Raw genomic sequence first — 55383 nt, forward strand, 5'->3', positions numbered from 1 at the left:
CCAGGCCCCCCAGTGTCAAGGCGCGATAGACGGCCCCTTGCAACACCCATTTACCTTGCGTACAATCGCGCACCCTGAACTTCCTGGGCAGCACCTGCCTTACGCAATTGCATTAGGGACGTCCATCCCATGCAGCCATGCCAGCCAATACCTCTTCTTATAAAGCGCTGGGTGAGCAGGATTATCGGAGAAATACCATGTCGTACGCAGTAATTGTTACTGGTGGCAAGCAATACAAAGTCGCCCCAGGTGAATACCTGAAGATCGAAAAACTGGAAGTCGCTACCGGCGAATCCGTTACTTTTGATCGCGTTCTGTTGGTCGCCAATGGCGATGACGTGAACATCGGCGCTCCAGTTGTTGCTGGCGCTACCGTTGTGGCTGAAGTGATCTCCCAAGGTCGTCACGATAAAGTCCGCATCATCAAGTTCCGTCGTCGTAAGCACCACATGAAGCGTATGGGCCACCGCCAGTGGTACACCGAGATCAAAATCACCGGTATTCAGGCTTAATTTCAGCCTAATTCCTCACTAGGAGAATTGACTCATGGCACACAAAAAAGCTGGTGGTAGTACCCGTAACGGTCGCGACTCAGAAGCCAAACGCCTTGGCGTGAAGATGTATGGCGGCCAGAAAATCATTCCGGGCAACATCATCGTGCGTCAGCGCGGCACCCAATTCCACGCCGGTTACGGTGTAGGCATGGGTAAAGATCACACCCTCTTCGCGAAAATCGAAGGCGTGATCAAGTTTGAAGTAAAAGGCGCGTTCAACCGCCGTTACGTGAGCGTTGTCGCAGCTTAATTGCGAGATCGCTGGAAAAGCCCTGTCTTGCGACGGGGCTTTTTCGTTTGTGGGGTGAGTCTCTTGCAAAGCTGTTTGTAATGGGCTCAGGCGCTGGTTTTGCGGTCGCTGATTGAGGTCGCTGCGCTCATTTTTGCAAGAGTCTTATGTCTTGGTTTCTTAAGCTCGTCCGTGCGGCGAGAGGCGTTTTGTTATGAAGTTCGTTGATGAAGTTTCCATCCGAGTAAAAGCAGGCGACGGCGGTAACGGTTGCATGAGTTTCCGTCGCGAAAAATTCATCGAAAACGGTGGCCCCAACGGCGGTGACGGCGGTGACGGCGGTTCCATCTACATGATGGCCGACGAAAACCTCAACACCCTGGTCGACTACCGTTACACCCGGCACTTCGATGCCGAGCGTGGCTCCAACGGCGGCAGCACCGACTGCACCGGTAAAAAAGGTGAAGACCTGGTACTGCGCGTACCGGTTGGCACCACGATCATCGACTCCGCGACCCAGGAAGTGATCGGCGACCTGACCAAGGCCGGCCAGAAGCTGATGGTTGTGCAGGGCGGCTGGCACGGTCTGGGTAACACCCGATTCAAGTCCAGTACCAACCGTGCGCCACGCCAGACAACGCCAGGCAAGCCGGGCGAGCAGCGTGACCTCAAGCTGGAAATGAAAGTACTCGCTGACGTGGGCCTGCTGGGTCTGCCGAACGCTGGCAAAAGTACCTTCATCCGCTCGGTTTCGGCCGCCAAGCCGAAAGTCGCCGACTACCCGTTCACCACCCTGGTGCCAAACCTCGGTGTGGTCAGCGTCGACCGTTGGAAAAGCTTCGTGATCGCCGACATTCCCGGCCTGATCGAAGGGGCTTCCGATGGCGCAGGCCTGGGGATCCGCTTCCTCAAGCACTTGTCGCGTACCCGTTTGCTGCTGCACCTCGTCGACATGGCGCCGCTGGATGACACCAGCGCACCGGACGCCGCCGAAGTGATCGTCAGCGAACTGACCAAGTTCAGCCCGGCCCTGGCCGAGCGTGATCGCTGGTTGGTGCTGAACAAGTGCGACCAGATCCTGGAAGAAGAGCACGAAGAGCGCGTCAAGGAAATCGTGGACCGCCTGGAGTGGGAAGGTCCGGTCTACGTGATCTCGGCCATCGCCAAAGAAGGCACCGAGCGCCTGACCCGCGACATCATGCGCTACCTCGAAGACCGTGCCGACCGCCTGGCGGCCGACCCGGTGTTCAAGGCTGAGCTGGCTGAGCTCGATCAACAGATCGAAGACGAAGCCCGTGCCCAGCTGCAAGCCCTGGACGACCAGCGTGCCCTGCGCCGCAGCGGCGTGAAGTCGGTCCATGACATCGGTGACGATGATTGGGACGAAGAAGACGTGGATGATGAAGACGGTCCTGAAATCATTTACGTGCGCGACTGATTCGTTGCGATAAACTTGAACGCCGCTCCTGTTAGAGCGGCGTTTTAGTATCCGGGTTTAACGTTATGGGCCGCGCTGGGTCGCGCAGCCCTCAATCTAAGGTTGAAGATGATGCGGAGCAAAGTGACAGGTGCGCAGCGCTGGGTCGTGAAGATCGGCAGTGCGTTGCTGACGGCGGATGGCAAGGGGCTCGATCGCGCAGCCATGAGCGTCTGGGTCGAGCAGATGGTGGCCTTGCATGAGGCCGGTGTGGAGTTGGTGCTGGTGTCGTCCGGGGCGGTTGCCGCCGGGATGAGCCGCCTCGGCTGGACCGCGCGACCCAGCGCGATGCACGAACTGCAAGCCGCCGCCGCCATTGGTCAGATGGGCCTGGTGCAAGCCTGGGAATCCAGCTTTGCCGAGCACGGCCGCCATACGGCGCAGATCCTGCTGACCCACGACGACCTGTCCGACCGCAAGCGCTACCTCAACGCCCGCAGCACCTTGCGCGCGCTGGTGGAGCTGAAAGTCATCCCGGTGATCAACGAAAACGACACCGTGGTCACCGACGAAATCCGCTTTGGCGACAACGACACCTTGGCCGCCCTGGTGGCCAATCTGGTGGAAGCCGACCTGCTGGTGATCCTCACTGACCGCGACGGCATGTTCGACGCCGACCCGCGCAACAATCCCGAAGCCCAGCTTATTTATGAGGCTCGCGCCGATGACCCGGCGTTGGACGCCGTGGCCGGCAGTGTCGGTGGGGCCCTGGGCCGTGGTGGCATGCAGACCAAGTTGCGTGCGGCGCGTCTGGCGGCGCGTTCCGGTGCCCACACGATCATCGTCGGCGGGCGCATCGAGCGCGTGCTGGATCGTCTCAAGGCCGGCGAGCGCATCGGTACGCTGTTGTCGCCGGAACGCGGCATGTTGGCGGCGCGCAAACAATGGCTGGCCGGTCATCTGCAAACCCGTGGCACTTTGGTGCTGGACGATGGTGCGGTGTCGGCGCTGTCCCAAGGTAACAAGAGCCTGCTGCCGGTCGGCGTCAAGTTGGTACAGGGCAGCTTCCGCCGGGGCGAGATGGTGGTGTGTGTGGCGCCGGACGGTCGTGAGATCGCCCGTGGCCTGGCCAACTACAGCGCGCTCGAAGCGCAGAAAATCATTGGACAATCTTCTGATGCGATTGTCGGACTATTGGGTTACATGGCCGAACCTGAACTGGTTCACCGCGATAACCTGATCCTGGTCTAACCAAAGGAATACACGATGCGTTTAATGAAGGGATTGCTTGGCCTGTTGTTGGCGATGCCACTGTTGGCCTCGGCCGAAGAAATCGGCCAGGTGTCGACGGTGTTCAAGTTTGTCGGCCCCAACGACCGGATCGTGGTTGAAGCCTTCGATGACCCCAAGGTCGACGGCGTGACCTGCTACCTGTCCCGCGCCAAGACCGGCGGCGTCAAAGGTGGCCTCGGGCTGGCCGAAGACCGCGCCGAAGCCTCGATTGCTTGCCGTCAGGTCGGCCCGATCCGCTTCAAGGGCGAACTCAAGGACGGCGACGAAGTGTTCAAGGAGCGCACCTCCCTGGTGTTCAAGACGATGCAGGTGGTGCGCTTCCTCGACAAGAAGCGCAACACCCTGGTTTACCTGGTGTACAGCGACCGCCTGATCGAAGGCAGCCCGCAAAACGCCGTGACCGCCATTCCAATTTTGCCCTGGCCGACCGCTCAGTAACCTGCAGGCGGGTTTTGTAATCGGCGTCTATGATTGCAGGCTTGCGGGTTGTAATCTCGACGTGCCGCAATGCGAAGAACATGGGATATCTGGAGTTCGTCATGAGTGCTTTCCACGACCTGAAACTCAAAGCTTTGGACGGACAAGAGCTGCCGCTGGCGCCCTTCAAGGGGCAAGTGGTGCTGGTGGTCAACGTGGCCTCCAAATGTGGCTTGACCCCGCAATACGCCGCGCTGGAGAACCTCTACCAGCAGTACAAGGACCAGGGATTTACCGTGCTTGGCCTGCCGTGCAACCAGTTTGCCGGACAGGAGCCGGGCTCTGAAGAAGAGATCCAGGAGTTCTGCAGCCTGAACTATGGGGTGACCTTCCCGTTGGGCAGCAAGCTTGAGGTCAATGGGCCGGATCGTCATCAGCTCTACCGCTTGCTGGCGGGCGAGGGGGCCGAGTTCCCTGGGGACATCACCTGGAATTTCGAGAAATTCCTGTTAGGCAAGGATGGGCGAGTGCTTGCACGTTTCTCCCCGCGCACTGCACCGGATGATCCGACGATCGTCCAGGCCATCGAAAAAGCCCTGAGCTGAACCCCTTCTGCAGGAGCCAGGCGGGCTCCTGCACTTTTACCCCTTAATCACCCAGATCAATAGTGCTACCCAGCACGCTGCACTCCCCATATTATCCACATCATAAACCCCGACTTCCGTGGAGTGCCCCCATGCCCGTCCAAGCCTTGTTCAAACCCTTCCAGCTCGGTGCGTTGCAACTGTCGACCCGTGTCGTCATGGCGCCGATGACCCGCTCGTTTTCGCCGGGCGGTGTCCCCAACTCCAAAGTCATCGAGTACTACCGCCGCCGCGCCGCTGCTGGAGTGGGCCTGATCATCACCGAAGGCACCGTGGTCGGCCACCAGGCCTCGAACGGTTACCCCAACGTCCCGCACTTCTACGGTGAAGCCGCCCTGGCTGGCTGGAAGAAAGTCGTCGACGCGGTACATGCCGAAGGCGGCAAGATCGTCCCGCAGCTGTGGCATGTGGGCAGCGTACGTCGCATCGGCACCGAGCCGGATGCCAGCGTGCCAGCCTACGGCCCGATGGAAAAACTCAAGGATGGCAACGTGGTCGTGCACGGCATGACCCATCAAGACATCAAGGAGGTGATCAACGCCTTCGCCCAAGCCGCCAAGGATGCCCAGAGCATCGGTATGGATGGCGTTGAGATCCACGGCGCCCACGGCTATCTGGTCGATCAGTTCTTCTGGGAAGGCAGCAATCAGCGTACCGACGAATACGGCGGCAGTCTGGCCAACCGCTCGCGCTTTGCCATCGAGCTGATCCAGGCCACCCGCGCCGCCGTCGGTCCGGACTTCCCGATCATCTTCCGTTTCTCCCAGTGGAAGCAGCAGGATTACACCGCGCGGCTGGTACAAACTCCTGAGGCGTTGGGCGAATTTCTCAAGCCGTTGTCTGACGCGGGTGTGGATATTTTCCACTGCTCCACGCGCCGTTTCTGGGAGCCTGAATTCGAAGGGTCCGACCTCAACCTGGCCGGCTGGACCCGTCAGCTCACCGGCAAGCCGACCATTACCGTGGGCAGCGTCGGCCTGGATGGCGAGTTCCTGCAGTTCATGGTCAACACCGACAAGGTCGCGCAACCGGCCAGCCTCGAGAAGCTGCTGGAGCGCCTGAATAATGACGAGTTCGACTTGGTGGCGGTAGGTCGTGCGCTTCTGGTCGACCCGGATTGGGCCTTGAAGGTGCGCGAAGGCCGCGAGGGCGACATCCTGCCCTTCAGTCGTGAGGCGTTGACGACTCTGGTGTGAGTGGCTGGACTCCCTGTGAAGACACAGGGAGTTTTATGGCGTTAGGCGTCAGTACTGCGGGCCTTTGTACAGTTCTTTTGTGTGATCGGTTTTGTTTGGGTCTTTATGCCCCGGTTGACCGTAGACAGGCGGTTCTGCTCGAGATTTATCCAACCATTGTTGCTGACGCGTCCATTCGGCGTTTGGCATGTTGACGCCATTGCGTACACCCATTCCGTAAGCTGACATATACCGTATCTCCATTATTGAAAGCCCTGCTCAGATAACAGGTATCAATAATTGGTATTTCGCTTTAAGCAGTTCCTGACTTAAATATAAGGAAAGACTTAGGGTTTCATCGTACGTAAGGCTGTGTAGGAAGCGCAAAGTTTTCGCTGCATACACCCCGTAATTGATGCTCGAACTGTTCGATAATCGCTGGCCAACCCTGGCGACTCGCATGCTGACGTGCATTCAGGCGCATGCGACGCAGGCTTTCGGCGTCCTCCAGCAGCCAGTTGGCCGCCTCGCAAAACGCGTTCTCATCCCCCGGCATCGCCAGCACGCCGTTGTAGCCATGGCGAATATGCTGCGTCGCCGCTGCCTGATCGTAGGCCACCACACCCAACCCCGACGCCATCGCTTCCAGCACCACATTGCCGAAGGTTTCGGTCAGGCTGGGGAACAGGAACACATCACCTGACGCGTAGTGCCGCGCCAGTTCCTCACCGCGCAAGGTGCCGCAGAAGATCGCCTCCGGCAGTTCTTTCTCCATCGTCGCGCGTTGCGGGCCATCACCGACGATGATCAGCTTCATCTGACGCAGAGGATAGGTGTCCTGCAAGGTCTCGAAGCAGCGCTTGAGCAACCCCAGGTTTTTCTCCTGGGCCAGCCGTCCCACATAGAGCACGGCGGTTTGCTCACTGTTCAGCGCCCAACTTTCCCGTAATGCATTGTCGCGTTTGGCCGGGTGGAACAACTGGCTGTCCACTCCGCGCGACAACATGCCCAGACGCTCGAAATGCTTGCGCTCCAGCTCCAGGCGCTGGCTGGCGCTGGGCACCAGGGTCAGGGTCGAGCGGTTATGGAACCAGCGCAGATAGTGAGTGACCATCCGGCTCAGCATACTCATGCCATATTGGTTCGAGTACTGCTGGAAGTTGGTGTGAAAGCCGCTGACCACGCTGATCCCCAAACGACGCGCGGCGCGCAGCGCGGACAAACCTAGCGGTCCTTCCGTGGCGATGTATAGCACGTCCGGGCGCTGACGGGTCCAGCGACGCAGCAATTTGTGCATCGACGACTGCCCCCATTGCAGGCCCGGATAACCCGGCAGCGGCCAGCCACGGCACAGCAGCAAGGCGTCGTCGCTGGGGCGGCTCTGGTCGACGCCCTGGCGCGGACGCACCAGCTCGACTTGATGGCCACGGGCACGCAAACCCTCGCACAGGCGACCAAGGGTATTGGCCACCCCGTTGATCTCTGGCGGGAAGGTTTCGGTGATGAGGGTGATGTGAAGCGAGGCTGTCGTCATGACCCACAGTGTCGCCGTGGGCCATGTCGTCATTGTGTCATCGAGATGATGGATTTATGACTGGGTCACTTTTTGCTGCTGAGCCATTGCCTCGGCACCTTGTTCACGCACCCAGAACAACGTGGCGCCGGCCACCGCTGCCGGCATCATCAACAGGTTGACCACCGGCACCAGCAGCACCAGGTAAACAATCCCACCGAAGCTCATGCTCTGCCAGCGTTTCTGGCGCAGCCAGGCGAGCATTTCGTTCCAGCCCAGCTTGTGGTTATCCGCCGGGTAGTCGATGTACTGGATCGCCATCATCCACACGCCAAACAACAGCCACAGAGGTGCGGCGATCAGGTTGACCACGGGTATGAACGACAGGATAAACAGGCCGATGGCCCGTGGCAGGAAGTAGCCCAGCTTGCGCATCTCGCGGGCCAGGGTGCGCGGGACCATGGCGATCAACTCGCCCCAACTGAAGGCCGGGAAATCATCGGTGCCGCGTACCACCACTTCCACTTTCTCCGAGAGAAAACCGTTGAAGGGCGCGGCGATGATGTTGGCCAGCATGGTGAACGTGAAAAACACCATCAACACCACCAACACGACAAACAGGGGCCAGAGCAGGTAGTTCAGAAAGCTCAGCCAAGTCGGCAGCGTCGGCATCAGATGATCGACCCACAAGCTGAACTGATGACCGGCGAAATAGATCAAGCCGACGAACAGCACCAGGTTGATCACCAGCGGCAGCAGCACAAACAGGCGCAGGCCGGGGCTCAACACCAGTTTGAGGCCTTCACGCAGGTATTGCGGGCCGGAAAGAGCAGGGGCGGGCATGGAGAACTCCGAACAAAGTGACGAACGCGCCGACCTTACCGGCTTTGTTTAACAGGCGAAAGCGGCGACATCAGTGGTAACAAAGGTGTTGATCAACAGCGGTGACTGCATAGAGACCACCTATGAGCTGGATTGTTATTCCGTATTTCCTTAATCTTGCCCCCCTCGATACGCTGCACCCATTATTTTTCAGGGTCTGCGAGTTGAAGCCTTCCCCAAGTGCTTCGTGGTCCCTTTTTTATTCCAGCCGCCTTGTAGTCCGGGCGGTCGATAGGAGTGAGTCATGTCTGATACCCGTCATTCGCGAGTGATTATCCTGGGTTCCGGCCCTGCCGGTTACAGCGCTGCGGTCTACGCTGCCCGGGCCAACCTCAAGCCGCTGCTGATCACTGGCATGCAGGCGGGTGGTCAACTGACCACCACCACCGAAGTCGACAACTGGCCGGGCGACGTCCACGGCCTGACAGGCCCGGTGCTGATGGAACGCATGAAAGAACACGCTGAACGTTTCGAAACCGAGATCGTGTTTGACCACATCAACCAGGTCGACTTCTCCAAGAAGCCTTACAGCCTGACCGGCGACAGCGGCGTGTACACCTGTGACGCGCTGATCATCGCTACCGGCGCCAGCGCCCGCTACCTGGGCCTGCCATCGGAAGAAGCGTTCATGGGCAAGGGCGTTTCCGCCTGCGCGACCTGCGATGGTTTCTTCTACCGCAACAAGCCAGTCGCCGTAGTCGGTGGCGGCAACACCGCCGTGGAAGAAGCACTGTACCTGGCCAACATCGCCAGCACCGTGACCCTGGTTCACCGCCGCGAGACCTTCCGCGCCGAGAAGATCCTGATCGACAAGCTGCACGCCCGTGTGGCTGAAGGCAAGATCATCCTTAAGCTCAACGCCACCCTGGACGAAGTCCTGGGCGACAACATGGGCGTGACCGGTGCCCGCCTGAAGAACAACGACGGTAGCTTCGACGAGCTGAAAGTCGACGGCGTGTTCATCGCTATCGGCCACACCCCGAACACTTCGCTGTTCGAAGGCGTGCTGGAAGCCAAAGACGGTTATCTGGTAGTGCAGGGCGGCCGCGAAGGCAACGCGACTGCCACCAACATCGAAGGCATCTTCGCTGCCGGTGACGTGGCCGACCACGTCTACCGCCAGGCCATTACCTCGGCCGGTGCCGGTTGCATGGCGGCACTGGATGCCGAGCGTTACCTCGATGGTTTGAAGGACGCTTCGTTCTAAATCGTTAAAACAAAAAACCGGCTGAGAGGCCGGTTTTTTTATGTCCGCGATTTGATCAGCGACGGGTCAGCGGCAGTGCGCTGAATTTCACACCGGCCAAGCCATTCGCAATCAACGCACGGATATTGCCGTGATCGCTGCCCTCAGGCGTCGCCACTACCGAGCGGTAATGCTCACCAAACGCCAGCAGTGCTTCCTGATCGCTCAAGCCTTCCAGCAACGCCAGGCCTAAGGTCTTGCACGAGCCTTCATTCTGCCCAGCGGCATTTTCCACGTCGCCATTGGTAAAGGCTTGCGGCTGGTAGTCATAACCGGCAGCGACAAATGCCAGGGTATCGGCAAAAACATGTTCGCCACTGTTGAGGCTGGCGCGCAGGGTGTTCAGATCAGTCATGGGTTTTTCCTTTGGCGAACGCCGCCTGTTGGTCGGCGCTGGCTTCTTTCTGGTATTGGGCTTTCCACTCGGCGTACGGCATGCCGTACACCACTTCACGGGCGTCATCGAGGCTCAGCTCGATCTGGCGCTCGTCGGCCTCCGCCTTGTACCACTTGGACAAGCAGTTGCGGCAGAAGCCCGAGAGGTTCATCAGGTCGATGTTCTGCACATCCTTGCGGCTGTCCAGGTGCGCCACCAATCGGCGGAAGGCGGCGGCTTCGAGTTCGAGGCGTTGTTGGTCGTTCATAGGGCTCACTGATAATTCAGGGGTTAGCGGCTGGCCGCCAAAGTAATCGAAACCGACTCCGCAAAGCGCAAGGCATGGGGCTTGTCCACTTCGACTTCGGCGTACAGCACCGACTCATTGCTCATCACCAGGTCCAGCAGCTCCTGGGTCAGGCGCTCCAGCAGGGCAAAGCGGTTGCCCTCGACGTGGGCGATGATCGCCTTGGTGATGGTGCGGTAGTTCAGCGCATGGTCAATGTCGTTGTCGCGCACGGCTTCCTGGGCGGCATACAGGATGGTCAGGTTGATCAGCACATCCTGCTTGTTGAGGATCTCGTCCTCGTTGATGCCGATGTACGTGCGCAGGCACAGGTCCTTGACCCGGATGCGCGCCATGCCTGGTTGAAGTTGTGGCATTGCTACTTGCTCCGTCCGATCAGTTGCAGGAACTCCATGCGCGTGGTGTTCGACTCGCGGAACGCGCCGAGCATCACCGAGGTGTTCATGGTTGAATTCTGTTTTTCCACGCCGCGCATCATCATGCACATGTGCTGGGCTTCGATCACCACGGCTACCCCGGCGGCCTGGGTCACGTCCTGGATCGCGTCGGCGATCTGTCGGGTGAGGTTTTCCTGGATCTGCAGGCGCCGGGCGAACATGTCGACGATGCGCGCCAGTTTCGACAGGCCCAGCACCTTGCCGGTGGGGATATAGGCCACATGGGCCTTGCCGATGAAGGGCAGCAGGTGGTGCTCGCACAACGAGTACAACTCGATGTCCTTGAGGATCACCATCTCGTCATTGTCGGAGGTGAACAGCGCACCGTTGACGATCGTTTCCAGGCTCTGCTCGTAGCCGTGACACAGGTACTGCATGGCCTTGGCGGCGCGCTTGGGGGTGTCGAGCAGGCCTTCGCGCTCCGGGTCTTCGCCCAGGCCTTTGAGGATCTCGCGGTAGTGATGGGGCAGGGTCATACAACATCCTCACAAACGGCTTACTTGATATGCCGCCCGCCGTTGACGGTCAGGGTGGTACCGGTGACATAGGGGTTATCCAGCAAATAGCGAACGCTCTGGTAGATCACCTCGGGGCCGGGTTCGATGCCCAGTGCCGACTTGGCCAGTACCTTGGCGCGGTAGGCTGCGTCGTCGCCGTCGTTGAACATCACCATCGCCGGAGCAATGCCATTGACCTTGATCGTCGGCGCGAACTGCGCGGCAAACGACAACGTGAGGCTGTCGAGGCCGGCCTTGGTGGCGCAATAGGCGATGTGCTGGCGGCTGCCCTTGCGCACCACGTCATCGCTGATATGCACGATGTCGGCGGGTGTCGAGCGTTGCAGCAAAGGTGAACAATGCAGGTTGATCAAGTACGGCGCAAGCATGTGCACGCTGAACATGTCGGTAAAGGCGCGGCTTTCGTCGTCGGGCGTTTCCGCGATCCAGGCCGAGGCGTTGTGGATGATCGCGCGCAGGCGTTGGGTATGGTTGTTCAGTTCAGCGATAAACGCCAGGATGCCGGCCTCGCTGGAGAAATCGGCAAACACCCCGATCGCTCCGCGCTCGCGCAGGGCCTGTACGCCGGGCCGTTCGCTGCGGTAGCTGAAAATCACCGGATGGCCTTCGTCCAGCAGGCGCTGGGCGCAATGCAGGCCGACCCGCTGGCCGGCGCCGGTGATCAGGATCGGGGCGTTTGTTGCAGTCATGGGAGGCTCGAGTCGCTGGCAGATTGAAACTATACCAGCGACCGAGCGCCCCTGTACTCAAGCAGCGGCTTCGCTGGCCTTGCGTGGGGTCGGGGCAGGGTGCAGCCAATTGGCCAACAGATGGGTCGACAGTGGGATGAACCAGTACACCATCAGTGGCGTAAGGGCCATGGTACTGACCAGCACGCGTGGCGCCAGGTCGAGCTCGCTGAGCAGGGGTCCCAGGACAAAATTGAACAGTAGCGACACCGGGAAAAACGCCAGCCAGATCGCCACCGCCTGCTTCCAGCGGGGAGGGCGCGCGCCGACCGCACCGAACCAGCCATCGATACCGCGTACGCGGTGCTCGGACGGGTTGGCAAACAGCTCGCTGCCACGGCTCAACCAAGCACTGCGGGAGGCCGAAAATTCCCAGGCATGCAGCGTCTTTTCATCGGCGAATCGGAAAATGATCTGGAATTCATCATCGTTGGGCGGCGGCGCGAGGACACCTGAACCCAGGTAGCCGGGAAAGTCCGTGGCCAATTGCTCGCCTTCGCGCAGCCAGGCCATCAGTTCTTCGTAGCGACCCTTGGCCACGCGGCGCGCAACCATCAGGGTGACGGGAGAGGTAGACATTGTGTATCTCCAAATAAGCGAGTGCGCTGGGCCGGGTAGGCGGCACACAAACGAGGCTGCGGGGTGTTGCAGCGACGTAGAAAAAACAGGCAAGGATTATTCCTGTTTTAGCGAAATACACCAGATACTTTGGTCGGTTCGTCGTTCAGCTTGTGTCGATCTGCTGAAAAAGCGTTAAATGGGATCCAAATCGACACGGATGTTTTTGACCTCTGATGCCCGAAACTATTGCTCCTCAACGCGAAACGATTTCCGACAACGGAAGCGCTTGCGACGATCTTTTCCCTATCCGCGAAGTCGCTCGGCTCACCGGCGTCAACCCGGTGACCTTGCGTGCCTGGGAACGGCGCTATGGCCTGATCCAACCCACTCGCACCGAAAGTGGGCATCGATTGTACTCGCGCACAGACATCGACACTGTGCACCGGATTCTCGACTGGATTGAACGCGGCGTGGCGGTGAGCAAAGTGGGGCGGATCCTGGCGCGCGACGCGTTGCTCAGCGAACCGGATGCCGCCCTCGGCGCGGAAGTGGAATGGGAGCAATGGCGCGGGCAATTGCGCCAGGCAATCAGCGCGTTCGATGACCGCCAATTGGACCGTTTGTACGGCCAGATCTTTTCCGCCTATCCCCTCGCCGTGGTGTTCCAGGACATTCTCATGCCGCTCTGGCAGGCATTGTTGCGTCATCAAGGCCGCTTCGGCCAGGCCAGCGAGTGGCTGTTCTTCGATAATTTCCTGCGTTCGCGTACCGCACAACGTTTGCAGATGGCCGCCGCCGCACCGCTGCCTCGAGTGTTGCTCGCGGCCGTTGCGGGGGAATGCCGCGAGCTGGAGTTGCTGGTCGCGGGCTTGCTGATGTCGGGGGAGAAACAGGCGGTCAAGATCTTGGGCGTGGGCCAGCCATTCGATGAGTTGACCCTGATCTGTGAAAAGACCCAGCCCCAAGCCTTGGTGCTGTTTTCCAATCGCGCCCCCGGCAGTGAGTTGCCGTTGCGGCTCAGGCGTCTGGCGCTGACCCTGAATTGCCCGCTATTGTTGGCCGGCGATGCAGCGGACTTGGCGCAGGAAAGCCTCGCCGGTTCATCCATCGGCTGCCTGGGCAATGAAGGCCGGTTGATGCAGCGCCGCTTGCAGCAATTTCTGGGTGGTGGCCTGGATACCTGATCTCAGGCGTGGACTTCAGGATGGACCAGGCGGTGCTGGTGCAGGATGAACTGGCGCAGGCGCTCGGTTTCGTCGATGTCGCCCTGGCTCAGCCGATAGGCGAACAGCCCGCGCGCGGTTTCTCGTTCGAAGGTTCCGCGCAACGCAATGCGCTCGTAACCTGAAGGACTGAACCACAGTGAAAAGGTTTTCGGCGGCTTGACCCGGCCCCGAATCTCCACCAGCACACCCTTGAACGACACCTCGTGCACCCACAATGCACCCGGGGTGCCCTTGATATTTTCCAGTGCCACCGGCGTTTCCAGCGCCAGGCGCCAGGGGCGGATCATCGGCCCGTCCTCGAAAATACTCGGTACGCCCAGGCGCAGGTGAACCGCATGGAACTCATCTTCCACCAAGTGCAGCGGGAAGGTCAGTTGCTGGTTGTCAAATTGCGCCTGGAGGGTGACGTGGTCATGAGCGGCGAGCCGAGTCAGCAAGTCGCGAATCTGCGCACCGCCGTTGTCGGTCAGGCTCGACGAGGCATCCCGCAGGTTCAGTTGCGGGTTGTGTTGCATGTTCTGAATGAAGTCCAGTTCATCTTGGGTCAGAAGCGCGTCACGTTGCATCGCTCATGCTCATTAAAGGGTATTAAAATGCCATTATCCCCCCTAATGACCTCCTTACCTAAATTTTGTTAGATCCGCTCGTCGTCTTGAGCGCCGTCAGTTCAGCCTTGAGCTGCGCCAGTTCGGTCTCAAGCTGGGCGACGCGTTGCTGTGCTTTGACTTGCAGGGTGACGTCCTTTTGCACCGCGACGAAATATGTCTGTTTGTCCGCCTCGTTGTACACCGACGACAGCGACAGTTCGTTCCAGAAGAGGGTGCCGTCCTTGCGGTAGTTGCGCAGGATTTCCCGGCAAGCCCCGCCACTTTCCATCGCTTCCCGAATCGCCATCAGCGCAGGCTGGTCACGGTCGCCCGACTGCAGGAAACGGCAATCCTGATAGAGGATTTCATCCGGGGTGTAGCCGGTCATGCGCTCGAATGCCGGGTTGACGTAGATCAGCGGCTTGTCTTTACCTTCGCGCTCGGCGATGACGATACCGTCATTGGAGGCATTGACGACCAGTTGCATCAGCTTGGCATTAATCATTGAGCGGTCCATGGCTTGTTTTCGAGCCTGGAGTTTATGGCAACTGTCGAATGTTGCACGGGCTGCGCCGAAATATTTGCCTCAGCTGTTAATATCCCAGGCTTTCGCTCAACTACAGGATCAGATTGATGAAAGTCGCCATCCTTTCCGGCTCGGTCTACGGCACAGCTGAAGAAGTCGCCCGCCACGCTGCCGATATTCTCAAGGCCGCCGGCTTCGAGGCCTGGCACAACCCCCGCGCCACGTTGGCGGATGTGCAAGCGTTCGGCCCCGAGGCGTTTCTGGCGGTGACGTCCACCACCGGCATGGGCGAGTTGCCCGACAACCTGCAGCCCCTGTATTCGATGATTCGCGATCAACTGCCTGCCGCCTGGCGTGGCCTGCCCGGTGCGGTGATCGGCCTGGGCGACGCCAGCTATGGCGATACCTTCTGCGGCGGCGGCGAGCAAATGCGCGAGCTGTTTGGTGAACTCGGCGTGCGCGAAGTGCTGCCGATGCTGCGCCTGGACGCCAGCGAAAGCGTCACCCCGGAAGCCGACGCTGAACCGTGGCTGGCTGAGTTGGTTACTGCACTGCGCGGCTGACCGGAAATTCCCGCAATAACGCCAGCCAGGCCTGGGCGGCTTTCGACAGATAGGCGCCCGCACGCCAGGTAAACGCAATGTCCCAGCGCAGGTCGTCGGGCGCCTTGAGCGTCAGGCGCACCACGCCCGGTCGCACCAGCCCACGGGCAACCACACTGGGCAACAGCACCACGCCCTGGCCCGCCGCGACCAGGGCGGCGAGGAAATCCGCCTGGCCGCTACGGCCGATTTCCCTCGGAGTGAAACCCACCTGCTGGCAAGCCTGGATCAACCGATCATTGAGCACAAAGCTGCGCTGGTACATCAGGAACGGCGTGTCCGCCAGTTCCTCCAGGCGCACCTGGGCGTTCTGCGCCAGCGGGTGATCCATCGGCAGCAAGGCGTCGAGCGGCTCATCGCAGAAGGCTTGCCGGGCGAAGGCTGGATCACTGGAATTCAGGCAGCCACCCACATCCAGTTCACCATTGAGAATGGCCTGTTCGATCGTGCGGCTGCCGCCTTCCAGCAGTTGGATGGTGACCTTCGGGTAGCGCCTGCGGTACTCGGCAAACAGTCCCGCAAACAACGTATCCCCCGCCATTAGCGGCAGGCCCAGGCGCAACTCGCCGCGGGCCAGTTGCTGCATGTCATCCAGCTCACTCAGCAATTCCGTCTGCAAGCGCAGCATGGCTTCAGCCCGTTGCAGCACCACGTCGCCGGCAGCGGTCAGGCGAATGTGTGAACCGGTGCGCTCCAACAGCGGGGTGCCCAGGCTTTGTTCCAGTTGCGCCACCTGTTTACTGACGGCGGATTGACTGATGTGCAGGGTTTTCCCCGCTTGGGTAAAACCGCCTCGGTGGATCACTTCGACTAAGCTGCGCAGCTGTTTGAATTCCATGATCAGGATTCCCATTTGGAATAGTCGGCAGTCTAACAATTCGCTGTGGGGATGGGGTGCGCGTCTCTAAAATGGAGGCCTGCGAGGAACCAAAGCCCATGAAACGTTTCACCCGTCTGTTGATTGAATTGGTCGTGCTGTTGGCCATTTACCTGCTCGGTTGCCAATTGGCCGTGTGGCTGGCGTGGCCGATCCCTGGCGGCGTGGTGGGGCTGGGCCTGCTGCTGGCAACCTTCGCCAGCGGCCTGGTCAAGCCGGCGACCCTGCAATTGGGCGCCGGTGTGTTGATGGCTGAAATGTTGCTGTTCTTCATTCCTGCGCTGATGAGCCTGCTGGACTATGGCGGCCTGTTGCGCAATGACGGCTGGCGTATCCTGCTGGTGATTGGCTTCAGCACCTTGGCGGTGATGCTGGTGACCGCGTTCACCGTCGAACTGGTGTGCCGCTGGAGGCTGCGCCATGAAGCTTGAGCTGATGCCGGTGTTCTGGCTCGCCTTGACCTTGGGCGCGTATGTCTTCAGCCGGTGGATCTACCGTCGCACCGGGCGTTACCTGTTGTCGCCGCTGATCCTGGTGCCGGTACTCTTGCTGGCCGTGGCGGTGCCGATGAACACCGCCTACGCGGAATACTCCGCTGACACCCATTGGTTGATGCTGGTGCTGGGCCCGGTGACCGTGGCCTTCGCGGTGCCAATCTGGCAGCAGCGCACGTTGCTGGCGCGTTACTGGTCGGCCTTGTTGCTGGGCATGATCGCCGGCAGCGTGGCCTCCATCGCCACCTCATTCGGCTTGGCCAAGGCGTTGGCGCTGGACACCTCGGTGACGATGTCCCTGGTGCCGCGCTCCATCACCACGCCGTTCGCCATGCCCGTGTCGTCCGACCTCGGTGGTGTGCCTGAACTGACGGCCGTGTTCGTGATGTTCACCGGCGTGTTCGGCGCCATGCTCGGTGGTGTGCTGCTCAAATGGTTGCCATTGCGCACCCCCTTGGCGCGCGGTGCATTGTTTGGGGTGGGTGCCCACGGTGCGGGCGTGAGCCGGGCCCATGAAGTGGGCGGTGAAGAGGGCTCCGTCGCGGGCTTGGTGATGGTGCTGACGGGGCTGCTCAACCTGTTCGCCGCGCCTTTATTGGCGGCACTTCTCTGACGTCGCGTGTACGCATTTAAACTATTCTCAACACTGACTCGTACGGTCATCAAGCTGGCTGCCAAGGCAACTACGGCGGCCACGGCGTCTGACTAGACTGGCCCATCACTCAAAAAAACAATAAGAAAATGCGCCAAGGAGGTCGTTGCCGTGAGCCTAGCCCCCGTTCTATCGCCACAGAATGTCAAAGATCAGGTCAGCGCCGCCGAATGGCAGACCCGTGTCGACCTGGCTGCCTGCTACCGCCTAGTGGCGATGCATGGTTGGGATGACCTGATCTTCACCCACATCTCGGCCAAGGTGCCGGGCACTGATGATTTCCTGATCAACCCCTACGGCCTCATGTTCCACGAGATCACTGCGTCGAGCCTGGTCAAGGTCGACCAGGCCGGCAACAAGCTGATGGACAGCCCCTACGAGATCAATCCGGCGGGCTACACCATCCACAGCGCCATCCACGAAGTGCGCCACGACGTAACCTGCGTGCTGCACACCCACACCGCTGCCGGTGTTGCGGTGGCGGCGCAGAAGCAAGGCGTGTTGCCGATCAGCCAGCAATCGATATTCGTGCTGTCGAGCCTGGCCTATCACGCCTACGAAGGCGTGGCGCTGAATCACGAAGAAAAGGCCCGCCTGCAGGCCGATCTGGGTGACAACAATTTCCTGATGCTGCACAACCACGGCCTGCTGACCTGCGGCAGCACCATCGCCGACACCTTCCTGATGATGTTCACGTTCCAGCGCGCCTGCGATATCCAGGTGCTGGCGCAAAACGGTGGTGCTGAATTGATCGGCATCGGCCCCCAGATTCTCGCTGGCGCCAAGGCAATGGTGGCGGCTGTCACAAAGAGCGCACAAGGTATGGGGGGCGCGCTGGCCTGGCCGGCGTTGCTGCGTAAGCTGGACACTCAAGACCCTGGGTATAGAAGCTGATGCCACTCGCCGAGATCCCGCTGAGAGCCTGGCGCAAACGCAGCCAGACGTTCGACTTCCACGGCCGCACCATCCGTTATTGGGTGGCGGGGCAGGGTGAACCGTTGCTGCTGATCCATGGCTTTCCCACCGCCAGCTGGGACTGGCACTACCTGTGGCAGCCCCTGGCCCAGCGCAACCTGGTGATTGCCTGCGACATGCTCGGTTTTGGTGACTCGGCCAAGCCACTCGATCACGGATACTGCCTGCTGGAGCAGGCGGATTTGCAACAAGCCCTGCTGGAACATCTGCGCGTGGAGCAGCCGGTGCATGTGCTGGCCCACGACTACGGTGACAGCGTCGCCCAGGAACTGCTGGCCCGGCACTACGAAGGTCGCTTTCAGATGGCCAGCTGCGTGTTTCTCAACGGCGGGCTGTTTCCCGAAACCCATCGCCCGGCATTGGTGCAAAAACTCTTGCTCAGCCCGCTGGGCTGGATGATCGGCCGTGCCTTTGGGCGCAATGCCCTGGCGAACAGTTTCAGCCAGATCTTCGGCCCCAACACCCGCCCCAGCGAAAGCGCCCTGGATGATTTCTGGAGTTTGATCGACTGCCATGAAGGCACGCGCATCCTGCACAAACTCATTGCCTACATCCCTCAACGCAGGCGTATGCGTGAGCGTTGGGTGGCGGCGATGCAACAGGATGAAGTGCCACTGCGGGTGATCGATGGCGAGATCGACCCGATCTCCGGCGCTCATATGGTGGAGCGTTACCGCGAGTTGGTGCCTCACGCCGACACGGTGCTGCTGGCCAATATCGGCCACTACCCGCAGATCGAGGCGCCGGTTCAGGTGCTCAAGCACTACCTGGCGTTCCGTGATCGGATTGGGCAACCGGCACCACGATTGGCCTATTCCTGAGCTGACGATTATCCCCCAGCCTTATCGAGCACCATTCAGCCCTGGCCGGCTTTATTGTGACCAAAGCCCCCGTGCCTGACACTCGACCCATTCCCATTGTCGCCTTTGGAGTTCGGTATGAGTCAGTCAGTGCAGTTCCAGGATAAGGTCGTGATCGTCACCGGTGCCGGCGGCGGGTTGGGCCGGGCGCATGCGCTGCTGTTCGCCAAACATGGCGCCAAGGTGCTGGTCAACGATCTGGGCGGTTCCACCCAGGGCGAAGGCGCCAATGCTTCGGCTGCCGACCGTGTGGTGGCGCAGATCCGCGAAGCCGGTGGTATCGCCGAAGCCAACCATGACTCTGTCACCGACGGTGACAAGATCGTGCAGAACGCCCTCGACGCCTTTGGCCGTATCGACGTGGTGGTCAACAACGCCGGCATCCTGCGCGACAAGACCTTCCACAAAATGGACGACAGCGACTGGGACCTGGTTTACCGGGTACATGTCGAAGGCGCCTACAAAGTCACCCGCGCCGCCTGGCCCCATCTGCGCGAGCAAGGTTATGGCCGGGTGATCTTCACTGCATCCACCTCGGGCATCTACGGCAACTTCGGCCAGTCCAACTACGGCATGGCCAAGCTGGGCTTGTATGGACTGACGCGCACCCTGGCGCTGGAGGGCCGCAAGAACAACATTCTGGTCAACGCCATCGCCCCAACCGGTGGCACGCGCATGACCGAAGGCTTGATCCCGCCGCAGGTGTTCGAGCGCCTCAAGCCGGAGTTGGTCAGCCCATTGGTGGTGTACCTGGGCAGCGAGGCCTGTGAGGAAACCTCGGGGCTGTTTGAAGTGGGCGGCGGCTGGATCGGCAAGACCCGCTGGGAGCGTAGCCTGGGCGTGGGCTTTGATCCGCAAGCGGGCTTCTCGCCCGATGACGTGGCGGCGCATTGGCAGCAGATTTGCGACTTCGAGGGGGCGGCTCACCCCAAGGACAACATCGAGGCGTTGAAGGAGATGATGGCCAATTTGCAGAAATTCAGCCTGTGATCGTTGCTTGAAAAAGCTTGAATGCTACGGGGCGCTGAGGGCGCCCCGTTTTATTCCAGGCATAAAAAAGGCCGCTGCATAGGCAGCGGCCGAAGTAAGACGTTGGATCAAGGAGCGACAAATCAACGTCAGTGAACACCGGTAACAGACTGAAAACAGGCATCAATCCATTTGAATCTGGCTTTTCTTCCGGTTGTGGAAGCGGGCCGTTTGCCCTGAAAGCCCGGTAAGAATAGCCGCTTGTAACAAAATGAGTAATGCCGATTCGTGACAAGGACTGTTGCGCAATCAGCAACAGTTGCGCGGTCCTCCATACATTCCCCTGATAACCCACCATCCACCCAATGCATGCCTGTGCCCGAAGCCCAGGCCAGAGCGCCCTGTCATCCTTTCGAGCGACAACACGAATCCCTCCTTGGTGCGCTTATCGCTCCTGATGGGCGGCAGTAGGGTGGGGCCTTCTGTCACTCACCGGGGAAGACGCATGACAAGAACAACAATGCGCGCCATCTTCAGGCCACAGGCGCTGGCCGCTGCGGTTGCGTTGGGGTGCTGTGCCCAGGCACAGGCTGTTTCATTCAACATTGGCGAGATCGAAGGGCAATTCGATTCCTCGCTGTCGGTGGGCGCGAGCTGGGGCATGCGCGACGCCGATAAAAAGCTGGTGGGCACCGTCAATGGCGGCACTGGCCAGGCGTCTACCGGGGATGACGGGCGCTTGAATTTCAAGAAGGGCGAGACCTTCTCCAAGATCTTCAAGGGTATTCACGACCTGGAACTCAAGTACGGCGACAGCGGCGTGTTCGTGCGTGGCAAGTACTGGTACGACTTCGAGTTGCAGGATGAAGATCGCGAATTCAAACAGATCAGCAATCACCACCGCGATGAGGGCGCACGTTCCTCCGGCTACGAGTTGCTCGATGCCTTCGTCTATCACAACTATTCGATTGGCGACCAACCGGGCAACGTGCGCCTCGGCAAGCAAGTGGTCAGCTGGGGCGAAAGTACCTTTATCGGTAACTCCATCAACAGCATCAACCCCATCGACGTCTCAGCCTTCCGCCGCCCCGGTGCGGAGATCAAGGAAGGGCTGATTCCGGTGAACATGCTGTTCGCCTCCCAGAGCTTGACCAACCAGCTGACAGTGGAAGGTTTTTACCAACTGAACTGGGAAAATACCGTACTGGATAACTGCGGCACATTTTTTGGTGGGGATGTGGCGGCCCACGGCTGTAATGACAACTACACGGTGGGTAACCCGGCGATTGCGCCGTTGCAGCCGGTGGCCGCCGCGTTTGGGCAGGGCTTTCAAGTGACCCGTGAAGGTGTGATCGTGCAGCGTGCACGGGATCGTGATGCCCGTGACAGTGGTCAGTTCGGTACGGCGTTGCGTTGGTTGGGGGATGACACCGAATACGGCCTGTACTTCATGAACTACCACAGCCGCACCCCGACGGTGGGCACCATCACCAACAATACAAGCCTGGCCAGGCTCGGTGCGATCTCCGGTGCAGCCAATGGTATCGCGCCCGGCTCGGGTGCAGGGCTGGTCCAGAGCCTGATGCTCGGTCGTGGCCAGTATTATCTCGACTACCCGGAAGACATCCGCCTGTTCGGTGCGAGCTTCTCCACCACCTTGCCCACCGGCACGGCGTGGACCGGCGAGATCAGCTACCGCCCCAATGCCCCGGTGCAACTCAATACCACCGACCTGACCCTGGCCCTGATCAACCCGGTTGCAGGCCAACTGGCCTCGCCAATCCGCAGCAACTTTGGCGACGACAACAAAGGCTATCGCCGCAAGGAAATCACCCAGATCCAAAGCACCATGACCCAGTTCTTCGACCAGGTGCTGGGCGCCGAACGCCTGACGCTGGTAGGCGAGGCTGCGTACGTGCATGTCGGTGGGCTGGAAGACAAATCCAAACTGCGCTACGGCCGAGACTCGGTCTACGGTGCCTATGGTTTCCAAGGCGACACCGATGGTTTCGTCACCGCCAATTCCTGGGGTTACCGTGCGCGGGCGATCCTTGACTACAACAACGCGATTTTCGGGGTGAACCTCAAGCCCAACCTGTCCTGGTCCCATGACGTGGCCGGCTACGGCCCCAATGGCCTGTTCAACAAAGGCGCCAAGGCCATCAGCATCGGCGTGGATGCGGACTACCGCAGCACCTACACCGCCAGCCTGAGCTACACCGACTTCTTCGGCGGCGACTACAACACCCTGACCGACCGCGACTTCCTCGCCCTCAGCTTCGGCGCGAACTTCTGATCTGGCTTAAAGAAGGACAAGCATCCATGCGTAAGACAATTGCAGTGTTGGCCATCAGCCTGTTGGCTGCCAACGTGATGGCAGCGGTGTCGCCGGAAGAGGCGGCCAAGCTCGGCACCACCCTGACCCCGGTAGGCGCCGAAAAAGCCGGCAACGCCGACGGCTCGATCCCGGCCTGGACCGGTGGCATCCCGAAAAATGCCGGCGCCGTGGACAGCAAGGGCTTCCTGGCCGACCCATTCGCCAGTGAGAAACCGCTGTTCGTGATCACCGCGGCCACCGTCGACAAATACAAGGACAAACTCTCCGACGGCCAGGTGGCGATGTTCAAGCGCTACCCCGAGACCTACAAGATCCCGGTGTATCCAACCCACCGTACGGTCAACCTGCCACCGGAGATCTACGAATCGATCAAGCGCAGCGCGCTGAACGTCAAGCCGATCAATGACGGCAATGGCCTGGAAGGTTTCACCGGTAACCGCTACTACGCGTTCCCGATTCCGAAGAATGGCGTGGAAGTGCTGTGGAACCACATCACCCGTTACCACGGTGGCAACCTGCGCCGCATCATCACCCAGGCCACGCCGCAGACCAACGGCAGCTACACGCCGATCCGCTTCGAAGAAGAAGTGGCAGTGCCGCAATTGATCCCGGACATGGACCCGGCCAAGGCGGCCAACGTGCTGACCTTCTTCAAGCAATCGGTGACCGCGCCGGCGCGCCTGGCGGGCAACGTGCTACTGGTGCATGAAACCCTCGACCAGGTGAAGGAGCCGCGCCTGGCGTGGATCTACAACGCCGGCCAACGTCGCGTGCGCCGCGCGCCGCAAGTGGCGTATGACGGGCCGGGCACCGCCTCCGACGGCCTGCGCACCTCGGACAACTTCGACATGTTCTCCGGCGCCCCGGACCGCTACGACTGGAAGCTGGTGGGCAAGAAAGAGATGTACATCCCCTACAACAGCTACAAGCTCGACCAGCCGACCCTCAAGTACGACGACATCATCAAGGCCGGCCACATCAACCAGGACCTGACCCGCTATGAGCTGCACCGCGTGTGGGAAGTGGTCGGCACGGTCAAGCCGAGTGAGCGACACATCTACGCCAAGCGCCACATGTACATCGACGAGGACAGCTGGCAGGTGGCACTGGTGGATCACTACGACGGCCGTGGCCAACTGTGGCGTGTCGCCGAAGGTCATGCGCAGTTCTATTACGACCACCAGACCCCGGCCTACACCGTGGAAACCCTCTACGACATCATTGCCGGGCGCTACATCGCGTTGGGCATGAAGAATGAGGAGAAGAGCAGCTTTGTGTTCGGTTTCGCGGCCAAGGCGGCCGATTACACCCCGGCAGCGTTGAGGGCCGAAGGGGTTCGCTGATCACCCTTTGATCTGGCCGGGACCCTTTAGGCTCCCGGCTTTTTTATGCCCGCCAATCACCCCGCTGAATACTTCTTCAACAACCGCCGACCACAGGACTAGGGTAGGCGCCACGTTGCATAACAATAAAAAAGCAGGATGCAGCAATGACCGCCATGACACGCTGCCTGGACCGTCCTGGATTCATGCCTCGGCTGTCCGCCCATCATTTGTTGCGCCCACGTTTGGCCGCGCCCTTGCTGGCGGCGCAGGTCAGGGTCAAGTTGCTGTGCGCGCCCGGCGGCAGTGGCAAGAGCGCGCTGCTCGCCGAATGCGCGTTGCAGGCACCCAAGGATTGCCCGGTGTACTGGTTGCCGCTCAATGGTGTTGCCCTGAGCCCCCTCGATCTTTGCCAGCGCCTGGCGCAGAACCTGGGTTTGCCGTTCACCGATGAGGTGACACTGCTGTCGGACCTTGCGCGTTGGCAGGCTCCGGCCTGGCTGTTCCTCGATGACTTCTGCCGCTTGCCCGCGCCGGACACCGACGCCTTGCTGGATCGCCTGCTCACCGCCAGCAGCCCGGCCCTGACCTGGTGGCTGGGCGCGCGGCGTCGCCCGCTGTGCAATTGGCCGAGGTTGCTGCTGGACGATGAGCTGCTGGAGTTTGGCGCAGACTTGGCGTTCAGCCCTGCCGAGGTCCAGCAATTGCTCATTCATGCGCGCGGGCAGTCCGTCGACAGCGTGTTGCAGTTCAGTGCCGGCTGGTGTGCCGGTACGCGCATCGCTTTGCTGGGGGACGGCCACCCGGAAAAGACCTTGCTCGATTACCTGCAACACGAGCTGTTCAGCACCTTGCCAGCCGAGCTGGCCGAAGCCTGGCGCGTGCTGGCGCATCTGCCGCGTTTCAACGCAGGGTTGTGCGAGCACCTGTTCGGCTTTGGCGACGGCGATCAGTACTTGCACGATCTGCAAGCCCTCGGCGCGTTTATCCAGCCTTGGGAAGACACCGAGTGGCTGCAGGTCTTTCCACCCCTCGCCGATTTGCTGCGTGACGAGCCCTGGCCAGCCAAGCGTTCATGGCACCGCCGCGCCTGCCAATGGTTCACCGCCGAACAGGACTGGCAGGCCGCGTTTGAACAAGCCTTGCTCGCCGAAGAATACGAAGTGGCGGTGAGCCTGTTGCAGCACTTCAGTTTCGAAGACCTGTTCCGCCAGCAGAACGCGATGTTGCTGTTGCGCCTGCATGAACAGCAGGGCGATGAGCTGATGCTCGGCTCGGCGCAATTGGTCGGGTTGCTGACGGCGGCGTTGCTGTTCGCCGGGCGCTTCGAGCAAGCCGCGCAATGCATCCATCAACTGGCACGCTTCGCGCCGCAACCGACGGCGGCGCAACAGCGCTACCTGCTGGCGCGCTGGCAGGCGCAGTGGGGCTGGTTGCTGCATCTTGGCGGTGATGCCGAGCGCTCTCGCGAGCATTTTCTGGAAGCGCTGCAAGCCTTGCCCGACAGCGCTTGGACGTCGCGGTTGATGTGCCTTTCGGGCCTGACCCAGCAAGCCTTGCTGCGCGGTGAACTGGACGTTGCCCAAGCCCTGAGTCGCGAAGCCTTGTGCCTGGCCCGTGCCCATGGGTCGTTGCTGCTCGAAGCCTTGTTGGAGCTGGACCACGCGCAACTGCTGGAGCAGCGTGGCGCCCCTTATCGGGCGCAAAGCCTGCTGGAAAGTGTGCAGGCGATGTTGCTCAAACAGCGACTCAAGGCCGGGCCCTTGGTCGGGCGCATCGCCCTGCGGCGCGGGCACTTGGCGTTGCGTCAGGGGCAGGACAGCCTGGCCGCCGAGTGTTTCGAGGCGGGCTTGAAGATGTGCCTGCACAGCCAGGACAAACGCGTACTTTACGGATTTCTCGGCCTGGCCCTGCTGGCCGCCAACCGTGGTGATTACGCCCAGGCCTTTGTGCAACTGCGCGATGCCGAGCGGCTGATGCAGCAGCGTCAGGTGCCCGACACGGTGTACCGCGCGGTGTTACTGCTGGTCAGCGGGCATTTCTGGTTGCAGCAGGGGCGTGCCGAATTGACGGTGGAAGCGGTGCGCCGTGTGCTTCGTCACTTCCGTGGGCCTCAGGCCCGGCAGGCGCCACCGGCCACGTTGGAGCTGGTGCCACGCCTGGAGTACCTGCTGGTGCTGGCGGAAGTGAAGCTGGGTTGCGCCGATCAGCCGGTGGCGCGGCTCACGGCCTTGCTGGACACCACCCGCCAGCGCGGCATGCTCTGCCTGGAAACCGAGCTGCACCTGGTGCTGGGGGAGGTGGCCTGGCAAATCGGTGAGTCCACGCTGGCGCGCCGCTCGCTGCAAACCGGGTTGGCGTTGGCGGCACGCTGCCAGGTGCAGCAGGCGATTCGTGAACTGCGCTTGCGCTCGCCGGGGTTGTTGAGTGAGCTGGGCATGGAGCCGCAAACGCCAGTGTCAGGTGTGACAGAAAGCCCACTCAGCCAGCGTGAACTGGAAGTCCTGCAGTTGATCGCCCTGGGCTATTCCAACCTGGAAATCGCCGACCGGCTGTTTATCTCCCTGCATACGGTCAAGACCCACGCGCGGCGTATCCACAGCAAGCTCGGCGTGGAGCGGCGCACGCAAGCGGTGGCCAAGGCCAAGACGTTGGGGTTGATGACCTAGGCGCAGAACGCCTGTCGGTACTCGCCGGGCGTGGCGCCCAGGGCCTGGCGGAAGCGATGGGTGAAGTGGCTGGCGCTGGAGAAACCGCACATCAAGGCGATTTCACTCAAGGGCAGGGCGCCACTGCGCAACAGGGCCTGGGCGCGGGTCAGTCGGCGTGCCAACACGTACTGATGGGGCGGCAGGCCGAAGCTTTGGCGGAACATCCGCGCGAAGTGGTATTCCGACAGCGCACACATCCCGGCCAGTTGGCCCAGGCTGATCGGGTCTTCCAGGTGCTGGTCGATGTACTCCACCAACAGCCGTCGCTGATGCGCCGCCAGCCCGCCTTTCAACCGCAGCCCCTCGCGGGCGCCGACCTGGCTGAGCAGGGTGTGGCTGAGCATTTCATGGGCCAGGCTGCTGGTCAGCAGGCGCTCGGCGGGTTCGTGCCAGTTCAGTGCGATCAACTGGTGAAAGCGCCGGGCCTGGCTGGCGTCTTCCAGGAAGGTGCTTTCGCGCAGTTGCAGGGTGCGCGGTTCGCGGTCGAGCAGGGTGACGCAGCCGAGGGCGAACTGCTCCGGGCTGAAGTACACGTGGGCCAGGCGGATTTCGCCGTTGATCACCCAGGCCGACTGATGCTCGGCGGGCAGGATGCACAGCTTGTCGGGCCCCCCCTTGGTGCCGGGCCGGTCACGCCGAAAGGTGCCGGTGCCGCCGCCGATGTAGCAGGACAAGGTGTGATGGCTGGGCGCCTGGTAATCCTGGGCATCGTGATGGTTGCTCCACAAGGCTGCAGACAAGCCGTCACCAAGCTCGGCGCAGGCTTCAAGGCGTGCATTGGGCGAGCGGTTAAGGGCTTGAAAGACTTGCAGGGATTCCAGATCAGGCATGGTTCGTACTCTCCGACGCCTTGCATCCTACTCCGCGCGGCGCGTGCTGTGCGCCCACCGCCCGACAAAAGCGCAAGATTGTGCAAGAGCGCGGCATGGATCGCGGGCCACACTGTGGCTCAATCGATGGAGCCCGCTATGAACCTTTCCCTGTATTTACTCACCGTGCTGATCTGGGGCACCACCTGGATCGCCCTCAAATGGCAACTGGGCGTGGTGGCGATTCCCGTGTCCATCGTCTATCGCTTCGGCCTGGCGGCGCTGGTGTTGTTTGCGCTGTTGCTGGTCAGCCGCAAGCTGCAGGTGATGAACCGGCGCGGGCATTTGATCTGCCTGGCCCAGGGGCTGTGTCTGTTTTGCGTGAACTTCATGTGCTTCCTGACGGCCAGTCAATGGATCCCGAGTGGGTTGGTGGCGGTGGTGTTTTCTACGGCCACGCTGTGGAACGCGCTGAATGCCCGGGTATTTTTCGGCCAGCGGGTGGCGCGCAATGTGTTGATGGGCGGCGGCTTGGGCTTGCTGGGCTTGGGCCTGTTGTTCTGGCCGGAGCTGGTGGGGCATACCGCCAGCCCGCAGACCTTGCTCGGATTGGGGTTGGCGTTGCTGGGGACCATGTGTTTCTCGGCGGGCAATATGCTGTCGAGTCTGCAACAGAAGGCCGGTCTGAGACCGCTGACCACCAATGCCTGGGGCATGTTGTATGGTTCGTTGATGCTGGCGACCTACTGTGTGGTGCGTGGGATTCCGTTTGAGATGGACTGGAGCGCGCGGTATGTCGGCGCATTGTGGTACCTGGTGATCCCTGGTTCGGTGATCGGGTTTACCGCGTACCTGACCCTGGTCGGGCGCATGGGGCCGGAGCGCGCGGCGTATTGCACGGTGCTGTTCCCGGTGGTGGCGCTGAATGTCTCGGCGTTTGCCGAGGGCTACCAGTGGACCGCGCCGGCGTTGGCGGGGTTGGTGCTGGTGATGCTGGGCAATGTGTTGGTGTTTCGTAAGCCCAAGCCCGCCCCTGTTCCCACCGAGAAAGCCTTACTTCAGCCCTAGGCGCTTGGACATCCGTCCGAGGTTGGCGCGGTCCAGGCCGAGTTCACGGGCGGCGCTGGCCCAGTTGTGCTGGTGGCGTTCCAGGCAGGCGCTGATGACCTGGCGTTGGTAGTGCTCGGTGGCCTGGCGCAGGTCGCCGGTTAGGACGGGTATCGCGTCGGTGTGTGCTTCGTTCACGGGTGCGCTGACATCGGGCAGGTCCAGGTCCTGGGCATTCAAGCTGAGAATCTTCGGACGCTCGCGACAGTTTCCCAGGGCTTTCAGCGCGCTGCGTCCGATCAAATGCTCCAGCTCTCGTACATTCCCCGGCCAGTTATAGGCCAGCAGCGCCGCCTGGGCGTCGCTGGTCAGGCGCAGGCTGCCCAGGCCCATGCGTGACCTGTTCTGCTCAAGGAAAAAGCCGGCCAGCAGCAGCACATCGCGCCCGCGTTCGTGCAGCGCCGGCACTTGCAGCGGATAGACGCTGAGGCGGTGATAGAAGTCGGCGCGGTAGCGGCCATTGCGTACTTCGTCAGCGAGGTCGCGGTTGGTGGCGGCGATCAGGCGCACATCCACCTGGTGTTCCTTGTCCGAGCCCAGGCGTTGTAACTGACCGCTTTGCAGCACCCGCAGCAGTTTTGCTTGCACGGTCAGTGACAGTTCGCCCACTTCATCGAGGAACAGCGTGCCGCCGTTGGCCAGTTCGAACTTGCCACGGCGTTCGTTCAAGGCGCCAGTGAAGGCGCCGCGCACATGACCGAACAGCTCGCTCTCCACCAGGGTTTCCGGCAGGGCGGCGCAGTTGAGGCTGATCAGCGGTTTATCTGCGCGCGTCGAAGCGGCGTGGATGGCCTGGGCCACCAATTCCTTGCCCACCCCGGTTTCGCCGGTGATCAGCACGGTGAGGTCACTGCCGCCCACCAGCTTGATCTCTTCCACCAGGCGCTTGTGGGGTTTGCTCTGGCCGATCATCTCCTTGTGCTGCTGGCCGCTGGCCTCGCGGTAGATTTCGGCGCGCAGGGTCAGGCGTTCAATGCGTTCGGCCACGTTGACGGTAGCCGCGGCGAGGCTGGCGAAGGCTTGCAGGGCATCCAGTTCCACGCGCTCGAAGCGCTCGGTGTCGAGGGCGTCCAGGGTCAGCAGGCCCCAGGGCTGATCGTCGACGAACAGCGGGCAGCCCATGCAATCGTGGACTTCCAGGTGCCCGTGCAGGCCATCGACCAATCCGTCATAGGGGTCGGGCAGTTCGCTGTCACTGTCAAATCGCGTAGGGCCGGGGCTGCTCAGCAACACGGCGAAACGTGGGTGTTCGCTGACCTTGAAGCGCCGACCCAGGGTGTCGGCGCTCAGACCGTCGACGGCCAACGGCACCAGCCATTCGCCGTCCAGGCGCAACAGCGCGGCGGCGTCACAGGGCAGCAGGGCGCGCATGGCTTGTAACAGGCGGCGGTAACGCTCGCCTTCGGGCAGTTCGCGGGACAGGTCAGCGACCAGGGGCAGCAGAGTGGTGAGCAGCGATTGCGCAGTCATAATGACTCCTTGTAGTCCTTATGACTATACGTTGTAGGAAGTCATACTGACTACGAATTAAATAAGTTATTGAAATATATAGGTTTATTAGTTGGCACGAATACTGAGTAGGTAGAGGCAATCAGTAAAGAAGCCCAGGAGGCTCCCATGCTTAGTGCCCAAGACCGTGCCATCGTCAAATCCACCGTGCCCCTGCTGGAAAGCGGCGGCGAAGCGCTGATCACCCATTTCTACCGCATGATGCTTTCCGAGTACCCGCAAGTTCGCCCGCTGTTCAACCAGGCCCACCAGGCCAGCGGCGACCAACCCCGCGCCTTGGCTAATGGCGTGTTGATGTATGCGCGGCATATCGACCAGTTGGACCAACTGGGTGACCTGGTGGCCAAGATCATCAACAAACATGTGGCCTTGCAGATCCTGCCGGAGCATTACCCGATCGTGGGCGCCTGCCTGCTGCGCGCGATTTCCGAAGTGCTGGGTAGCGAGATTGCGACCCCTGAAGTGATGAGTGCCTGGGGCGCGGCCTACGGCCAATTGGCGGATATACTGATCGGCGCCGAGGCAGCGATCTATGACGAGAAAGCCCAGGCGCCCGGTGGCTGGCGCGGCGCACGGCCGTTCATCGTGGTCAAGCGCGTGGTGGAGAGTGACGAAATCATCTCCTTCTACTTTGCCCCGGTAGATAACGGCCCGATTCTCGCCGCCGCGCCAGGCCAATACATCGGCATGAAATTGGTGCTCGATGGCGAGGAAGTGCGCCGCAACTATTCGCTGTCGGCCCTGACCGATTCGGGCCTGTACCGCATCAGCGTCAAGCGCGAGGCCGGCGGGCGGGTGTCCAACTACTTGCACGACCAGTTGCACGTCGGTGCGACCATCGATCTGTTCACGCCTTCGGGTGAGTTCACCCTGGCAGCCAGCGACAAACCGCTGGTGCTGATCAGTGGCGGAGTCGGCATTACGCCAACCTTGCCGATGCTCGAAGCCGCCCTGGCTACCCAGCGCCCGGTGCACTTCATTCACTGCGCGCGCAATGGCGGGGTGCATGCGTTCCGTGATTGGGTTGATGCGCTGGCGGCCAAGCACCCGCAGCTCAAGCGCTTCTACTGCTACTCCGAAGATGATGGTGTGAGCCCGGCGGCGGACAAGGTGGGCTTGCTCAGCCAGGAACAGCTTGCGGCGTGGTTGCCAGAGCAGCGCGACGTCGATGCCTACTTCCTTGGCCCTAAAGGTTTCATGGGCGCGATCAAGCGCCACCTCAAGGCCTTGGGCGTGCCAGAGAAGCAAAGCCGCTACGAGTTCTTCGGCCCGGCTGCGGCGCTGGAATAACACGGTCAAAAATGTGGGAGCGAGCTTGCTCGCGAATGCAGTGTGTCAGTCGATGCATGAGTGACTGACACAACGCTTTCGCGGGCAAGCCCGCTCCCACATTTTGTTTTGCATTTTCCAAGATTAATCCCCCGTTAACCCCCCTCTGTTTAAACCACTCCCTGTGTGTAAACTTGCGGCCATTGGCACAACCAAACAAAGGGAAACGGTGATGAGTGACGAATTGCGTTTAGGCAGGGAGCGGCGCTTTCTGGTGTTGCTGGGCATCATCTGCCTGGCGCTGATCGGCGGTGCGCTGTATATGCAGGTGGTACTGGGCGAGGCGCCATGCCCGCTGTGCATCCTGCAACGCTACGCCTTGCTGTTGATCGCGATCTTCGCGTTCATCGGCGCAGCCATGCGCACCAAAGGGGCGCTCACGTTTTTCGAAGGGCTGGTGATCCTCAGCGCCCTGGGCGGTGTGGCCGCAGCCGGTCACCACGTGTACACCCAGTTCTTCCCCCAAGTCAGCTGCGGCATCGATGTGCTGCAACCGATCGTCGATGACCTGCCACTGGCCAAGGTGTTTCCCCTGGGCTTCCAGGTCGACGGCTTCTGCAGCACCCCGTATCCGCCCGTGCTGGGCCTGTCCCTGGCGCAGTGGGCGCTGGTCGCGTTCGTGCTGACGGTGATCCTGGTGCCGTTGGGCATTTACCGGAATCGCCAGCGCAAAGCCTGAGCCCATTGCTGAAACGCCCCGGTCCTTCTTGAGGGAAGGCCGGGGCGTTTTTGTGTGTAGGGATTTGTGAATAGAACGTGACGTCGGACAACTTTGGGTGTGCGCAGTGTGCGACATGTTGTCACACGGAAGCTGCCGCAGGACGTTTCTGATCCGCCGAACGGCCGCTTAAATTTGCATAAAACGGCCAAGATGTGCTGTCAGTTCGTGGTTCTGACGAGGCCACGGACCTCGCGCCGCGCCAGCAATTGGGTGATGTCCGAATGCCTTGTTTTATGGGGGCTTGCATCGGTTTGGCATGCCCTTACAGCGCGTAAGGACTGTGGCGGCTTGCCCTATAACACGGCAATTTTTGTGGTTTTTGTTGAGAATCGAACGCGATAAGATCGCGAACCTTTGCAATATTGGTGAAGGATTATTGCTGTAATCGATAAAAATTATTTCTTTATAAGACATGGTTTATACATCGCTAGCTAACTACAATCGCCCGCACTGAATGTCCGGTGCTGTTCACTATTTGAGCACTGGAGCGGTCGAGGGGCAGATGGACGGCTCTGTGCGACCCCAAGGTTCCGACAGCCTTTCAACTATCCGCACCAAATGGAATTGGTCTGTAACAAGGCCTTTAACCACGAAATCGAATAAGAACTCACCGCAGGTCCGTGAAACGCCTCCTTATGGCGCGATGGGCAGGCTCTTATTCAATCGAAGAGAAATGCCAACCCTTGGCAGGGTGAAGTGTTGGCGATCAAAACCCAACTGCATTGCGCAAGCTGCTTTAGAGGTCGTGAGATGAGTAAAAACAGGTACCCCCGATTACTAGGCTTTTTGCCGCTGCTGGGCATGATGTTAATGCTGGGAGGCTGCAAGTGGACCTTGATGGACCCAAAAGGACAGATCGGTCTGGATCAACGAAACCTGATCATCACCGCCACCCTGCTGATGTTGTTGGTTGTGGTGCCTGTGATCATCATGACCTTCGCCTTCGCCTGGAAATACCGCGCGTCGAACACCAGCGCGACCTACGCGCCGAAGTGGTCGCACTCCACCAAGATTGAAATCGCAGTGTGGCTGGTGCCGATCCTCATCATCATCGCCCTGGGTTACATCACCTATAAGTCGACCCACGAGCTGGACCCGTACCGTCCGCTGGAGTCCGACGTCAAGCCGATCAACATCGAAGTGGTCGCGCTGGACTGGAAGTGGCTGTTCATCTACCCGGACCTGGGTATCGCCACGGTCAACGAAATCCAGTTCCCGGAGAACACTCCGCTGAACTTCCGGATCACCTCCGACGCCGTGATGAACTCGTTCTTCATCCCAGCCCTGGGCGGTCAGATCTACGCGATGGCAGGCATGCAGACTCGCCTGCACCTGATCGCCAACGAAAAAGCTGAAATGGAAGGCATCTCCGCAAACTACAGCGGCGCTGGCTTCACCGGCATGAAATTCAAAGCGATCTCGACGAGCCAGGAAGGTTTCAACGCCTGGGTAGCCGAAGTCAAGGCCGCACCTAAACAGCTTGATCAAGCTGAATACGATGCCCTGACCAAACCAAGCCAGAACAACCCAGTCGCTCTGTACTCCGCGTATGAGCCGGACCTGTTTCAGAAAATCGTCGACAAGTACGAAGGTATGAAGCCAGGCAAGCCGGTCAAGCACGAGAAGAAAGAAGTGGCCGCGGTTGAAGGTTCTGACACGGGCTCGCATTCAACTGCTGGGGCAGAGGAGTAAACGATGTTTGGTAAATTAAGTTGGGATGCGGTCCCGTTCCACGAGCCGATCGTAATGGTGACTATCGCCATGATCGCGCTGGGTGGTCTGGCACTGTTTGCAGGTATCACGTACTTCAAGAAGTGGACCTACCTGTGGACCGAGTGGCTGACTTCGGTCGACCACAAGAAAATCGGCGTCATGTACGTCATCGTTGCCATGGTCATGCTGCTGCGTGGTTTTGCCGACGCCATCATGATGCGTACCCAGTTGGCCATGGCCACCGAGGGTTCGCCTGGCTACCTGCCACCTGAACACTATGACCAGATCTTCACCGCTCACGGTGTGATCATGATCATCTTCATGGCGATGCCATTCTTCACCGGTCTGATGAACCTGGCCTTGCCGCTGCAGATCGGTGCGCGTGACGTTGCCTACCCGTTCCTGAACTCCCTGAGCTTCTGGCTGCTGGTTTCCGGCGTAGTGCTGATCAACGTGTCCCTGGGCGTCGGCGAATTCGCCAAGACCGGTTGGGTTGCGTATCCGCCATTGTCGGGCCTGCAATACAGCCCTGGCGTGGGGGTGGACTACTACATCTGGGCCCTACAGCTATCAGGACTCGGGACGACATTGACGGGGGTCAACTTCCTGGCCACCGTCCTGAAAATGCGCGCCCCTGGCATGAAACTGATGGACATGCCGATCTTCACCTGGACCTGCACCTGGGCCAACGTCCTGATCGTGGCTTCGTTCCCGATCCTGGCCGCTACCATGGCGCTGCTGTCGCTTGACCGTTACCTGGATTTCCACATTTTCACCAATGAACTTGGTGGCAATCCAATGATGTACGTGAACCTGTTCTGGGCATGGGGTCACCCTGAGGTGTACATCCTGATCCTGCCAGCGTTCGGTATCTTCTCCGAAGTGATCTCGACCTTTACCGGCAAGCGCCTGTTCGGTCACCACTCGATGGTTTACGCATCGGGCGCAATCTCTGTACTGGGCTTCATGGTGTGGCTGCACCACTTCTTCACCATGGGTTCGGGGGCCAGCGTCAACGCCTTCTTCGGCCTGGCGACGATGCTGATTTCCATCCCGACGGGGGTGAAGCTATTCAACTGGCTGTTCACCATCTACCACGGTCGTCTGCGCATGACCAGCCAGGTCCTGTGGACCCTGGGCTTCATGGTGACCTTCGCCATCGGCGGCATGACCGGCGTACTGCTGGCCATCCCGGGTGCTGACTTCGTCCTGCACAACAGCCTGTTCGTGATCGCTCACTTCCACAACGTGATCATCGGTGGTGCTGTCTTCGGTTACATCGCTGGTTTCAGCTTCTACTTCCCGAAAGCGTTCGGCTTCAAGCTGCACGAAGGTTGGGGCAAGGCTGCATTCTGGTTCTGGATCTCGGGCTTCTTCGTCGCGTTCATGCCGCTCTATGCACTGGGCTTCATGGGCATGACCCGTCGTCTGAACGCCACCACCAACCCTGAGTGGGTGCCGTACCTGTACGTTGCCATGTTCGGTGCGGTGATGATCGCTGTGGGCATCGCCTGCCAGCTGATCCAGCTGTACGTGAGTGTCCGTGACCGTAAGCAGAACGCTTGCGACTCTGGTGACCCATGGAATGGCCACACCCTGGAGTGGTCGACTTCGTCGCCACCGCCGTTCTACAACTTCGCCGTGATCCCGACTGCGAACACCATTGATGCGTTCACCGAAGCCAAGGAAGACGGTACTGCGTACCAGCGTCCTAAGCACTACGAGCCGATCCACATGCCAAACAACACCGCCACTGGCGTGGTGATGGGTGCGCTGTTGACCGTGTTCGGTTTCGCGATGATCTGGCACATCTGGTGGCTGGCAATCGCGAGCCTGGTGGGCACTATCGGTTACTTCATCATTCACGCTGCCCGTGATGATCAAGGCTACATGGTGCCGGTCGAGACGATCGAACGCATCGAAGCCGAGCAGCACGCTCGCCTGGTAGCCGAGAAGAAAATCCCGGCCAACCGTGTAGAAACCTCGTTGGAACAGGCTTAAACCATGTCGAACTTAGTGACCAATGCTGGACACGCCCATGTCGATGACCATGGGCACGATGACCATCACCACGACTCGGGGCCGATGACCGTTTTCGGTTTCTGGCTCTACCTGATGACCGACTGCATCTTGTTTGCGTCGATCTTCGCGGTGTACGCGGTACTGGTAAACAACGTAGCGGGTGGCCCGTCGGGCCACGACATCTTCGAACTGCCTTACGTGCTCGGCGAAACCGCCTTGCTGTTGTTCAGTTCGATCACCTACGGCTTCGCCATGTTGGCCTTCTACAAGGGCAACAAGAAAGGCGTACTGAGCTGGTTGGCACTGACCTTCCTGTTCGGCCTGGGCTTCATCGGCATGGAGATCAATGAGTTCCACCTGCTGATCTCCGAAGGCTACGGCCCGCACCGTTCCGGCTTCCTGTCCGCGTTCTTCACGCTGGTAGGTACCCACGGTCTGCACGTAACGGCTGGCCTGCTGTGGATGGCGGTGATGATGTATCAGGTCAATAAACACGGCCTGACCAACACCAACAAGACTCGCCTGAGCTGCCTGAGCCTGTTCTGGCACTTCCTGGACGTGGTCTGGATCTGCGTCTTCACCGTTGTTTACCTGATGGGGACTCTGTAATGGCTAATGCACACTCCCATGACCATGACAGCCATGATGCGAGCCACGGCAGCGTAAAGTCGTACGCTATCGGCTTCATCCTGTCGGTAATCCTGACGCTCATCCCGTTCGGTCTGGTGATGTACCCGACCCTGCCTAAGTCGATCACCTTGATGATCGTGCTGGCATTCGCGGTGATCCAGGTTCTGGTTCACCTGGTGTACTTCCTGCACCTGGACCGTTCCAAAGAGCAACGCGATAACGTGATTGCGTTCGTGTTCGCAGGGTTGGTAATCCTGCTGCTGGTTGGCCTGTCGATATGGATCATGTTCAGCATCCATACGTTCATGATGGCGAAGTGAGGTAAGACCCGATGTCGCTTAAGCACTTTATCCAAATCACCAAACCGGGGATCATTTTCGGTAACGTGCTTTCTGTGGCGGGCGGTTTCTTCCTGGCCTCCAAGGGACATGTCGATCTGGCCATCTTCCTGGCTGCAATGATCGGCACTTCCCTGGTGGTAGCTTCCGGATGCGTGTTCAACAACTGCATCGACCGTGACATCGATATCAAGATGGAACGCACCAAGAATCGCGTGCTGGTGCAGGGCCTTATCTCCCTGAAACTGGCACTGATCTACGCGACCGTCCTGGGTGTTGCCGGTGTGGCGTTGTTGTACAAGGTGGCCAACCCGCTGGCGGCGCTGTTTGCCGTGATCGGTTTTGTCATCTACGTCGGCCTCTACAGCCTGTACCTCAAGCGCAAGTCGGTTCACGGCACGCTGGTGGGCAGTCTGTCGGGGGCGATGCCGCCGGTGATTGGTTATGTGGCTGTAACCAATAGCTTCGACATGGCCGCGCTGACGCTACTGGTGATGTTCAGCCTGTGGCAGATGCCGCATTCCTACGCCATCGCGATTTTCCGCTTCAATGACTACCTGGCTGCGTCGATTCCGGTTCTTCCAGTTAAACGTGGCATCCAGGTGGCCAAGAAACACATCCTGCTGTACATCCTGGCCTTCCTCGTGGCGACCTTGATGTTGACCTTCAGTGGCTACGCCGGCATGAGCTACCTTGCCGTCGCCGCCGCCATGGGCATGTACTGGTTGTACATGGCCTGGACCGGCTACAAGGCGGTGGATGACACCGTCTGGGCACGCAAGCTGTTCGTGTTCTCGATCTTCACCATCACCGCGCTCAGCGTGATGATGTCCCTGGATTTCCAAGTGCCGAAAGAGCTGTTGTTGACCTACGCTCACTGAGTGGTCCCGCAGTGAAAAAGCCCCGCCTTCGAGAGAAGCGCGGGGCTTTTTCTTGGGCGATGGTTTAAATCCCTGGGTATTTTTATCGTCATACCCTTGAGTACGAGCTGTGCGAATCCATCCCTCGCCAACAAGGAGTTGCCACATGGTCAGCGTTAGTCGTCGGTCCCTTCTCGCTATAAGTGCTGCCCTGCCATTGCTGGGGCGGCTGGATTGGGCGATGGCAGCGCCGCCGCCAGCAAAGTCTGACAAGGTACGCCTCAACTACAACGAAAGCCCCTACGGCCCCTCAGGTGCTGCGCGTGAAGCGATGCAGCGAGGCATCGCCACCTCCGGACGCTACCCTTACGGGCATATGTACCGGTTGGCCGGGCTGTTTGCCCAGCAGCAGGGTATTGCCGAAGAACAGGTGGCAGTGTTTGCAGGCTCCATGGCCGCGTTGCGTTATGCGGTACTCGCCTTCACCACCGAAACCCGCGGCCTGGTGATGGCCACACCGTCTTATGAAGTGCCGCGCCAGGCCGCCGAGTCGAACAAGGCGCCGGTGAAGGAAGTCAGCCTGGATGCCGAGCATGCCCACGACATTCCGACCATGCTCGCCGCCGATCCGCAGGCCGGCATGCTCTACCTGTGCAACCCCAACAATCCCACTGGCACCATCACTCCCATCGAGGCCATCCGCCACGCCTTGGCGAACAAACCCCAAGGCAGTGTGTTGGTGGTGGACGAGGCTTACATCGACTTCGCTGACGTACCCAGCGTGGTCAGTTGGGTCAAGGACCACGACGACCTGCTGGTGCTGCGCACCTTCTCGAAAATCTACGGCATGGCCGGCGCGCGCCTGGGCTTGGCCATTGGGCATCCAGCGTTGCTGGAACGTCTGGCCGTGTTTGGTGGCGACAACGTGCCGGCCGGCACCACCCTGCTCGGTGGTCTGGCCAGCCTGGAGGACGTGAAGCTGTTGCCACAACGCAAGGCGCTCAACAATCAACTGCGTGATGAAACCGTAGCCTGGTTGAAGGGGCGTGGATTCACCTGCACCGCCTCCCAGGCCAATTGCTTCATGATCGACGTGAAGCAACCGGCGGAGCAGGTGATCGAAAAGCTGGCGGCGCAGGGTGTGCTGATCGGACGAGTGTTTAAAGGCTGGCCGCAGTGGGTGCGGGTGACGGTGGGGAACAAGCGGGAGATGGCGCGGTTTCGCGAGGTGTTTGCTGCACAGATGAGTTGACACGACGCAAAGCAAATGTGGGAGCTGCCTGCGATGCAGACGCCTCGGTATATCAATGAAGCCGAGGTGATGCTATCGCAGTCAAGCCAGCGCCCACATTTGGTTCTGCCGGTGTAGCTTGCTTTGGGTTACTGCTGCGCGATGCTGTACCCATCAAACGCAGTCTGCTGCTGCAACGCAGTAATCACGCTCTTGCGACTCAGCGGCTGCTCAGCGCCGGCGTTATCCACAAAACTCTCAACGTCCAACTCCGCCTCATCCCCTTCACCCACAAAGCTGAATCCCAAAAACTCGAACGCCTCACGGTCGACGTTCAGTTTCGAGCGCGGTGTGCGCAGCGGCAAGGTGACGCTGATGCCATCCTTGCTGATCACAAACACTTCAGCTTCTTTCTTGGGGCGTGAGGCCTTGCTCTTGCCGGCGCTCGGGTTGCTGATGGCCTGGTGGCTCTGGTTCAGCACCTTCAGTGCCAGGCCATAAACCAGCTCCTGGAATTCAGGGTCGTCCTTGAAGCTGGACAGGATGCGGCTGATCGAGAATTGGCTGCTCAGGTTCTCCAGGGCGGCGTTGTCAGCGGCCTCGGCGTCCTTGAGTTGTTTGAGCTGGCCCATCAGGTCGTAGGCCTTGTCGTCGTCGAAGGCATCGTGGGCCTGACGGATGGCCACGCGCAGTTCGCGGATCTGGTCGCTTTCCTTGGACGTGTGGAACGCGTCCAGCACCATCTCGCTGATGATCTTGGCCGCAGGCAGATGCTGTGAAAGATTGATGGCGTTTTCGTATTCAGCTTTGGCGTGCAAGGCGGCTACGGATTCTTCGGGGGCGGATTGTTCGGTGTAAGAATCGGACATTGAAATTTCACTACTTCAGTAAACGAGGACAAAAAAGCGTCGGGCATTTTCAGGGGGCAGGGAGGTCAGGTCAAGGCAGCACAATGCCCTTATCCCGACGCAACGCCGTCAGCGCCCGCTGCAACCGTACGGCCCGTCCGCAAAACAGACCTACGGTAAACCCCGACACGCCTCCCACTGCCATCAGCATCGACGGCGTGCTCAGCAGCAGCGGATGCACGGCTTGCTGGTAACCGAAGTAGTACTTCACCGCGAAGAACAGTTGCGAGATCAGCAGGGTTTTCCAGGTGCCCGGCAATACCAGGGTCTCGCCATTGGCATCCAGTTGCGCCCCTTCAGCGTTGAACAACACCATCCCCACCAGGCTGCCCAGCACCGCGCCGGCAACCCAGGCGCCGCTCGACAGGATTGAAGGCGCCAGTGACATCAACGACCACACCACCAGCACCACCGGCAGGATCACCAGCGAGCGACGATTCTCGCGTCCGCCCAGGCAGGCCTTGATGCCGTAGTAGCAAATCCACAAGTAGACGGCGTAGACCCACAGGGGCGTGCCTTGGAGGATGTCGAGCATGGTGTGCGTCCGTGCAGTAGGGAGGTGGCGGATAGTCGTTGAGTACTGATGGCTTTGTCCAGCGATCTGCCCCTGACGCACATCAACACTCCCCGCCCACAAAACCGTTACAACACAGAAGCCTGATGACCCCATAAAAACGACCACTGGCCTGCGCTGAGGGGACCGCCCCACGCCAGGTTATTAAAGGACTAATGCGATGGCGCTTTCCCTTTCCCGCCTGGCCTTGCTAGGGGCGACGCTCTGCTTGTCTCTTCCTCTGCACGCCAACGTTCCCGACGCTTCGCTGATCGAACAAGGCAAATATGTCGCGCAACTGGGCGACTGCATCGCCTGCCACACCGCCAAGCAAGGCAAGGTGATGGCCGGTGGCCTGAAACTGAGCACGCCAATGGGCACGATCTTTTCGAGCAACATCACGCCGGACCGCGAGACTGGCATTGGCGCCTACACCTTCGAGCAATTTGACCGCGTCATGCGCGAAGGCGTGACGCCGATGGGGATGAACCTGTACCCGGCGATGCCGTATCCGTCCTACGCCAAGATGAGCGAAACCGACATGCGTGCCCTGTTCGCTTATTTGATGCAAGGCGTCGAACCGGTGCAGCAGGCCAATCTTGAGGCGGACATGGGCTTTCCGTTCAACCAGCGCTGGGGCCTGGCCCTGTGGAATTTCGCCTTCCTCGATAAACGGCCTTTCAAGCCGGATCCGGCACGCGACGAACCACTCAACCGTGGCGCCTACCTGGTCCAGGGCCTGGGCCACTGTGGCTCCTGCCACACGCCACGGGGCATCGCGTTCCAGGAAAAAGCCATGAGCGACGAGGGCTCCAGCGGCCAGCACTACCTGGCCGGTGAAACCGTCGAGCATTGGCGTGCCCTGAGCCTGCGCAACCTGTGGACGGTGGAAGACACCGTGCAACTGCTCAAGACCGGGCAAAACCGCTTTGCCACGGTCGCCGGCAACATGGCCGATGTGATTCACCACAGCACCCAGCACTTCAGCGATGATGACCTGACCGCCATCGCTAGCTATCTGAAGTCGCTGCCGCCCGGCAAGGACGACCTGCCCATGCCGTCCGTGGCCCTGGCGCCTGCCACGCCACCGGCAGATCTGTTCACCAGCCGTGGCGGCCTGGGGTACCTGCAGTTCTGCAGCGACTGTCATCGCAGCGACGGTGCGGGTGTGAAAGGTCTGTTCCCACCCCTGGCCGGCAACCCGAGCATTGCGTCCAGCAACCCGACGTCACTGTTGCACATCACCCTGACGGGCTGGGAAACCGCACAAACGGCAACGCATCCACGGGTCTACACCATGCCGGGTTTCGCCCGTTTGAAGGATCAGGAAATCGCCGAGATCCTCAGTTTCGTGCGCACCCGCTGGGGTAACGAAGGCACGCCTATCAGCGCTGCTCAGGTGAAGAAACTGCGCGATCAACTCAACCCAGCTACCACCGATTCGTCGGCCTTCGAAACCCCGCGCCTGGCCGAGTTGCTCGCGGCGCCCAACGCCGACCAGGTGGTTCGAGGTATGCGCCTGCACCTGCAAACCAAGGAGTTGCTGCCTAACAACGTCGGTAACTCGCTCAATTGCACCAGTTGCCATCTCAATGCCGGCACGGTGGCGGATGGCTCGCCGTTTGTCGGCGTCTCGGCGTTTTTCCCCAGCTATGCGCCGCGCGCGGGCAAGGTGGTGACACTGGAAGAGCGCATCAATGGCTGCTTCCGTCGCTCGATGAACGGCAAACCCCTGCCGCCGCAATCGGCGGACATGCAAGCGATGGTCGCCTACTTCGACTGGATGAAAAACAACACCCGCCCCGAAGACAAGGTGGCCGGGCGCGGCGTGGGCAAGGTCGACCCGGCGATCAAACCGAACCTGGCCAATGGCAAACAGGTTTACGCCAAGCAATGCGCTGTGTGCCATGGCGACAACGGCCAGGGACTGGCACGGGCCGATGGCGAACTGATCTACCCGCCGCTGTGGGGCGATCAATCGTTCAACATCGGTGCCGGCATGGCGCGCACCTACACGGCCGCGGCGTTCGTCAAACGCAATATGCCGATTGGCTTCCACGAGAAATTCCCGTTGGGGCAGGGCGGCTTGTCGGACCAGGAAGCGGTGGATGTGGCGGCGTATTTCTCCGGCCAACCGCGCCCGGACTTCCCGGACAAGGTCAAGGATTGGCCGAAAGGCGGTAAACCTGTCGATGCGCGTTACTAGTCCAACTGTTTGAGGCAGGCCTCGAGAATGTCCAGGCCTTCCTCCAGCACCGCAGGCTCGATGGTCAGCGGTGCCAGCAGGCGGATAATGTGCCGCGACTTGCCGCTGGGCATCAGCAACAAACCGGCGTCCCGCGCCAGGCCGAGTAGTTGGGCCAGCTGTTTCGGCGCGGGTGTGCCGTCGGTGTTGGCCAGTTCGATACCGCGCATGGAACCAACGCCGGTCAGGCGGCCGAGGTAGGGTGTGAGGCCTTGTGCACGCCAGGTCTCATAACGGCTGACGATGGCTTCTTCCTGCTGTGAGCCCCAGGTTTTCAGCTGTTCATCGGTCATTGCATCCAGCGTTGCCAGCGCTGCTGCACAGGCGATGGGATTGCCGGAGTACGTGCCGCCCAGGCCACCTTTTGGCAGATTGTCCATCAACGCCTTGCGCCCTACGACGGCGCCCAGCGGTACACCGCCGGCGATGCTTTTACCCAGCAGGATCAAGTCCGGCTCGATCCCCAGGCGCGAGAACGCAAAACGCTCGCCGGTACGGCCAAAGCCCGATTGGATTTCATCGGCAATCAGCAGAATGTTGTTTTCGTCGCAAAAGCGCCGCAGCGCTTGGGCGAATTCGATGTCCAGCGCGAGGAATCCCCCTTCGCCCTGCACCGGTTCGATGATGAAGCAGGCCACGTCGTTGACGTCGATTTCCACGCTGAACAGGCGGTCCATGGCCTTCAGCGCTTCGGCGCTGGTCACGCCGTTATCGGCACTGGGGTAGGGCAGGTGATACACAGGGCCGGGCAGTACTCCAACCTTTTGCTTGTAGGGCGCGACTTTGCCATTCAGGTTGAGCGTGGTCAGGGTGCGACCGTGAAAGGCACCATCAAACGCGATCACTGCGGTGCGACCGGTGGCGCCGCGCACGATCTTCAGCGCGTTTTCCGCCGCCTCCGCGCCGCTGTTGGTGAGCATGCCGCTGACGGGGTAGTCCACCGGGATAAACGCAGTAAGACGATCCATCAGCTCGAGGTAGGGCGCGTGAGGTGCTGCGTTGAACGCGTAGTGGGTCAACTGAGTCGCCTGGTCACGGATGGCTTCGACCACGCCGGGGTGGCAATGACCCAGGTTGAGCACACCAATGCCGCCGACAAAATCGATATAGCGTTTGCCCGAGGTGTCCCAGACCTCAGCATTTTTGCCGTGGCTGAGGCTGATGGGGTGAACGATGGAAATCGACTGGCTGATGGTTTCGCGGCTCATGAATCGGGGACTCGGCAGTGACGGGCTTGTTTTTATCTAAGCCGGCCGGCCGCCCTTGCTGCAAACGAAATAAAGTCGCCGGGTCATGACTGAAAGTCAGGATGTGCGCCGACGTACTCCACCATCCAGTTGAGGAAGGCTTTCACCTTGGGGATCTCGCCGGCATGTTCGGCATGGGCGATGAAGTGCGCGCCGCTGCTGGGCATTGCATAGTTCCAGGGAATCATCAGGCTGCCCTGGGCCAATTCATCCGCCACCAGATACTGCGGCACCAGCGCCACGCCATAGCCTGATTGTGCCGCCCGGATGCACATGTAGAACGTGTCGAAACGCGGCCCATGGTAGCTATTCTGTGAGTGCAGGCCCTGTTCCAGGAACCATTCGTGCCAGGCTTCCGGGCGCGAGGTGCATTGCAACAAGGTGTGGTGTGACGAGGCATCGCTGCCATCGGCGACAAAACCCGGTGCACACACCGGGACGACCGCCTCACGGAACAGTTCGATGCAGGTCGCCCCCGGCCAGGAGCCCTGACCGAAGAAAAATGCGATGTCGGCCTTGGCCTGCAACACGTCGAAAGGCTCCAGCTCGTTGCGCACGTCCAAATGGATATTCGGATGTTTCGCCGCGAAATCCTTGAGCTTGGGTACCAGCCAGCGGTCACCGAAGGTTGGCTGGGTGGCGATGCGCAGCACTTCAGTTTCGCCGCCGTAGGTGAGGATGTAGCGGCTGGAGATATCCACCTGGGTGAGGATCTTGTGCACCTCGGCCAGGTACAGCGAGCCCGCCGGCGACAGGTACAGGCGCTGGCGCACCCGATCGAACAGGTTGTGGCAAAGCATCTCCTCCAGCTGCGCCACCTGCTTGCTCACCGCACTCTGGGTCAGGTGCAGCTCTTCGGCGGCGCGAGTGAAACTCAAATGGCGGGCGGCGGCCTCGAAGCATTGCAGGGCCGTCATCGAGGGGGTCAAGCGTTTTGAAATCATGCACTTCATTCCAAATCTGAAGGAGCCTTTGCCTAAAGGTCGTTTGTGGCAGTGGCGCAAAGCCGTTGATACTGCCCGGCAGCACTATAAACCGGCGCGGGCTGTGGAGCGCCGAATAATAAGGAATGACAGGGAGCGCCTTGCATGAACCCATTCAAAACTACTTTGGCCGCCATCGGTGCCACCGCCGTGCTGGGCTTGGCGAGTACCGCCCAGGCGGGCACGACCCTGGACGCTATCCAGAAAAAAGGCTTTATCCAGTGTGGCGTCAGTGACGGGCTGCCGGGCTTCGGCGTACCGGACAGCAAGGGCAAGATGACCGGTATCGATGTGGACGTGTGCCACGCGGTAGCGGCGGCTGTTTTCGGCGACGCGTCGAAAGTGAAATTCACCCAGTTGACCGCCAAGGAGCGCTTCACCGCGCTGCAATCCGGTGAAATCGACCTGATCTCACGCAACACCACCTGGACCAGTTCCCGTGATTCGGGCATGGGCCTGGTGTTCACCGGCGTGACCTACTACGACGGCATCGGTTTCCTGGTGAACAACAAGTTGGGCGTCACCGCAGCCAAGCAACTGGACGGCGCCACCGTGTGCATCCAGGCCGGTACCACCACCGAACTCAACGTGTCCGATTACTTCCGCACCCACGGCATGAAATACACGCCGATCACCTTCGACACCGCTGATGAAAGCGCCAAGGGACTTGAGGCCGGGCGTTGCGACGTGCTGACCACCGACCAGTCGGGCCTGTACGCCCAGCGCATCAAGATGGCCCACCCGGATGAGTTCGTGGTGTTGCCGGAAGTGATTTCCAAGGAACCGCTGGGGCCGTTGGTGCGCAAGGGGGATGACGAGTGGTTCAGCATCGTCAAATGGACCCTTTTTGCGATGCTCAATGCCGAGGAAATGGGCATCACCTCGCAGAACGTCGAAGAACAGGCCAAGACCACCAAGAACCCGGATGTCGCGCGGTTGCTGGGGGCGGACGGCGAATACGGCAAGGACCTTAAACTGCGCAAGGATTGGGTGGTGCAGATCGTCAAGCAAGTGGGCAACTATGGCGAAGTGTTCGAGCGCAACATCGGCCAGGGCAGCGTGCTGAAGATCAAGCGCGGGCTCAACGCGCTGTGGAACAACGGCGGCATCCAGTACGCGCCGCCGGTTCGCTGACACGCTGGGGTGTCATTCGGACACCCCATCCTTCCCCGCCGCTTTGGCGCGATACAACGCCTGATCGGCACGCGCTATCAGGGCGGCGGGGGTCTCATCCGTTTGACGCTCGGCTACGCCCAGGCTCAGGGTGACTTTGAAGTCGTCCCGGTGCGGGCTGTTCTTCAACTTCAGACGGATACTCGTCGCTATTGTTGTGGCGATCTCCAGCGAGGTTTTGGGCAGGACCAGCACAAATTCATCGCCACCCCATCGTGCCAGCAGGTCACCTGGGCGGATACAGCTTTGCAGGCATTCAACCACCTGCACGAGCGTCTGATCGCCCACACCATGGCCGTATCGGTCATTGATCGACTTGAAGTCGTCGATATCCATCGCAATCAGCACCAGTGGCAGGCGAAAGCGCTGGGCGCGGTCGCACTCTTCCAGCAACACTTTTTCCAGGCGGTAGCGATTGGCGACCAGGGTCAGGGCATCCCTTTCGGCGAGGGAGCGGTTTTCATCCAACTGTAGCTGCAACTGCTGATTGACCCGCGACAGCTCGCGCGTGCGTTCGGCCACCAGGGCTTCAAGGGACTGATTACGCTGCTCCAACTGCTCGACGGAGCATTTGCGCAGATGAATATCGCGATGGGCACCGACCATGCGCGCGACCGAGCCATCCGTATTGCGCGCAATCACGTAGCCGCGGTCTTCGATCCACAGGTAGCTGCCATCTTTTTTTCGGCAACGATACTCGGCTTGGTAGTGGGGCGCGCGGCGGTGGATATAGTCGTCGAACAGCTTCATCACGTGAGGATAGTCATCCGGGTGAATCACGTTCTCCCAGGTGAACACACTGTTCTCCAGCGCATGGCGGTGATAGCCGAGCATTTCGTACCAGCCGGGGTTGCGGTAGACGAACCCGGTATTGGCGTTCCAATCCCAGATCCCGTCGCTGACCAGCTCCAGGACGGTGTGCAGCATGTCGGCGTTGAAGTGAGAGAAATCCTGCTTCAACGGGTTATTGTCGGAGGTATCGTTCATCTGCGCATTCCCTTGCATAGGCAGGCACCTGAAGCCTGCCATCGTTTTCGCCGATACTCCGTGGCTGGGGCTACTTTACAGCGCGGGCTAGCAGCTTTGAATAGGACAGATGTACGGCTTACGATTGATGGCTATAGGCTATTAATTTGGGGCCACCATTCTCGTTGGTACCTTCCCATCCGCGTTGTGCTGGTAAATCGCTTCTGGCTGGCCCTGATCATTAAAAAATACTTGGCCGATACCCGCCGAATTCCATAACCGTTCGCCCGCTTCGGCATGCTCAGGAATATGTGGCACCACCTGCATGGTGCGGCGGCGCGTGAACCAGTTGAGGGGCGAACGGGGCGAGTAGAGCCAGCGGTTGAGGCGGTCGAACCACTCCAGTAACCGTGGTGGGAATTCGTTCTTGATACCGCTGCTGGTGATCTGCCAGATCCTGGGACCGGCGTTGCGATGGCGGATCAGCACTTCGTAGACGAACGAGTAGTGCACGTCACCGGAGAGGATCACGTAGTTACCTGGCGTGCGTGAGTGGCGGAAGATATTGAGGATCACCTGTGCAGCGCCGCGATGGGCCATCCAGTTTTCCGCATCCACCAGCAGGGGGTGGCCGCACCAGCTGAAGACTTTCTGTACGGTCTCGATCAGCTTGACGCCAAAGATCGGCGCGGGTGAGACGATGATGGCCGAGGGGTGGTCCAGCAGTTCCTGTTGAAGTTCGCTCAAGGCTTCCCAGTCCAGCAGGCCGGACGGTTGCTTGAGGGTGAACTCGCTGCGCCAACGACGGGTGCGGGTGTCGAGCACCACCAGGGCAGGGGTGGTAGGCAGTACGTAGTGCCAGCGTTGAAATTTCAGCAGTGTTTCGAGCAGTTCATCCTGCGCCGTGGCGTCGAGATGGTTGGCTTGGGGCTGAGCAGTGAGCGCTTGGGTTTGGTTGATCAGTTCGCCAAACGCATCCGGCTGGTTGCCCCAGCCTTGGCACAGCAGGTAAGCCAGCAGGGCGTTGCCGATGATGCGTTTGGAAAAGGGATGGTCATAGGCGGTCTCTTCCCATTGGGCGCTGAGGTTCCAGTCATCGGTGATGTCGTGATCATCAAAGATCATCAAGGTGGACAGGTGGGCGAAGACCCGCGCGACGCCTGGCAGGCCGTCGCGGAATCGATCTATTTGTATTTGTTCGCGGGCGTAACGCTGCTGTCGTTCTGTATTCAGACGCGGCGGTTGAGGCGTGATCAGCGTCCAGGGCGTTGGCGACCACACCAGCAAGTACATCGCGATGACTTCGGCAAAGGTCACTAGGTGGTTGTCGGCGGTGCTGCTGGTGAAGATCGGTTTTTTCACACCGCCAAAGAAGCGTTCGCGCAGGGTTTCGTTGCTGTCCAACGCAGGCAGCAAGTCGGCGCGATGGTAATAACTGGCGTGATGTTCATAGAGGCTGGCGCTGTCATCGATTACGGCGCCTTCCAGGTATTCGTCGAACAGGCCCAGGCGTGCGATCAATGCGTGAATCGCCCGCAACATCGGCCCGGCGACATCATCGGCGTAGACCTGATCGCCACTCATCATCAGCAGGGCCGGGCGGTCGCTCGGGCTTTGGGCGTCGGCCAATAGGCGGTCTACACACAGCAGACCCTCATCGGCGCTGTGGTGGGGTTTGCGGCAGGAGCCATGGACCAATTGATGGATGCTGCTGTGCAAAACGAAACTTGGGAATTGGGCGTTGGCGTACAGCAGGTGCGGTGCCCAGTCGGCGAGGCCGGTGTTGTCGAACAACAGGTCGTAGCTGATCGCCTCGTCCAGAGGCAGTGCGTTGTCCAGTGTCACATCGATCAGGTGGATAAAGGCATGGCGCCCCACGCGTACGACCTGGCAGTTGTCCAGGGGGACCTCCAGGGTTCGGGCAGGCAGATGCAGCTTCAACATCAATTCGAGTGCTCGGCTCCCCACCAGCCACAGCACCAGGCGCCGAGGTTCGAGGCGTCGCAACAGTGGGCCGGCCAGTACGGCGGGCAGTGTCTCGGTGAGCGGCATGCAGGCAAGATTTCCAGGCGGGATTGGACCGGAAAGATTAATCCAGTGAATGTCATGGTTTTGTTAAGGGAGAGTACGAAGGGCCGTGCACTGCCCTTCGCATGAGGCGGTTACAGCACTCGGCCTCGACCCAGGCTGTCCATCCCACCGCCGTTTCTGCGTCGGTCACTGTTCGTGGTGCGATCAGGGTCAGCGGCGTTCAGTTGTGTTGCGTCAATGCTGCGCTTCCTGCGCTGGGGCGCTGCATCATCCTGCTGCAGTGGGGGGTATTGAAAGTTGCCCAGTGAGTGATTGATTGCGCTAAGCATGGATGTTTCCTTCTATAGGAGTAGAGGATTACTTCGCCTTTCGCAGCGAAGTGAGGCCAAACCTATAGAGGATGAGAAAGACCGGCTATAAACGCGCTGCTGCAAGATATGACTGGTGTTGGCGCCGTTTTTCAAAAGTCGTCAGAGGCGCCATTCGCGCAACTGTCTAGACCGGGAGATGTAGCGCCTTGCTTGCCCTCCCGCACAAACGCCGCCCGATTTTCCGCTACCACATTACGCAACGCGCTGTAGTAATCCGGCAGCTTCTGCAGGCTGTCGGTAAGCGGCAAGAGCGATGCCCGTGTATCGACCGTTCCGCCGACCAGGCTGAGGGTGCCCAGGGTCTGTACCGTATCGCTGTCGCCCAGCGGCGAGACCAGGAAGCTCAAGACCTTGCCCGCTGCGTCCCGGCTGTTGCTGGTGCCCAACAAGGGCAATTCGACAATGGGGCCGCTGCCCATGCCCCACACGCCAAATGTCTGGCCGAAGTCTGCTTTGTGGCGTGGGATACCAAGACGGTCGGAAACATCGAATAGTCCCACCACGCCTATCGTCGTGTTCACGGCAAAACGCCCCAGGGTATTGACCGAACGTCGCGGGTTGCCTTGCAGCAGATCATTGATAAACACCTTTGGCTCGCTGAAGTTGCTCGCGAAGTTATGCACACCCTGCTGGAAAAAATCCGGCAGGTAACGGTAGCCGCGAGCCACGGGAGCCAGGGCGTAGTCGTCCACCGCACGGTTGAATGCAAACACCCCCCGGTTGACCGGTTCGGCCGGGTCATACACCGGGTAGTTCACCTGTGCACATTGCGTGGTGGGCGTTACGGGCGCCGGGCTCGCACAGCCCGTCAGGTAAGACACAGTCAGCAACAGCACGGCCTGGCGGGCCAGATGCTGGGGGTAGGTCAGCGAGCGCATGGGCACAGTCTCCGCAAAAGGGAGGCCGATGCTGGCATTGCGGCCTTGCGCAAAGATGTCTGGTTTATTGCGCGGTTGACGCTTTATTGCAGGGTTGAAATATATGACGGGCCGCGCCGAATGGTTTTAGATGGCACCTTGTCCCAGCCCAGTGAAGACCGTCGGTGAGCAACCTGTTGATCGTGGACGATGACCTTGAAGTCCTCGCCCTGCTGAAGAAATTTTTCCTGCAACACGGCTATACGGTCGAGACCGTGGCCAGTGGCATCCAACTGTGGGCGGCCATGGAGCGCCAGCCCGCCGACCTGATCATCCTCGACCTGATGCTCCCCGGCGACAACGGCTTGCTGTTGTGCCAGCGCCTGCGCCAGCAATACGCCACGCCGGTGATCATGCTCACCGCGATGGGCGAACTCAGTGACCGTGTGGTGGGCCTGGAAATGGGCGCCGATGATTACCTGAGCAAGCCTTTCGACGCGCGTGAATTGCTGGCCCGAGTGCGTGCGGTGTTGCGCCGGGCGGGGGAGAGCCGGCCGCCCTTGGGCGATGCCGCGCGCCCGCTGATCCGTTTTGCCGGCTGGCAACTGGACCTCACGCGCCGCGAACTGCGTTCACCCGACCAAGTGATGATCCCATTGTCGTCCGGCGAGTTCGACCTGCTGCTGGTGTTTGTCGAACACCCGCAACGGGTGCTCAGTCGCGAACAATTGCTGAACCTGGCGCGCGGCCACAGCCATGATGCGTTCGACCGCAGCATCGACGTGCAAGTGAGCCGCCTGCGTCGCAAGCTGGAATTCGATACCAAGCGTCCGGCGATGATTCGCACGGTGCGCAACGGTGGCTACCAATTCACCGCCAGCGTGACCCGTTCATGAGGCGCCCACGCGATACCGTGGCGCGCTGGATCGCCCTGACCATCCTGATTGCGATGTTGACTGCATTGGCGTTCAACGCCTTGTTTGTGCAATTAGCTGGTGTGTGGGCCCGACCCCCACTGACCGAAATCGGGTTGTTGGAAAGGATCGCCGTGGTGGTGCGCGTGGTCGAGGCCTCCGAACCGTCGCAACGTCCACATCTGGCCCAAGCAGTCGGTGACGAAGGGTTCAGCGTGGTGTGGGCCGCCCAGCGCCAGGCCTTGGGGTTGCCCGTTCTGTCCGACCCTGATTTTCACTCGGGCGAGCAGGTGTTCAAACACCTGCTCCAAGGGCCACCTCGTCCGATGGAGGCGTATGAACCGTCTGACTGGCCTGGCGGCAACGGCCGCTACGCGCTGCTGGTGCGACTGGCCGACCAATCCTGGCTGATGTTCAGCGCGCCGTCGCGCAGTTGGGGGCTGGACGATGGCGCACGTAGCCTGATCGTGGTGCTGCTGGTGCTGATTTCGACCGCGCTGGTCACCCTGGTCGCGACCCGTCGCCTGGCCCGACCTCTGCAGCACTTTACTCAGGGCGCGCGGCGCTTTGGTGCCGACTTTCGGGCGCCGCCCATCGAGCCGGTCGGCCCGCACGAAATCCGCCAGGCGATCCTCGCCTTCAACAGCATGCAAGCGCAACTACGGCATTTCATCCAGGACCGCACCCAAATGCTCGCCGCCATTTCCCACGACTTGCGTGCGCCGCTGACCCGGCTGCGTCTGCGCGGTGAGTTCATCGAGGACGCCGATCAACAGCAAAAGCTGTTTCGCGACGTGGACGAAATGCAGGCCATGATCAACACCGCTCTGGAGTTTTTCCGCGATGACGCCCGGCTGGAACAAGCCACCCAACTGGACCTGGCGGAATTACTGCAAACCCTGATCGACGACTACCGTGACCAAGCCATCGAACTGACCTTTTACGGCCCGCCGCGCCTGGTGTATTTCGGCCGTCCACTGGGCCTAAAGCGCGTGATGACTAACCTGATGGACAACGCGATTCACTACGGCACCGCGCCGCAGATCGAGTTGCAGCAGAGGAATGGAGAGGTGGTGGTTCGCGTACTGGATCGCGGGCCAGGCATTCCCGTTGAACATCGCGAGCGGGTGTTCCTGCCGTTCTATCGCCTTGAAGGGTCACGCAACAAAAGCACGGGCGGTGTCGGCTTGGGGCTCTCCACCGCTCGGGCGATTGTGCTGGAACATGGCGGCACCTTGACCCTGGCCGAGCGCCAGGGTGGAGGATTGGAGGCGGTAGTGGTGTTACCCGTTTAGCCCAAGGTCCGTCAGGTATGCGAGTCGTCAATCACCTTCGGCACCGTAAATCGAAACTCGCTGCCACGGCCCACCTCACTTTCGGCAACGATCTTGCCGCCATGGGCCTGGACGATGCCTTGTGTGATGTACAGCCCCAGCCCGCTACCGGTCGGGTTGTTTTCCGCCTGGGTCCAGTAGCGATCGAACACATGGGGCAGCTGTTCCGGCGCAATACCTTCGCCGGAATCGCGCACGGAGAATACGATTTCTTCACCATTGCTCATGGCGCTGATCCCGATATTGCCCTGGCGTGGGGTGAACTTGATGGCGTTGCCAATCAGGTTCGACAGCACCTGGAACAGGCGCTCCGGGTCGGCATTGATCTGCAGGCCCGGCTCGGCGTTGAACGACAGATCAATGCCTTTCTCCATCGCCAGGGGCGCCAGCAACGAGTAGGCCTCATCGAAAATCTGGCTCACATCCAGTATCACCGGCCGCACCACATAGCGCCCCGCCTCGATTTTCGAGGTGTCGAGCAAGTCTTCCAGCAGCACGTTCATACGTCCGGCGGCCTGTTGCATGGTGTCGATGGCCGAGGAAATCCGCCGCGAAGTGTGTGGGCCATCGGAGCTGAAGGCCTTCTGCATCATGCCGCACAGCATGGAGATCACCGTCATCGGGTTGCGCAGGTCGTGGGACACCACCGCCACCAGCTCATCGCGGGCGCGCACCGCTTGTTGCTCGCGCAGCACCTGGCGAGCCAGGTCGTTTTCCAGGGCCGAGCGGCGCAGGTCGTTGGCGGCAAAGTGGTCGCCATGGCTCCACTTGGTGGAGATGCCGGCCATTTCCACCTTCCAGATTTCAAACGATGTGCGTGGGCGAAGGCGCAGGCCGGCGTCGGAGTTTTCCAGGTCCAGCGGTTTTTTCGGGTCGCCGCTCCAGTTGATGTTCTCTTTCACTTCCGGGCGGAACCACAGCACGCCGTTGTCCACCGGCTTGGGCAGGCTCATCGCCAATACGCCACTGGCCACCTGCTGGAACTCGACGGCCGGCAGGTACACCGACGACAGGTTATGGCTGGAGAACACCGGCTCGCCACCTTCTTGCAGCCACCTGTGCAAGGCACGGATCTGCGCCGGCTCCGGGCAGTTACCGTAGCGGTGCAGTTGCTTGTCTTCGATGATCGCCACACCGCCGGACAGGGTCAGATCCATCAGTAATTGCGGTTGCTGGGCCAGGCCGTCGAACACATTGGCTTCGGAGGCTTTCATCGCGCGATCCAGCTGGGCGAGGGCCTCGACTTTCTCTTCACGCTGACGGCTCAGGTCCAGGGCTTCCATGGCGCTGATCTGCAGCGACAGCACCTGGCCGATGGTTTGGCAGGCTGTGCGCAGGTCATTGGGCACCAGCAACGGCTCACGGTTGCCGCAGCTGATCAGGCCCCACAGTTTGTCGCCCTTCATCAACGAAATGCTCATGGACGACAACACGCCCATGTTCTGCATGTACTGGCAATGAATCGGCGACACGCTGCGCAGGGTGGCGAAGCTCAAGTCCAGGGGCTGGCCGGTATCCGGGCGCAGCTTGGGCAGCAGGGGCACAGGCTCGTAGGCCGCGTTCGGGATGATGCGTAGCCAATTGGTGCGATACAGCTCACGGGCTTGCTCCGGGATGTCGGACGCGGGGAAGAACAACCCGTTGAACAGTTCCATGGACGGTGCCGACGCTTCGGCGATCACCTGGCCATGGCCTTCGTCTTCGAAGCGGTAGATGAGTACCCGGTCGTACCCGGTCATGGCCTGGATTTCATTCACGCTGATTTCGTACAGTGCTTGCAGGGTTTTCGCCGACTGCAAGCGCTGCAGCATTTTGCCCAGGTCACTGGTGCGACCATTCAGCGCCCGTGGGCGGAAATCCTTGAGCAGCGGCTCGAACTCCAGTACCAGCACCTGCTGATGGCGATGCAACAGGCCTTCGAATTCCGCGCCGTTAAACGTGACGTGCAAGGGCGGCGCATCGAAAAACGTATTGTTTTGCGCCATGTCGGCAACCGCCTTGGCGCGCTCTGCGCCTACCAGCGTGTGCAGTGGCTGGCCTAGCAACGCCTCGGCGGCATGGCCGAACAAAGTGGCAACGTTGGCGCTGACCTGGATGATGTTCAGGTCCGGCTCCGACAACGTCAGCAGCACACCGTGGGGCTGGATGGCGCCGGGGAAACGGATGGGCTCGTCGGCACAGTTGGCAAGCAGCTCTTCAAAATCTTCGGGTTTCATAGCAGTACCTCCTGGCTGTCGAGCCATTGCTCAAAGCAGCTGAATGTTGATCGGGCAGCGTCCACTGCGCGCTGTTTGGCTGGCGCGTCGAGTGGCTGGTTGCCCAGGTAATCAAGAAAGTCTTTCCAGCGTCGGCCGGTCTCTACCCCGTAGATATTGAGAAACGCACCGCCGTTGTCGGCATTCACGTTCAGGCGCTGGTCCATTTCCCGGCGCAGTACTTGGCCGCCCAGGGTCGCGCCTTCGAGTACATACAAGGCGCCCAGGCAGGCAGCGGGGGTGTCGAACGTGGGGAGTTCAAGGCAACGGGGGAGGGTGTCGACAGCTCGGTCATCCGGGGCCAAGGCATTGAGATCACTGACCAGCGTCGGCGTTTTCACACGCAACGCGCAGTCGTAGCCGTCAGGAATCAAGCCACTGTCGTACAGTGCTGACTCGACTGGACCATAAAACCCGTAATACGCCTGGAGTAAGCGCTGGTACCAATCGGCATCCAGTTGCTCGGAGAAAAACGGCAGGCGCTTTTCCAGCGCCACATGCAACAGGGCCGTGCCTGTGCGCAACGCTTCCAGCAATGAGGGCGCACCAACGTCATGGGCCTGTGAATGCATTCAATGAGCTCGAACTGTGGGCCTCTCGGCCATGAATGACGCGTGGAAATGGGCGACGATTCTACACACCTCAAAGCCTTATTCTGTACGCACAAGGCGAAAAGGCTGACCAGCGGATCAGAAAAGTCGCTCCTTGCCTCATTAATGACCGCAGCGCTTGCCGCGAAGTTCGGTTAAAGCGATGTCGCAACGCCATTAATGCATGGACAACCCCTGTTGGGTCAACGCGGTTTGCACGCACTCAATCAAATGTTCGCTGCTCCACGGCT

Annotated in this window: 54 protein-coding genes (1 of these 54 only partly in view); 31 read left to right on the top strand and 23 right to left on the bottom strand. The window is 60.4% G+C overall.

What is annotated here, in order from left to right; all coding sequences use genetic code 11:
• Positions 1-197: 197 nt before the first annotated feature.
• The 7 genes from rplU (at position 198) to ACP7EW_RS28880 (ending at position 5750) form a co-directional block, all read left to right on the top strand.
• Positions 198-512: a 50S ribosomal protein L21 gene (rplU, locus tag ACP7EW_RS28850; protein WP_007950961.1), complete on the top strand. Its 315-nt coding sequence runs from the start codon at positions 198-200 to the stop codon at positions 510-512.
• Positions 513-546: 34 nt separating this feature from the next.
• The gene (rpmA, locus tag ACP7EW_RS28855) at positions 547-804 is read left to right on the top strand and encodes a 50S ribosomal protein L27 (RefSeq protein WP_003176049.1); all 258 of its coding nucleotides are present in this window, start codon (positions 547-549) and stop codon (positions 802-804) included.
• Between the two features lie 193 nt (positions 805-997).
• On the top strand, positions 998-2221 hold the full coding sequence (gene cgtA / locus ACP7EW_RS28860; protein ID WP_016976186.1) for an Obg family GTPase CgtA: 1224 nt from the start codon (positions 998-1000) through the stop codon (positions 2219-2221).
• 111 nt (positions 2222-2332) lie between these two features.
• Positions 2333-3451 carry a glutamate 5-kinase gene (gene proB, locus ACP7EW_RS28865; protein WP_038842176.1) on the top strand — a complete coding sequence of 373 codons (1119 nt, stop codon included), beginning with the start codon at positions 2333-2335 and terminating at the stop codon, positions 3449-3451.
• A 15-nt stretch (positions 3452-3466) separates the two neighbouring features.
• Positions 3467-3931 (top strand): CreA family protein, encoded by a 465-nt coding sequence (locus ACP7EW_RS28870; RefSeq protein ID WP_048722903.1) that lies wholly within the window; start codon positions 3467-3469, stop codon positions 3929-3931.
• A 101-nt stretch (positions 3932-4032) separates the two neighbouring features.
• Complete coding sequence (locus tag ACP7EW_RS28875) at positions 4033-4515, top strand: glutathione peroxidase (protein ID WP_426221562.1); 483 nt, start codon at positions 4033-4035, stop codon at positions 4513-4515.
• 131 nt (positions 4516-4646) lie between these two features.
• Positions 4647-5750, top strand: coding sequence for an NADH:flavin oxidoreductase (locus ACP7EW_RS28880; protein ID WP_426221563.1), 1104 nt, complete (start codon positions 4647-4649; stop codon positions 5748-5750).
• Between the two features lie 334 nt (positions 5751-6084).
• On the opposite strand, the gene ACP7EW_RS28885 is transcribed toward ACP7EW_RS28880, so the two are convergent.
• Positions 6085-7263 carry a glycosyltransferase family 4 protein gene (locus ACP7EW_RS28885; protein ID WP_426221564.1) on the bottom strand — a complete coding sequence of 393 codons (1179 nt, stop codon included), beginning with the start codon at positions 7261-7263 and terminating at the stop codon, positions 6085-6087.
• Between the two features lie 54 nt (positions 7264-7317).
• Entirely contained in the window at positions 7318-8085 is a 768-nt protein-coding gene (cysZ, locus tag ACP7EW_RS28890) for a sulfate transporter CysZ (RefSeq protein ID WP_033896192.1), read from the bottom strand.
• Positions 8086-8368: 283 nt separating this feature from the next.
• On the opposite strand from cysZ, the gene trxB reads away from it, so the two are divergent.
• A complete protein-coding gene (gene trxB / locus ACP7EW_RS28895; RefSeq protein WP_010206474.1) occupies positions 8369-9331 on the top strand; it encodes a thioredoxin-disulfide reductase in 963 nt (320 codons plus the stop codon).
• 55 nt (positions 9332-9386) lie between these two features.
• Here the strand turns inward: trxB and ACP7EW_RS28900 are convergent, their stop codons facing one another.
• Genes ACP7EW_RS28900 through ACP7EW_RS28925 form a run of 6 tightly spaced genes read right to left on the bottom strand, consistent with a single transcriptional unit; the run spans position 9387 to position 12315 of the window.
• Positions 9387-9725: a HopJ type III effector protein gene (locus tag ACP7EW_RS28900; RefSeq protein WP_061434041.1), complete on the bottom strand. Its 339-nt coding sequence runs from the start codon at positions 9723-9725 to the stop codon at positions 9387-9389.
• Positions 9718-10014, bottom strand: coding sequence for a DUF1244 domain-containing protein (locus ACP7EW_RS28905; protein ID WP_010206472.1), 297 nt, complete (start codon positions 10012-10014; stop codon positions 9718-9720). The genes ACP7EW_RS28900 and ACP7EW_RS28905 overlap by 8 nt, the downstream gene beginning before the upstream one ends.
• A 23-nt stretch (positions 10015-10037) precedes the next feature.
• Entirely contained in the window at positions 10038-10409 is a 372-nt protein-coding gene (folX, locus tag ACP7EW_RS28910) for a dihydroneopterin triphosphate 2'-epimerase (RefSeq protein WP_003176029.1), read from the bottom strand.
• Positions 10410-10411: 2 nt separating this feature from the next.
• On the bottom strand, positions 10412-10966 hold the full coding sequence (gene folE, locus ACP7EW_RS28915; protein WP_033896195.1) for a GTP cyclohydrolase I FolE: 555 nt from the start codon (positions 10964-10966) through the stop codon (positions 10412-10414).
• A 20-nt stretch (positions 10967-10986) separates the two neighbouring features.
• A complete protein-coding gene (folM, locus tag ACP7EW_RS28920; protein WP_426221565.1) occupies positions 10987-11697 on the bottom strand; it encodes a dihydromonapterin reductase in 711 nt (236 codons plus the stop codon).
• A 57-nt stretch (positions 11698-11754) separates the two neighbouring features.
• The gene (locus ACP7EW_RS28925) at positions 11755-12315 is read right to left on the bottom strand and encodes an antibiotic biosynthesis monooxygenase (RefSeq protein ID WP_426221566.1); all 561 of its coding nucleotides are present in this window, start codon (positions 12313-12315) and stop codon (positions 11755-11757) included.
• Between the two features lie 215 nt (positions 12316-12530).
• Here ACP7EW_RS28925 and ACP7EW_RS28930 point away from each other — a divergent pair, with 215 nt between their 5' ends.
• Positions 12531-13481, top strand: a complete 951-nt coding sequence (locus tag ACP7EW_RS28930) for a MerR family transcriptional regulator (RefSeq protein WP_426221567.1) — start codon at positions 12531-12533, stop codon at positions 13479-13481.
• 2 nt (positions 13482-13483) lie between these two features.
• Here the strand turns inward: ACP7EW_RS28930 and ACP7EW_RS28935 are convergent, their stop codons facing one another.
• Entirely contained in the window at positions 13484-14089 is a 606-nt protein-coding gene (locus ACP7EW_RS28935) for a hypothetical protein (RefSeq protein WP_426221568.1), read from the bottom strand.
• Positions 14090-14147: 58 nt separating this feature from the next.
• A complete protein-coding gene (locus ACP7EW_RS28940; RefSeq protein ID WP_426221569.1) occupies positions 14148-14615 on the bottom strand; it encodes a PAS domain-containing protein in 468 nt (155 codons plus the stop codon).
• Positions 14616-14743: 128 nt separating this feature from the next.
• Between ACP7EW_RS28940 and ACP7EW_RS28945 the strand changes: the two genes are divergently transcribed.
• On the top strand, positions 14744-15199 hold the full coding sequence (locus ACP7EW_RS28945) for a flavodoxin (protein WP_177002073.1): 456 nt from the start codon (positions 14744-14746) through the stop codon (positions 15197-15199).
• On the opposite strand, the gene ACP7EW_RS28950 is transcribed toward ACP7EW_RS28945, so the two are convergent.
• A complete protein-coding gene (locus tag ACP7EW_RS28950; protein ID WP_426221570.1) occupies positions 15180-16076 on the bottom strand; it encodes a LysR family transcriptional regulator in 897 nt (298 codons plus the stop codon). The genes ACP7EW_RS28945 and ACP7EW_RS28950 overlap by 20 nt on opposite strands.
• 98 nt (positions 16077-16174) lie before the next feature.
• On the opposite strand from ACP7EW_RS28950, the gene ACP7EW_RS28955 reads away from it, so the two are divergent.
• From ACP7EW_RS28955 to ACP7EW_RS28990, 8 genes are all read left to right on the top strand, one after another.
• On the top strand, positions 16175-16546 hold the full coding sequence (locus ACP7EW_RS28955; RefSeq protein ID WP_426221571.1) for a CidA/LrgA family protein: 372 nt from the start codon (positions 16175-16177) through the stop codon (positions 16544-16546).
• On the top strand, positions 16536-17222 hold the full coding sequence (locus ACP7EW_RS28960; RefSeq protein WP_033896204.1) for an LrgB family protein: 687 nt from the start codon (positions 16536-16538) through the stop codon (positions 17220-17222). The genes ACP7EW_RS28955 and ACP7EW_RS28960 overlap by 11 nt, the downstream gene beginning before the upstream one ends.
• A gap of 150 nt (positions 17223-17372) precedes the next feature.
• Complete coding sequence (locus ACP7EW_RS28965; protein WP_033896205.1) at positions 17373-18155, top strand: class II aldolase/adducin family protein; 783 nt, start codon at positions 17373-17375, stop codon at positions 18153-18155.
• Positions 18155-19057: an alpha/beta hydrolase gene (locus ACP7EW_RS28970; protein ID WP_314534036.1), complete on the top strand. Its 903-nt coding sequence runs from the start codon at positions 18155-18157 to the stop codon at positions 19055-19057. The genes ACP7EW_RS28965 and ACP7EW_RS28970 overlap by 1 nt, the downstream gene beginning before the upstream one ends.
• A gap of 117 nt (positions 19058-19174) precedes the next feature.
• Complete coding sequence (locus ACP7EW_RS28975) at positions 19175-20086, top strand: SDR family oxidoreductase (protein WP_038842221.1); 912 nt, start codon at positions 19175-19177, stop codon at positions 20084-20086.
• Between the two features lie 484 nt (positions 20087-20570).
• Complete coding sequence (locus tag ACP7EW_RS28980; RefSeq protein WP_426131058.1) at positions 20571-22361, top strand: DUF1302 domain-containing protein; 1791 nt, start codon at positions 20571-20573, stop codon at positions 22359-22361.
• Positions 22362-22387: 26 nt separating this feature from the next.
• Entirely contained in the window at positions 22388-23746 is a 1359-nt protein-coding gene (locus ACP7EW_RS28985; RefSeq protein ID WP_426221572.1) for a DUF1329 domain-containing protein, read from the top strand.
• Between the two features lie 146 nt (positions 23747-23892).
• Positions 23893-26394, top strand: coding sequence for a LuxR C-terminal-related transcriptional regulator (locus tag ACP7EW_RS28990; RefSeq protein WP_426221573.1), 2502 nt, complete (start codon positions 23893-23895; stop codon positions 26392-26394).
• Here the strand turns inward: ACP7EW_RS28990 and ACP7EW_RS28995 are convergent.
• The gene (locus ACP7EW_RS28995; protein WP_426221574.1) at positions 26391-27266 is read right to left on the bottom strand and encodes a helix-turn-helix domain-containing protein; all 876 of its coding nucleotides are present in this window, start codon (positions 27264-27266) and stop codon (positions 26391-26393) included. The genes ACP7EW_RS28990 and ACP7EW_RS28995 overlap by 4 nt on opposite strands.
• Positions 27267-27404: 138 nt before the next feature.
• On the opposite strand from ACP7EW_RS28995, the gene ACP7EW_RS29000 reads away from it, so the two are divergent.
• Positions 27405-28313: a DMT family transporter gene (locus tag ACP7EW_RS29000; RefSeq protein WP_426221575.1), complete on the top strand. Its 909-nt coding sequence runs from the start codon at positions 27405-27407 to the stop codon at positions 28311-28313.
• Here ACP7EW_RS29000 and norR read toward each other — a convergent pair.
• The gene (gene norR, locus ACP7EW_RS29005; protein ID WP_426221576.1) at positions 28299-29822 is read right to left on the bottom strand and encodes a nitric oxide reductase transcriptional regulator NorR; all 1524 of its coding nucleotides are present in this window, start codon (positions 29820-29822) and stop codon (positions 28299-28301) included. The genes ACP7EW_RS29000 and norR overlap by 15 nt on opposite strands.
• Before the next feature lie 147 nt (positions 29823-29969).
• Here norR and hmpA point away from each other — a divergent pair, with 147 nt between their 5' ends.
• From hmpA to ACP7EW_RS29045, 8 genes are all read left to right on the top strand, one after another.
• Positions 29970-31151 carry an NO-inducible flavohemoprotein gene (gene hmpA, locus ACP7EW_RS29010; protein WP_426221577.1) on the top strand — a complete coding sequence of 394 codons (1182 nt, stop codon included), beginning with the start codon at positions 29970-29972 and terminating at the stop codon, positions 31149-31151.
• 211 nt (positions 31152-31362) lie between these two features.
• A complete protein-coding gene (locus ACP7EW_RS29015; protein WP_010206438.1) occupies positions 31363-31869 on the top strand; it encodes a disulfide bond formation protein B in 507 nt (168 codons plus the stop codon).
• 792 nt (positions 31870-32661) lie between these two features.
• Entirely contained in the window at positions 32662-33603 is a 942-nt protein-coding gene (gene cyoA, locus ACP7EW_RS29020; RefSeq protein WP_028617882.1) for a ubiquinol oxidase subunit II, read from the top strand.
• A 3-nt stretch (positions 33604-33606) separates the two neighbouring features.
• On the top strand, positions 33607-35625 hold the full coding sequence (cyoB, locus tag ACP7EW_RS29025) for a cytochrome o ubiquinol oxidase subunit I (protein WP_269131984.1): 2019 nt from the start codon (positions 33607-33609) through the stop codon (positions 35623-35625).
• A gap of 3 nt (positions 35626-35628) precedes the next feature.
• Entirely contained in the window at positions 35629-36255 is a 627-nt protein-coding gene (locus ACP7EW_RS29030) for a cytochrome o ubiquinol oxidase subunit III (RefSeq protein WP_010206435.1), read from the top strand.
• Positions 36255-36596, top strand: coding sequence for a cytochrome o ubiquinol oxidase subunit IV (cyoD, locus tag ACP7EW_RS29035; protein WP_010206434.1), 342 nt, complete (start codon positions 36255-36257; stop codon positions 36594-36596). The genes ACP7EW_RS29030 and cyoD overlap by 1 nt, the downstream gene beginning before the upstream one ends.
• A gap of 11 nt (positions 36597-36607) precedes the next feature.
• Positions 36608-37495 (top strand): heme o synthase, encoded by an 888-nt coding sequence (gene cyoE, locus ACP7EW_RS29040; RefSeq protein WP_003194050.1) that lies wholly within the window; start codon positions 36608-36610, stop codon positions 37493-37495.
• Between the two features lie 145 nt (positions 37496-37640).
• A complete protein-coding gene (locus ACP7EW_RS29045) occupies positions 37641-38726 on the top strand; it encodes a pyridoxal phosphate-dependent aminotransferase (RefSeq protein WP_426221578.1) in 1086 nt (361 codons plus the stop codon).
• Between the two features lie 128 nt (positions 38727-38854).
• Here ACP7EW_RS29045 and ACP7EW_RS29050 read toward each other — a convergent pair whose 3' ends face one another.
• Together ACP7EW_RS29050 and ACP7EW_RS29055 are read right to left on the bottom strand one after the other, a co-directional pair.
• A complete protein-coding gene (locus tag ACP7EW_RS29050; protein WP_426221579.1) occupies positions 38855-39574 on the bottom strand; it encodes a hypothetical protein in 720 nt (239 codons plus the stop codon).
• A 70-nt stretch (positions 39575-39644) separates the two neighbouring features.
• Positions 39645-40283 carry a DUF6622 family protein gene (locus tag ACP7EW_RS29055; protein WP_426221580.1) on the bottom strand — a complete coding sequence of 213 codons (639 nt, stop codon included), beginning with the start codon at positions 40281-40283 and terminating at the stop codon, positions 39645-39647.
• 64 nt (positions 40284-40347) lie between these two features.
• Here ACP7EW_RS29055 and ACP7EW_RS29060 point away from each other — a divergent pair, with 64 nt between their 5' ends.
• A complete protein-coding gene (locus tag ACP7EW_RS29060) occupies positions 40348-42372 on the top strand; it encodes a c-type cytochrome (protein WP_426221581.1) in 2025 nt (674 codons plus the stop codon).
• Here ACP7EW_RS29060 and ACP7EW_RS29065 read toward each other — a convergent pair.
• Entirely contained in the window at positions 42369-43619 is a 1251-nt protein-coding gene (locus ACP7EW_RS29065; RefSeq protein WP_426221582.1) for a 2-aminoadipate transaminase, read from the bottom strand. The two genes, ACP7EW_RS29060 and ACP7EW_RS29065, sit on opposite strands and share 4 nt — an antisense overlap.
• Before the next feature lie 83 nt (positions 43620-43702).
• On the bottom strand, positions 43703-44602 hold the full coding sequence (locus ACP7EW_RS29070; RefSeq protein ID WP_426221583.1) for a LysR substrate-binding domain-containing protein: 900 nt from the start codon (positions 44600-44602) through the stop codon (positions 43703-43705).
• Positions 44603-44746: 144 nt separating this feature from the next.
• Between ACP7EW_RS29070 and ACP7EW_RS29075 the strand changes: the two genes are divergently transcribed.
• Positions 44747-45775 (top strand): amino acid ABC transporter substrate-binding protein, encoded by a 1029-nt coding sequence (locus tag ACP7EW_RS29075; RefSeq protein ID WP_033896227.1) that lies wholly within the window; start codon positions 44747-44749, stop codon positions 45773-45775.
• Between the two features lie 12 nt (positions 45776-45787).
• Here the strand turns inward: ACP7EW_RS29075 and ACP7EW_RS29080 are convergent, their stop codons facing one another.
• From ACP7EW_RS29080 to ACP7EW_RS29090, 3 genes are all read right to left on the bottom strand, one after another.
• A complete protein-coding gene (locus tag ACP7EW_RS29080) occupies positions 45788-46801 on the bottom strand; it encodes a sensor domain-containing diguanylate cyclase (RefSeq protein WP_426221584.1) in 1014 nt (337 codons plus the stop codon).
• Positions 46802-46942: 141 nt separating this feature from the next.
• The gene (locus ACP7EW_RS29085) at positions 46943-48832 is read right to left on the bottom strand and encodes an alkaline phosphatase D family protein (RefSeq protein WP_426221585.1); all 1890 of its coding nucleotides are present in this window, start codon (positions 48830-48832) and stop codon (positions 46943-46945) included.
• Positions 48833-49271: 439 nt separating this feature from the next.
• Positions 49272-50060, bottom strand: coding sequence for an MlaA family lipoprotein (locus ACP7EW_RS29090; protein WP_038846701.1), 789 nt, complete (start codon positions 50058-50060; stop codon positions 49272-49274).
• Positions 50061-50224: 164 nt separating this feature from the next.
• Between ACP7EW_RS29090 and ACP7EW_RS29095 the strand changes: the two genes are divergently transcribed.
• Positions 50225-50935, top strand: coding sequence for a response regulator (locus ACP7EW_RS29095; protein ID WP_177075149.1), 711 nt, complete (start codon positions 50225-50227; stop codon positions 50933-50935).
• Positions 50932-52248: a sensor histidine kinase gene (locus tag ACP7EW_RS29100; protein WP_426221586.1), complete on the top strand. Its 1317-nt coding sequence runs from the start codon at positions 50932-50934 to the stop codon at positions 52246-52248. Before ACP7EW_RS29095 ends, ACP7EW_RS29100 begins: the two co-directional genes overlap by 4 nt.
• 11 nt (positions 52249-52259) lie before the next feature.
• Here ACP7EW_RS29100 and ACP7EW_RS29105 read toward each other — a convergent pair whose 3' ends face one another.
• The 3 genes from ACP7EW_RS29105 to ACP7EW_RS29115 form a co-directional block, all read right to left on the bottom strand.
• Positions 52260-54503, bottom strand: coding sequence for an ATP-binding protein (locus ACP7EW_RS29105; RefSeq protein ID WP_426221587.1), 2244 nt, complete (start codon positions 54501-54503; stop codon positions 52260-52262).
• Positions 54500-55114, bottom strand: coding sequence for a biliverdin-producing heme oxygenase (locus ACP7EW_RS29110; RefSeq protein ID WP_426221588.1), 615 nt, complete (start codon positions 55112-55114; stop codon positions 54500-54502). The genes ACP7EW_RS29105 and ACP7EW_RS29110 overlap by 4 nt, the downstream gene beginning before the upstream one ends.
• A 195-nt stretch (positions 55115-55309) precedes the next feature.
• A protein-coding gene (locus tag ACP7EW_RS29115; protein WP_177110014.1) for a response regulator crosses the window boundary here: on the bottom strand, positions 55310-55383 show its 3' portion. Its footprint extends 307 nt past the window's final position; 74 of the gene's 381 nt are visible here — the last part of the coding sequence; its start codon lies beyond the right edge, outside the window; its stop codon occupies positions 55310-55312.

Origin of the sequence: Pseudomonas sp. DWRC2-2, assembly GCF_049897885.1 — a bacterium.
GTDB classification, from domain to species: Bacteria; Pseudomonadota; Gammaproteobacteria; order Pseudomonadales; family Pseudomonadaceae; genus Aquipseudomonas; species Aquipseudomonas azotoformans_A.

What these genes read in the sequence shown, in the direction of transcription:
- rplU (WP_007950961.1), top strand. Translation starts at nt 198, where the DNA reads ATGTCGTACGCAGTAATTGTTACTGGTGGCAAGCAATACAAAGTCGCC.
- rpmA (WP_003176049.1), top strand. Translation starts at nt 547, where the DNA reads ATGGCACACAAAAAAGCTGGTGGTAGTACCCGTAACGGTCGCGACTCA.
- cgtA (WP_016976186.1), top strand. Translation starts at nt 998, where the DNA reads ATGAAGTTCGTTGATGAAGTTTCCATCCGAGTAAAAGCAGGCGACGGC.
- proB (WP_038842176.1), top strand. Translation starts at nt 2,333, where the DNA reads ATGCGGAGCAAAGTGACAGGTGCGCAGCGCTGGGTCGTGAAGATCGGC.
- ACP7EW_RS28870 (WP_048722903.1), top strand. Translation starts at nt 3,467, where the DNA reads ATGCGTTTAATGAAGGGATTGCTTGGCCTGTTGTTGGCGATGCCACTG.
- ACP7EW_RS28875 (WP_426221562.1), top strand. Translation starts at nt 4,033, where the DNA reads ATGAGTGCTTTCCACGACCTGAAACTCAAAGCTTTGGACGGACAAGAG.
- ACP7EW_RS28880 (WP_426221563.1), top strand. Translation starts at nt 4,647, where the DNA reads ATGCCCGTCCAAGCCTTGTTCAAACCCTTCCAGCTCGGTGCGTTGCAA.
- ACP7EW_RS28885 (WP_426221564.1), bottom strand. Translation starts at nt 7,263, where the DNA reads ATGACGACAGCCTCGCTTCACATCACCCTCATCACCGAAACCTTCCCG.
- cysZ (WP_033896192.1), bottom strand. Translation starts at nt 8,085, where the DNA reads ATGCCCGCCCCTGCTCTTTCCGGCCCGCAATACCTGCGTGAAGGCCTC.
- trxB (WP_010206474.1), top strand. Translation starts at nt 8,369, where the DNA reads ATGTCTGATACCCGTCATTCGCGAGTGATTATCCTGGGTTCCGGCCCT.
- ACP7EW_RS28900 (WP_061434041.1), bottom strand. Translation starts at nt 9,725, where the DNA reads ATGACTGATCTGAACACCCTGCGCGCCAGCCTCAACAGTGGCGAACAT.
- ACP7EW_RS28905 (WP_010206472.1), bottom strand. Translation starts at nt 10,014, where the DNA reads ATGAACGACCAACAACGCCTCGAACTCGAAGCCGCCGCCTTCCGCCGA.
- folX (WP_003176029.1), bottom strand. Translation starts at nt 10,409, where the DNA reads ATGCCACAACTTCAACCAGGCATGGCGCGCATCCGGGTCAAGGACCTG.
- folE (WP_033896195.1), bottom strand. Translation starts at nt 10,966, where the DNA reads ATGACCCTGCCCCATCACTACCGCGAGATCCTCAAAGGCCTGGGCGAA.
- folM (WP_426221565.1), bottom strand. Translation starts at nt 11,697, where the DNA reads ATGACTGCAACAAACGCCCCGATCCTGATCACCGGCGCCGGCCAGCGG.
- ACP7EW_RS28925 (WP_426221566.1), bottom strand. Translation starts at nt 12,315, where the DNA reads ATGTCTACCTCTCCCGTCACCCTGATGGTTGCGCGCCGCGTGGCCAAG.
- ACP7EW_RS28930 (WP_426221567.1), top strand. Translation starts at nt 12,531, where the DNA reads ATGCCCGAAACTATTGCTCCTCAACGCGAAACGATTTCCGACAACGGA.
- ACP7EW_RS28935 (WP_426221568.1), bottom strand. Translation starts at nt 14,089, where the DNA reads ATGCAACGTGACGCGCTTCTGACCCAAGATGAACTGGACTTCATTCAG.
- ACP7EW_RS28940 (WP_426221569.1), bottom strand. Translation starts at nt 14,615, where the DNA reads ATGATTAATGCCAAGCTGATGCAACTGGTCGTCAATGCCTCCAATGAC.
- ACP7EW_RS28945 (WP_177002073.1), top strand. Translation starts at nt 14,744, where the DNA reads ATGAAAGTCGCCATCCTTTCCGGCTCGGTCTACGGCACAGCTGAAGAA.
- ACP7EW_RS28950 (WP_426221570.1), bottom strand. Translation starts at nt 16,076, where the DNA reads ATGGAATTCAAACAGCTGCGCAGCTTAGTCGAAGTGATCCACCGAGGC.
- ACP7EW_RS28955 (WP_426221571.1), top strand. Translation starts at nt 16,175, where the DNA reads ATGAAACGTTTCACCCGTCTGTTGATTGAATTGGTCGTGCTGTTGGCC.
- ACP7EW_RS28960 (WP_033896204.1), top strand. Translation starts at nt 16,536, where the DNA reads ATGAAGCTTGAGCTGATGCCGGTGTTCTGGCTCGCCTTGACCTTGGGC.
- ACP7EW_RS28970 (WP_314534036.1), top strand. Translation starts at nt 18,155, where the DNA reads ATGCCACTCGCCGAGATCCCGCTGAGAGCCTGGCGCAAACGCAGCCAG.
- ACP7EW_RS28975 (WP_038842221.1), top strand. Translation starts at nt 19,175, where the DNA reads ATGAGTCAGTCAGTGCAGTTCCAGGATAAGGTCGTGATCGTCACCGGT.
- ACP7EW_RS28980 (WP_426131058.1), top strand. Translation starts at nt 20,571, where the DNA reads ATGACAAGAACAACAATGCGCGCCATCTTCAGGCCACAGGCGCTGGCC.
- ACP7EW_RS28985 (WP_426221572.1), top strand. Translation starts at nt 22,388, where the DNA reads ATGCGTAAGACAATTGCAGTGTTGGCCATCAGCCTGTTGGCTGCCAAC.
- ACP7EW_RS28990 (WP_426221573.1), top strand. Translation starts at nt 23,893, where the DNA reads ATGACCGCCATGACACGCTGCCTGGACCGTCCTGGATTCATGCCTCGG.
- ACP7EW_RS28995 (WP_426221574.1), bottom strand. Translation starts at nt 27,266, where the DNA reads ATGCCTGATCTGGAATCCCTGCAAGTCTTTCAAGCCCTTAACCGCTCG.
- ACP7EW_RS29000 (WP_426221575.1), top strand. Translation starts at nt 27,405, where the DNA reads ATGAACCTTTCCCTGTATTTACTCACCGTGCTGATCTGGGGCACCACC.
- norR (WP_426221576.1), bottom strand. Translation starts at nt 29,822, where the DNA reads ATGACTGCGCAATCGCTGCTCACCACTCTGCTGCCCCTGGTCGCTGAC.
- hmpA (WP_426221577.1), top strand. Translation starts at nt 29,970, where the DNA reads ATGCTTAGTGCCCAAGACCGTGCCATCGTCAAATCCACCGTGCCCCTG.
- ACP7EW_RS29015 (WP_010206438.1), top strand. Translation starts at nt 31,363, where the DNA reads ATGAGTGACGAATTGCGTTTAGGCAGGGAGCGGCGCTTTCTGGTGTTG.
- cyoA (WP_028617882.1), top strand. Translation starts at nt 32,662, where the DNA reads ATGAGTAAAAACAGGTACCCCCGATTACTAGGCTTTTTGCCGCTGCTG.
- cyoB (WP_269131984.1), top strand. Translation starts at nt 33,607, where the DNA reads ATGTTTGGTAAATTAAGTTGGGATGCGGTCCCGTTCCACGAGCCGATC.
- ACP7EW_RS29030 (WP_010206435.1), top strand. Translation starts at nt 35,629, where the DNA reads ATGTCGAACTTAGTGACCAATGCTGGACACGCCCATGTCGATGACCAT.
- cyoD (WP_010206434.1), top strand. Translation starts at nt 36,255, where the DNA reads ATGGCTAATGCACACTCCCATGACCATGACAGCCATGATGCGAGCCAC.
- cyoE (WP_003194050.1), top strand. Translation starts at nt 36,608, where the DNA reads ATGTCGCTTAAGCACTTTATCCAAATCACCAAACCGGGGATCATTTTC.
- ACP7EW_RS29045 (WP_426221578.1), top strand. Translation starts at nt 37,641, where the DNA reads ATGGTCAGCGTTAGTCGTCGGTCCCTTCTCGCTATAAGTGCTGCCCTG.
- ACP7EW_RS29050 (WP_426221579.1), bottom strand. Translation starts at nt 39,574, where the DNA reads ATGTCCGATTCTTACACCGAACAATCCGCCCCCGAAGAATCCGTAGCC.
- ACP7EW_RS29055 (WP_426221580.1), bottom strand. Translation starts at nt 40,283, where the DNA reads ATGGGGTCATCAGGCTTCTGTGTTGTAACGGTTTTGTGGGCGGGGAGT.
- ACP7EW_RS29060 (WP_426221581.1), top strand. Translation starts at nt 40,348, where the DNA reads ATGGCGCTTTCCCTTTCCCGCCTGGCCTTGCTAGGGGCGACGCTCTGC.
- ACP7EW_RS29065 (WP_426221582.1), bottom strand. Translation starts at nt 43,619, where the DNA reads ATGAGCCGCGAAACCATCAGCCAGTCGATTTCCATCGTTCACCCCATC.
- ACP7EW_RS29070 (WP_426221583.1), bottom strand. Translation starts at nt 44,602, where the DNA reads ATGATTTCAAAACGCTTGACCCCCTCGATGACGGCCCTGCAATGCTTC.
- ACP7EW_RS29075 (WP_033896227.1), top strand. Translation starts at nt 44,747, where the DNA reads ATGAACCCATTCAAAACTACTTTGGCCGCCATCGGTGCCACCGCCGTG.
- ACP7EW_RS29080 (WP_426221584.1), bottom strand. Translation starts at nt 46,801, where the DNA reads ATGAACGATACCTCCGACAATAACCCGTTGAAGCAGGATTTCTCTCAC.
- ACP7EW_RS29085 (WP_426221585.1), bottom strand. Translation starts at nt 48,832, where the DNA reads ATGCCGCTCACCGAGACACTGCCCGCCGTACTGGCCGGCCCACTGTTG.
- ACP7EW_RS29090 (WP_038846701.1), bottom strand. Translation starts at nt 50,060, where the DNA reads ATGCGCTCGCTGACCTACCCCCAGCATCTGGCCCGCCAGGCCGTGCTG.
- ACP7EW_RS29100 (WP_426221586.1), top strand. Translation starts at nt 50,932, where the DNA reads ATGAGGCGCCCACGCGATACCGTGGCGCGCTGGATCGCCCTGACCATC.
- ACP7EW_RS29105 (WP_426221587.1), bottom strand. Translation starts at nt 54,503, where the DNA reads ATGAAACCCGAAGATTTTGAAGAGCTGCTTGCCAACTGTGCCGACGAG.
- ACP7EW_RS29110 (WP_426221588.1), bottom strand. Translation starts at nt 55,114, where the DNA reads ATGCATTCACAGGCCCATGACGTTGGTGCGCCCTCATTGCTGGAAGCG.